This window comes from Janthinobacterium sp. GMG1, assembly GCF_034427795.1.
GTDB lineage: Bacteria > Pseudomonadota > Gammaproteobacteria > Burkholderiales > Burkholderiaceae_D > Janthinobacterium.
On record NZ_JAXQNT010000008.1, the window covers coordinates 56,017 to 113,687 of the forward strand.

47 protein-coding genes (2 of these 47 only partly in view) are annotated in these 57,671 nt (G+C 62.0%); 24 read left to right on the forward strand and 23 right to left on the reverse strand.

Going from position 1 to position 57,671, the window contains the following annotated elements:
* On the forward strand, nt 1-1,329 hold the 3' portion of the coding sequence (locus SJI03_RS20535; RefSeq protein ID WP_099379071.1) for an ATP-binding protein. Its footprint begins 6 nt before the window's first position; only the last 1,329 of its 1,335 coding nucleotides appear in the window; its start codon lies beyond the left edge, outside the window; it ends in the stop codon at nt 1,327-1,329.
* Nucleotides 1,330-1,423: 94 nt separating this feature from the next.
* A complete protein-coding gene (coaD, locus tag SJI03_RS20540; RefSeq protein ID WP_322428382.1) occupies nt 1,424-2,572 on the forward strand; it encodes a pantetheine-phosphate adenylyltransferase in 1,149 nt (382 codons plus the stop codon).
* Between the two features lie 32 nt (nt 2,573-2,604).
* Here coaD and SJI03_RS20545 read toward each other — a convergent pair whose 3' ends face one another.
* From SJI03_RS20545 to SJI03_RS20555, 3 genes are all read right to left on the reverse strand, one after another.
* Nucleotides 2,605-3,855, reverse strand: a complete 1,251-nt coding sequence (locus tag SJI03_RS20545; protein WP_322428383.1) for a hypothetical protein — start codon at nt 3,853-3,855, stop codon at nt 2,605-2,607.
* A 69-nt stretch (nt 3,856-3,924) separates the two neighbouring features.
* Nucleotides 3,925-4,833 (reverse strand): hypothetical protein, encoded by a 909-nt coding sequence (locus SJI03_RS20550; protein WP_322428384.1) that lies wholly within the window; start codon nt 4,831-4,833, stop codon nt 3,925-3,927.
* Between the two features lie 321 nt (nt 4,834-5,154).
* Entirely contained in the window at nt 5,155-7,359 is a 2,205-nt protein-coding gene (locus SJI03_RS20555; RefSeq protein ID WP_322428385.1) for an OsmC domain/YcaO domain-containing protein, read from the reverse strand.
* 123 nt (nt 7,360-7,482) lie between these two features.
* On the opposite strand from SJI03_RS20555, the gene SJI03_RS20560 reads away from it, so the two are divergent.
* On the forward strand, nt 7,483-8,055 hold the full coding sequence (locus SJI03_RS20560) for a hypothetical protein (protein ID WP_322428386.1): 573 nt from the start codon (nt 7,483-7,485) through the stop codon (nt 8,053-8,055).
* Nucleotides 8,056-8,169: 114 nt separating this feature from the next.
* Nucleotides 8,170-8,559 carry a GNAT family N-acetyltransferase gene (locus tag SJI03_RS20565; protein WP_199534441.1) on the forward strand — a complete coding sequence of 130 codons (390 nt, stop codon included), beginning with the start codon at nt 8,170-8,172 and terminating at the stop codon, nt 8,557-8,559.
* A 74-nt stretch (nt 8,560-8,633) separates the two neighbouring features.
* On the opposite strand, the gene SJI03_RS20570 is transcribed toward SJI03_RS20565, so the two are convergent.
* Nucleotides 8,634-11,036 carry a TonB-dependent receptor plug domain-containing protein gene (locus tag SJI03_RS20570; protein WP_099379077.1) on the reverse strand — a complete coding sequence of 801 codons (2,403 nt, stop codon included), beginning with the start codon at nt 11,034-11,036 and terminating at the stop codon, nt 8,634-8,636.
* 177 nt (nt 11,037-11,213) lie between these two features.
* On the reverse strand, nt 11,214-11,999 hold the full coding sequence (locus SJI03_RS20575) for a PhzF family phenazine biosynthesis protein (RefSeq protein ID WP_099379078.1): 786 nt from the start codon (nt 11,997-11,999) through the stop codon (nt 11,214-11,216).
* A gap of 97 nt (nt 12,000-12,096) precedes the next feature.
* Between SJI03_RS20575 and SJI03_RS20580 the strand changes: the two genes are divergently transcribed.
* Nucleotides 12,097-15,237 (forward strand): error-prone DNA polymerase, encoded by a 3,141-nt coding sequence (locus SJI03_RS20580; RefSeq protein WP_322428387.1) that lies wholly within the window; start codon nt 12,097-12,099, stop codon nt 15,235-15,237.
* A 39-nt stretch (nt 15,238-15,276) separates the two neighbouring features.
* Complete coding sequence (locus tag SJI03_RS20585; protein ID WP_322428388.1) at nt 15,277-15,756, forward strand: GNAT family N-acetyltransferase; 480 nt, start codon at nt 15,277-15,279, stop codon at nt 15,754-15,756.
* On the opposite strand, the gene SJI03_RS20590 is transcribed toward SJI03_RS20585, so the two are convergent.
* Complete coding sequence (locus SJI03_RS20590; RefSeq protein WP_322428389.1) at nt 15,757-17,166, reverse strand: FAD-binding oxidoreductase; 1,410 nt, start codon at nt 17,164-17,166, stop codon at nt 15,757-15,759. It abuts the gene before it with no gap.
* 189 nt (nt 17,167-17,355) lie between these two features.
* Between SJI03_RS20590 and SJI03_RS20595 the strand changes: the two genes are divergently transcribed.
* The 5 genes from SJI03_RS20595 (at nt 17,356) to SJI03_RS20615 (ending at nt 22,669) form a co-directional block, all read left to right on the forward strand.
* Nucleotides 17,356-18,276, forward strand: coding sequence for a ChaN family lipoprotein (locus SJI03_RS20595; protein ID WP_322428390.1), 921 nt, complete (start codon nt 17,356-17,358; stop codon nt 18,274-18,276).
* Nucleotides 18,277-18,417: 141 nt separating this feature from the next.
* Nucleotides 18,418-19,173, forward strand: coding sequence for a tonB-system energizer ExbB (gene exbB / locus SJI03_RS20600; RefSeq protein WP_322428391.1), 756 nt, complete (start codon nt 18,418-18,420; stop codon nt 19,171-19,173).
* Nucleotides 19,174-19,176: 3 nt separating this feature from the next.
* The gene (exbD, locus tag SJI03_RS20605; RefSeq protein ID WP_322428392.1) at nt 19,177-19,602 is read left to right on the forward strand and encodes a TonB system transport protein ExbD; all 426 of its coding nucleotides are present in this window, start codon (nt 19,177-19,179) and stop codon (nt 19,600-19,602) included.
* On the forward strand, nt 19,599-20,372 hold the full coding sequence (locus SJI03_RS20610) for a TonB family protein (protein WP_322428393.1): 774 nt from the start codon (nt 19,599-19,601) through the stop codon (nt 20,370-20,372). Before exbD ends, SJI03_RS20610 begins: the two co-directional genes overlap by 4 nt.
* 38 nt (nt 20,373-20,410) lie before the next feature.
* Nucleotides 20,411-22,669, forward strand: a complete 2,259-nt coding sequence (locus SJI03_RS20615; RefSeq protein ID WP_322428394.1) for a TonB-dependent receptor domain-containing protein — start codon at nt 20,411-20,413, stop codon at nt 22,667-22,669.
* A 30-nt stretch (nt 22,670-22,699) separates the two neighbouring features.
* Here SJI03_RS20615 and SJI03_RS20620 read toward each other — a convergent pair whose 3' ends face one another.
* Nucleotides 22,700-23,107, reverse strand: a complete 408-nt coding sequence (locus tag SJI03_RS20620) for a PRC-barrel domain-containing protein (protein WP_071075939.1) — start codon at nt 23,105-23,107, stop codon at nt 22,700-22,702.
* A 246-nt stretch (nt 23,108-23,353) separates the two neighbouring features.
* Here SJI03_RS20620 and SJI03_RS20625 point away from each other — a divergent pair, with 246 nt between their 5' ends.
* The 3 genes from SJI03_RS20625 to ftsB all read left to right on the forward strand — a co-directional run bounded on the left by SJI03_RS20625 (nt 23,354) and on the right by ftsB (nt 26,817).
* Nucleotides 23,354-25,006, forward strand: a complete 1,653-nt coding sequence (locus SJI03_RS20625) for a CTP synthase (RefSeq protein ID WP_099403607.1) — start codon at nt 23,354-23,356, stop codon at nt 25,004-25,006.
* Nucleotides 25,007-25,147: 141 nt separating this feature from the next.
* Nucleotides 25,148-26,431, forward strand: a complete 1,284-nt coding sequence (gene eno / locus SJI03_RS20630) for a phosphopyruvate hydratase (RefSeq protein WP_034750709.1) — start codon at nt 25,148-25,150, stop codon at nt 26,429-26,431.
* A gap of 62 nt (nt 26,432-26,493) precedes the next feature.
* Nucleotides 26,494-26,817, forward strand: coding sequence for a cell division protein FtsB (ftsB, locus tag SJI03_RS20635; RefSeq protein ID WP_099379085.1), 324 nt, complete (start codon nt 26,494-26,496; stop codon nt 26,815-26,817).
* A gap of 348 nt (nt 26,818-27,165) precedes the next feature.
* Here the strand turns inward: ftsB and SJI03_RS20640 are convergent, their stop codons facing one another.
* From SJI03_RS20640 to SJI03_RS20660, 5 genes are all read right to left on the reverse strand, one after another.
* The gene (locus SJI03_RS20640; protein WP_322428395.1) at nt 27,166-27,453 is read right to left on the reverse strand and encodes a hypothetical protein; all 288 of its coding nucleotides are present in this window, start codon (nt 27,451-27,453) and stop codon (nt 27,166-27,168) included.
* Nucleotides 27,454-27,605: 152 nt separating this feature from the next.
* Nucleotides 27,606-28,748 carry a glycerophosphodiester phosphodiesterase gene (locus SJI03_RS20645; RefSeq protein WP_322428396.1) on the reverse strand — a complete coding sequence of 381 codons (1,143 nt, stop codon included), beginning with the start codon at nt 28,746-28,748 and terminating at the stop codon, nt 27,606-27,608.
* On the reverse strand, nt 28,748-31,162 hold the full coding sequence (locus SJI03_RS20650) for a TonB-dependent receptor (protein ID WP_322428397.1): 2,415 nt from the start codon (nt 31,160-31,162) through the stop codon (nt 28,748-28,750). The genes SJI03_RS20645 and SJI03_RS20650 overlap by 1 nt, the downstream gene beginning before the upstream one ends.
* 153 nt (nt 31,163-31,315) lie before the next feature.
* On the reverse strand, nt 31,316-32,296 hold the full coding sequence (gene hslO / locus SJI03_RS20655) for an Hsp33 family molecular chaperone HslO (RefSeq protein WP_099379089.1): 981 nt from the start codon (nt 32,294-32,296) through the stop codon (nt 31,316-31,318).
* 4 nt (nt 32,297-32,300) lie between these two features.
* On the reverse strand, nt 32,301-32,825 hold the full coding sequence (locus SJI03_RS20660; RefSeq protein WP_099379090.1) for a gamma carbonic anhydrase family protein: 525 nt from the start codon (nt 32,823-32,825) through the stop codon (nt 32,301-32,303).
* A gap of 206 nt (nt 32,826-33,031) precedes the next feature.
* Here SJI03_RS20660 and SJI03_RS20665 point away from each other — a divergent pair, with 206 nt between their 5' ends.
* The 8 genes from SJI03_RS20665 to bamC all read left to right on the forward strand — a co-directional run bounded on the left by SJI03_RS20665 (nt 33,032) and on the right by bamC (nt 40,095).
* Nucleotides 33,032-33,907 carry an alpha/beta fold hydrolase gene (locus SJI03_RS20665; RefSeq protein WP_099379168.1) on the forward strand — a complete coding sequence of 292 codons (876 nt, stop codon included), beginning with the start codon at nt 33,032-33,034 and terminating at the stop codon, nt 33,905-33,907.
* 102 nt (nt 33,908-34,009) lie between these two features.
* On the forward strand, nt 34,010-34,843 hold the full coding sequence (locus SJI03_RS20670; RefSeq protein ID WP_322428398.1) for a 3',5'-nucleoside bisphosphate phosphatase: 834 nt from the start codon (nt 34,010-34,012) through the stop codon (nt 34,841-34,843).
* A 92-nt stretch (nt 34,844-34,935) separates the two neighbouring features.
* A complete protein-coding gene (htpX, locus tag SJI03_RS20675; protein WP_099379092.1) occupies nt 34,936-35,820 on the forward strand; it encodes a protease HtpX in 885 nt (294 codons plus the stop codon).
* A gap of 38 nt (nt 35,821-35,858) precedes the next feature.
* Complete coding sequence (locus SJI03_RS20680; RefSeq protein WP_035821164.1) at nt 35,859-36,482, forward strand: L-threonylcarbamoyladenylate synthase; 624 nt, start codon at nt 35,859-35,861, stop codon at nt 36,480-36,482.
* Nucleotides 36,483-36,565: 83 nt separating this feature from the next.
* Nucleotides 36,566-37,243, forward strand: coding sequence for a site-2 protease family protein (locus SJI03_RS20685; RefSeq protein WP_225242182.1), 678 nt, complete (start codon nt 36,566-36,568; stop codon nt 37,241-37,243).
* Nucleotides 37,244-37,285: 42 nt separating this feature from the next.
* Nucleotides 37,286-37,858 carry a class I SAM-dependent methyltransferase gene (locus SJI03_RS20690; RefSeq protein WP_322428399.1) on the forward strand — a complete coding sequence of 191 codons (573 nt, stop codon included), beginning with the start codon at nt 37,286-37,288 and terminating at the stop codon, nt 37,856-37,858.
* Between the two features lie 84 nt (nt 37,859-37,942).
* Nucleotides 37,943-38,821: a 4-hydroxy-tetrahydrodipicolinate synthase gene (gene dapA, locus SJI03_RS20695; RefSeq protein ID WP_034783351.1), complete on the forward strand. Its 879-nt coding sequence runs from the start codon at nt 37,943-37,945 to the stop codon at nt 38,819-38,821.
* 80 nt (nt 38,822-38,901) lie between these two features.
* Entirely contained in the window at nt 38,902-40,095 is a 1,194-nt protein-coding gene (gene bamC, locus SJI03_RS20700) for an outer membrane protein assembly factor BamC (RefSeq protein ID WP_099379095.1), read from the forward strand.
* Between the two features lie 172 nt (nt 40,096-40,267).
* Here the strand turns inward: bamC and SJI03_RS20705 are convergent, their stop codons facing one another.
* Nucleotides 40,268-40,522, reverse strand: coding sequence for a hypothetical protein (locus SJI03_RS20705; protein WP_034783358.1), 255 nt, complete (start codon nt 40,520-40,522; stop codon nt 40,268-40,270).
* 354 nt (nt 40,523-40,876) lie between these two features.
* Complete coding sequence (locus tag SJI03_RS20710) at nt 40,877-41,998, reverse strand: cupin domain-containing protein (RefSeq protein WP_322428400.1); 1,122 nt, start codon at nt 41,996-41,998, stop codon at nt 40,877-40,879.
* A 93-nt stretch (nt 41,999-42,091) separates the two neighbouring features.
* Between SJI03_RS20710 and SJI03_RS20715 the strand changes: the two genes are divergently transcribed.
* Entirely contained in the window at nt 42,092-42,643 is a 552-nt protein-coding gene (locus tag SJI03_RS20715; RefSeq protein WP_099666953.1) for an FKBP-type peptidyl-prolyl cis-trans isomerase, read from the forward strand.
* A 53-nt stretch (nt 42,644-42,696) separates the two neighbouring features.
* Here SJI03_RS20715 and SJI03_RS20720 read toward each other — a convergent pair whose 3' ends face one another.
* The 4 genes from SJI03_RS20720 to SJI03_RS20735 all read right to left on the reverse strand — a co-directional run bounded on the left by SJI03_RS20720 (nt 42,697) and on the right by SJI03_RS20735 (nt 49,462).
* A complete protein-coding gene (locus tag SJI03_RS20720; protein WP_322428401.1) occupies nt 42,697-43,734 on the reverse strand; it encodes a hypothetical protein in 1,038 nt (345 codons plus the stop codon).
* Nucleotides 43,731-46,421 (reverse strand): DNA mismatch repair protein MutS, encoded by a 2,691-nt coding sequence (gene mutS, locus SJI03_RS20725; protein WP_322428402.1) that lies wholly within the window; start codon nt 46,419-46,421, stop codon nt 43,731-43,733. Before mutS ends, SJI03_RS20720 begins: the two co-directional genes overlap by 4 nt.
* A 246-nt stretch (nt 46,422-46,667) precedes the next feature.
* A complete protein-coding gene (locus tag SJI03_RS20730) occupies nt 46,668-47,225 on the reverse strand; it encodes a hypothetical protein (RefSeq protein WP_322428403.1) in 558 nt (185 codons plus the stop codon).
* Nucleotides 47,222-49,462: a protein kinase domain-containing protein gene (locus tag SJI03_RS20735; protein WP_322428404.1), complete on the reverse strand. Its 2,241-nt coding sequence runs from the start codon at nt 49,460-49,462 to the stop codon at nt 47,222-47,224. The genes SJI03_RS20730 and SJI03_RS20735 overlap by 4 nt, the downstream gene beginning before the upstream one ends.
* A 310-nt stretch (nt 49,463-49,772) precedes the next feature.
* Between SJI03_RS20735 and SJI03_RS20740 the strand changes: the two genes are divergently transcribed.
* The gene (locus tag SJI03_RS20740; RefSeq protein WP_322428405.1) at nt 49,773-50,036 is read left to right on the forward strand and encodes a PAAR domain-containing protein; all 264 of its coding nucleotides are present in this window, start codon (nt 49,773-49,775) and stop codon (nt 50,034-50,036) included.
* Here the strand turns inward: SJI03_RS20740 and SJI03_RS20745 are convergent.
* The 5 genes from SJI03_RS20745 to SJI03_RS20765 all read right to left on the reverse strand — a co-directional run.
* Nucleotides 50,033-51,355, reverse strand: coding sequence for an aspartate aminotransferase family protein (locus SJI03_RS20745; RefSeq protein WP_322428406.1), 1,323 nt, complete (start codon nt 51,353-51,355; stop codon nt 50,033-50,035). The genes SJI03_RS20740 and SJI03_RS20745 overlap by 4 nt on opposite strands.
* 81 nt (nt 51,356-51,436) lie before the next feature.
* Nucleotides 51,437-52,333, reverse strand: a complete 897-nt coding sequence (locus SJI03_RS20750; protein ID WP_322428407.1) for a MurR/RpiR family transcriptional regulator — start codon at nt 52,331-52,333, stop codon at nt 51,437-51,439.
* Between the two features lie 44 nt (nt 52,334-52,377).
* Complete coding sequence (locus SJI03_RS20755) at nt 52,378-52,662, reverse strand: hypothetical protein (RefSeq protein WP_322428408.1); 285 nt, start codon at nt 52,660-52,662, stop codon at nt 52,378-52,380.
* Nucleotides 52,663-52,824: 162 nt separating this feature from the next.
* Nucleotides 52,825-55,497: a TonB-dependent receptor gene (locus SJI03_RS20760; protein ID WP_322428409.1), complete on the reverse strand. Its 2,673-nt coding sequence runs from the start codon at nt 55,495-55,497 to the stop codon at nt 52,825-52,827.
* A gap of 227 nt (nt 55,498-55,724) precedes the next feature.
* Nucleotides 55,725-57,671: the 3' portion of an EAL domain-containing protein gene (locus SJI03_RS20765; protein ID WP_322428410.1), read on the reverse strand. 1,218 nt of this gene lie beyond the right edge of the window; only the last 1,947 of its 3,165 coding nucleotides appear in the window; its start codon lies beyond the right edge, outside the window — the gene reads right to left on this strand; its stop codon occupies nt 55,725-55,727.

A 57,671-nucleotide genomic window follows, 5' to 3' on the forward strand; every position in this document is an offset into this window, starting at 1 on the left:
GTCACGGTGACGCATTCGCTGCGCGGCCGCCTGCTGTGGTTTTTGCTGGCGGCCATCATCATGGCGGCGCTGGCGCAAGCGTCGATCGCCTACCGCAGCGCCCTGTACGACGCCGACCAGATTTTTGATTACCACATGCAGCAGATGGCCCTGTCGCTGCGCTCCGGCGCGCCGCTGGCCAACCATGCGCAAGCCTTGCCGGCCGACCCCGTCAACAACGACATGGTGGTGCAGGTGTGGACGCCGGACGGCGTGCAGGTGTTCCGTTCGATCACGCGCGCGGAACTGCCGCAGCGCGCCGTGCTGGGCTTTTCCAACGTGAAAGCCAACGGCACGACTTACCGCATCTTTTCCGTGCAAACCAGTTCCCAGACCGTGCAGATCGCCCAGGACATGGCCGTGCGCAAGCGCATGGCCGGCAGCCTGGCGCTGCGCACGGTCGGTCCCATCGCGCTGATGGCGCCTATCCTGATGCTGGTCGTCTGGTGGGTCGTCAGCGGTTCGCTGGCGCCCGTCTCGCGCGTGCGCAAGCAGGTGGCGGCGCGTCAGGCTGACGACCTGTCGCCCGTCTCGGAAGCGGGTTTGCCTGACGAAGTGCGCCCCCTGGTGCATGAATTGAATTTGCTGTTCGGGCGCGTGAAAACGGCGTTCGACGCGCAGCAGCACTTTGTTGCCGACGCCGCGCATGAATTGCGCACGCCGCTGGCTGCCCTGAAACTGCAGGTATTGAGCCTGGAACGGGCCGAATCGGAAGAAAAACGCAGCCTGGCGATTTCCCGCGTCAGCGCCGGCATCGAGCGGGCCACGCGCCTGGTCGAGCAGCTGCTGGTGCTGGCGCGCCAGGAAGCCAGTGCCGCCAGCGGCGACCAGCTGCAGGCGGTGGACTTGAACGATGTCGTCAAGCGGGCGCTGGGCGACATGGCCGGCATCGCGCAGGCGCGCAAGATCGACCTTGGCCTGCATCACATGGACCCGGCCAAGGTGGCGGGGCAGGCCGATGCGCTCAACATCATGCTGCGCAACCTGGTCGACAACGCCATCAAGTACACGCCGCAGGGCGGCACGGTCGATATCGACCTGCGCGCCAGCCCCGTCGGCGTGACCTTGTCGGTGGAAGACAGCGGCCCTGGCATCCCGCCCGAGGAGCGCGAGCGCGTCTTCAGCCGCTTCTACCGCGTGCCCGGCACGGACGCCAACGGCAGCGGCCTGGGGCTGGCCATCATCAAGGCCATCGCCGAGCGCCATGGCGCGCGCCTGGTGCTGGACAAATCCGAGCGCCTGGGCGGCCTGTGCGTGCGCGTGGAGTTCCCGCAAGCCGTGAAAAAATGACGTTTTGATCATGATCTTTGGCCTGTTGCATTGACGCGCGCGCCGCTGGCATATATTGTCTGCGCAATAAGCAATCAAGCAAACGGAGCGCAGCATGCAGAAGATCGGCTTTTCAGGAACCCTCGATCCCATCACCAACGGCCACATGTGGGTGATCGGCGAGGCGCGTTCGCTCGCCGACGAGGTGATCGTGTTCCTGTCGCAAAATCCCGCCAAGAAGCCGCAATTTCCCGCCGAAGACCGCAAGCGCATCATCGAACAGAGCGCGCGCGAGTGCGGCTGGGACAATGTGCAGGTGGTCATCGTCAAGGGCGACTACACGGCCCGCGCGGCGAAAAAGCATGGCTGCGACTACCTGATCCGCGGCATCCGCACGACGGCCGATTTCGACTATGAAAACCTGATCCAGCAAACGAATGTGGACGTGCTGCAGGGCGCCAAGACGATCTTCGTCATGCCGCCGCGCGACCTCGGTTCCGTCAGCTCCAGCTTCGTCAAGGCGCTGGAAGGGCCCGTGGGCTGGAACTGGACCATGAAGAAATTCGTCCCCGGTCCCGCCTACCAGGCGTGGATACTCGACTGCCTGCGCAAGGAGTGGGAAGCGCTGTGGAACTACGCCACCGCCTCGTCAGACGACATCGCGCTGGCGGATCACTGGTTCGCCCACCTGACGGGGCCGCATGCGTATGGCGGCGCGGACCGCCACTATCACAACCTCGACCACCTGGTGCACGGCTTGTCCGAGATCCGCGTGTGGGCCGACAATACCTTTGCGCCCAAGTGTGACAGCGCGCTGGTCAAGAAGGCGTTCTGGTTCCACGACGCCGTCTACAGCCACGACGACGATGCCCTGTATTCCAGCGAAGAGGCGAGTGCCCAGTTGTGGCTGGCAAGCGGCCTTGATGCGGGCGATAACCTTGATGTGGCGCAATTGATACGCGCCACCGACCATTTCCAGGGGCCGGGCATCAGCCACGCGCTGAAAGACGCCATGCTCAGCGCCGACCTGGCCATCCTGGGGCAGGATGAAGAGGTGTATCTAGCCTACACGCAAGCCATCGTCCGCGAATACGCGCACGTCGACCCCGTGCGCTTCAACGAGCAGCGGGGCCTGGCCCTGCAGCACCTGTGCAGCAAGGCGCAGGCGGGCCAGCTGTTTGGCGATGCGTATTTCGCCGACCAATATAACGAGCGGGCGATCGAGAACATGCAGAAAGAGATCGCGGCGCTGGCCGGCGCCTGAGCCGATGCGCGCGTGGTGGCCGCTGCCCGCCTCTATTGTATGGACTGCTTCACCGCATGCTGTACCTGCAGCAGCATCCAGTCGCACTCGAAGCGCAGTTCCGCCGTCTTGCCGTTGATGGGTCCCCATAAGCTGCGCCTGAGCCGCAGCCCCAGGGCTGCCAGTTCGACGGCGAAGGCGGGGCAGGACTTCGATAGTTGCTGGAATGCCAGGCCATTCTTTTCCGAACCATGATTTTCCAGATCGGCGGGCTTGCAATGCACGCCTTCCTGGAAGACCGATAGCAGTTCCGTGGAACCCGCATACGAGGTGAATATCTGCTGCATCAGGGCAGATTTTCCGATCAGGTTATAGCTGGATTGGAACAGTCCCGCCTCCGCCGTGTTTGCCGCCGTATTGTGGGCATCCTTGTCGCGGCCTTCGCAATAGCGGCCCGAACTTTCGCGCATGCCCAGGCCCGTCAGGAGGACATACAGATGCCGCAGCGTATCGGCGCCATCCTTGTCATTCTGCATGCCCAAGGCCGCGAATTGCCCGCCATACCAGTCCAGCGCATCGTTGTCGTCGTTGCCATGCGCGGCTGCGGCCATTCTCACGGCAGTGGCATCGTTTTCTAGCCAGTTGTGGTACGCCTTGGCAAATGCCAGGGCCATGCCCTTGATGTAGCCTGCCGGCGCGACGCCGCGGCCGGGCCAGTCGTAACGCGCCAGTTCGGAATGGGCGGCAATTTCCAGTATGGTTTCCTGCAGCTGGGCCGGTACTTGGGCGGGCAAATGCGCTGGCAGCGGCAAGGCCGATACCGTCAGCGGGACGGCGGCGATGTCCGGACCGCTGGGCCGCAGGAAATACTCGGTGGGCGTTTTGCCATTGCCTGAGGCATGGCGTATATGGGTCTGCGCCTGCTGGTTGTCGGCGATGCGCATGGCATCGGCGTCGAGGCGTTCCGCCACGAGGTAGATGTGGTCGGCGCCAGGCGGACTCTTGAGGTCATACGTGACACCGACGTCGCCGGCCTGCTGCTCGCCTACGCCGATGCGCTGCCAGCGGCGCGATTTGCCGCCGCTGCCGCCAAGGCGTTGCGCCAGGTGCCCTGCGCCCAAGGTGAGGGGAATATCCACGCCGACGGAGATCAGCAGTGCGCTCAATGTTGCCGCGCAGCCATTGAGCAATGGCGGTTGCGCATCGTCCAGATCAAGCGCCACGGCCGCGCGCTGCTGGGCTGCATGCAGCCGTGCATCGCTATTGGCCGCTGCGATGATCTGGTCGATCAGTTGCTTATCCATGGGTATGCTCCGTTTCTCATCGCAATCTGGGTTGGTCATCGCAATCGGGTGAAAGTTCGCAGCAAGTGATTATTCCGTCTTGGGTTTGCCGATCAGGACGCAGGAGTCGATTTCGTCCAGGGCAAGCTCGCCCAAAGCCGTAATTTGGGCCAATTGAGCGATGCGAACGGCTTCACTCCTCTCGTTCGCCGCAGCCAGCGCGGCAAGCTGGGCTGCCTTGCTCGGCTCTTTGATTTCCCTGGCCTGTATCTGACGCGACTGTTTCTGCAGGAGCTGAAGCGCCTGTTCCTGCTGGAGCAGGGCGGCCGAGAGAGTATTTCCTGTACTGTTGACTAAAATGTTGTTGCTGGCATAGCGGTCGCGCAGGTCGATGACTTGCTTGATGCTTACTTCTTGCGGCTTGAGCACTTGCAGCGATGCACGCAGTTCTGCCAGCACCGAGAGCCAGGCGACATTGAGCGAAGAAGTGGTTTGTTGTTCGATGCTGTCGGGCCAGGCGATCACGCTTGCGACAGGACGCTTGCGCTGCTCATAGTTCGACAGGACGACGCTCAGGCAGGCCACCTTGTCGGCCGCCTTGGCGTAGAGCGTCGATTGCTGGTCCAGTGAGTAGCGCGAAGCGACCAGGCCGGCGCCACCGCCGATGACGGCGCCCAGTGCCGCTGTCGGCAGCGATTTGAGCAGGCCGCCCGCGGTTCCGATGGCGCCGCCCGTCAAAGCCCAGTCGCTCTGGTTGTAGATGGCGCGCTGGCTATCCTCGGCCAGCTTCAAATACCAGAATCTTTGTTTGAGCAATAATATCTTGCTCTCTGCCAGCGTGGCGGGAGCGCCAAACAAGGTATTGCTCTGCACGCTCTCGGTCAGCGCATTGCTTTCCGCGTTGCTGGGCATGCGAAAGATCGGATAGGCATTGGGCGGTGCAAAGCCGCATCCACTCAATAGCAGCGCCAATAATGGCAGCGCAGGAAATGCTTTCATTTCGCTCCTCCTTGCATGGCATACATGCAATTACCGAAGGGAAATGTACGTGCAATCCCAAGCAACTACAAGTTAATTATTTTTTTGTCATGGCGCTATTTTCATGCGGGGAAGGTGTAGAAACGAGTGCGCAGGTGTGTTGCTGAGGCTGCTTCTTGCGCACGTCGTTCCTGAAAACAGCGTCAGGTTTCACATTGACAGTGACCGTGCGACCGCCGCATGCGCCAGCGCATCGTCCAGCCAGTCGTTGCCCTAGAATAATTTCCCATGGCTGATGCAATTGGGGGCGCCGAACAGGTTCAGCGCTTGTGCCTGCTCAGTTTAGCTGCTTGTGGCCGCCGCCTTGGCGCGCGCCGCGTGCAGTTTCTTGAAGCTGTCGATCAGGCGCTGGTGCCTGTCGAGGCCTTCCAGTTGCATGCTGGTCGGGGTCAGGCCGAAGAAGCGCACGCTGCCGTCCACCGAGCCCAGCACCGCGTCCATGCGTTCGTTGCCAAACATGCGGCGGAAATTGACGACGTAATCGTCCAGCTCCAGCTCGTCATCGAGTTCCACTTCCAGCACCACGTTCAAGGCTTGATAGAACAGTTTGCGCTCGAGCGTGTTGTCGTTGTACTGCAGGAAGGTTTCCACCAGCTCTTTCGCTTCCTCGAATTGCTGCAAGGCGAGATGGATCAGCAGCTTCAATTCCAGGGTCGTCAGCTGGCCCCACACGGTATTTTCGTCAAACTCGATACCGATCAGGGTGGCGATGTCGCCGTACTCGTCGAGCTCGCTGTTTTCCAGGCGCTCGAGCAGGTCTTCCAGGCTGGCATCGTCCAGGCCGTGCAAGTTCAGGATGTCGGCGCGGAACAGCAGCGCCTTGTTGGTGTTATCCCAGATCAAATCTTCGACCGGATACACTTCCGAATAGCCGGGCACGAGGATGCGGCAGGCGGTGGCGCCCAGCTGGTCATATTCGGCCGTGTACACTTCCTTGCCCATGTCGGCGAGGATGCCGAACAGGGTGGCCGCTTCCTCGGCATTCGAGTTCTCGCCGTGGCCGGAAAAATCCCACTCGACAAAATCGTAATCGGCCTTGGCGCTGAAGAAGCGCCACGAGACGATGCCGCTCGAATCGATGAAGTGTTCGACAAAGTTATTCGGCTCGGTGACGGCTTCGCTGGCAAACGTCGGCTGCGGCAAGTCGTTCAAGCCTTCAAAACTGCGGCCCTGCAGCAATTCCGTCAGGCTGCGTTCGAGCGCCACTTCCAGGCTCGGGTGCGCGCCGAACGAGGCAAACACGCCGCCCGTGCGCGGGTTCATCAGGGTGACGCACATCACCGGGTACACGCCGCCCAGCGACGCATCTTTCACCAGCACGGGGAAACCCTGTTCTTCCAGGCCGGCGATGCCGGCCACAATGCCCGGATACTTCGCCAGCACGTCCTGCGGCACGTCGGGCAGGGCGATTTCGCCTTCGAGGATTTCGCGCTTGACGGCCCGCTCGAAAATTTCCGACAGGCATTGCACTTGCGCTTCAACCAGGGTATTGCCGGCGCTCATGCCATTGCTGACGTACAGGTTTTCAATCAGGTTCGACGGGAAATACACGACCTCGCCATCGGAGTGGCGCACATACGGCAGCGAGCAGATGCCGCGCTCGGCATTGCCGGAGTTGGTGTCGATCAGGTGCGAGCCACGCAGCTCGCCATCGGGGTTGTAGATGTCGAGGCAGTAGGCGTCGAGAATCTCTTTCGGCAGCGCATCCTTGCGGCCCGGCTTGAACCAGCGCTCGTTCGGGTAATGGACAAATGCCGCGTTGGCGATGTCGTTACCCCAGAAAGATCCGGCGTAGAAATGGTTGTTGCTGAGGCGCTCGATATACTCGCCCAGGGCCGACGCCAGCGCGCTTTCCTTGGTCGCGCCCTTGCCGTTGGTGAAACACATGGGCGAATGCGCGTCGCGGATATGCAGCGACCATACATTCGGAATGATGTTGCGCCACGAGGCGATTTCAATCTTGATGCCGAGGCCCGCCAGCAGGCCAGACATATTGGCGATGGTCTGTTCCAGCGGCAAGTCCTTGCCCACAATATAGGTGCTGGCTTCGCCGGCCGGATTGAGCATCAGCAAGGATTGCGCATCGGCATCCAGATTCGCGACTTCTTCAATGACGAACTCGGGCCCCGCTTGCACCACTTTCTTCACCGTGCAACGGTCGATCGAGCGCAGGATGCCCTGGCGATCCTTGGCCGAGATATCGGCCGGCAACTCGACCTGGATCTTGAAAATCTGCTGATAGCGGTTTTCAGGATCGACAATATTGTTTTGCGATAAACGGATATTTTCCGTGGAAATATTGCGCGTATCGCAATACAACTTCACGAAGTAGGCCGCGCAGAGTGCCGACGATGCCAAAAAGTAATCGAACGGGCCAGGGGCCGAACCATCGCCCTTGTAGCGGATGGGCTGGTCGGCGATGACCGTAAAATCGTCGAACTTGGCTTCGAGACGCAGCTTGTCGAGAAAGTTGACTTTAATTTCCATGGTAATCCAATATGTGCATAAGTAAGTTAGCCGCTATTATCCGTTCTTTCTGCCGCAGGGCAAAGATTGTTCACGGCGGCCGTGCTGGCTGGGAGCCGCCGGGGCAATGAGGCAGGCCGATAAATGGGCGAGGCGATTCAACTGAACATGCGAATAACACTGATGCGTCACGGCGAGCCCCGACTCGCCAAGGGGCGCTGGATAGCGCCCATGCAAATGGGACAGTGGATTGATCGCTACAATCAATCCGTCATTGAAGACAATGACATCCCTGCGGAATGCCCTGTGGCAGCGCTTTCCGCGTCGACCATCGTGGCAAGCACGGCACCCAGGGCATGCTCCTCGGCGAGGGCATTGGGCGAATTGCCGTTCATGCAAGAGGCGATTTTTATTGAGGCCGGGCTTCCCTTTGCCCTCTGGAAAGCGCCCTGGTTGCCGTCTCAAGTCTGGGCAGTGATTTTTCGCCTGCTCTGGTTGTTCGGTTATGCGCGCGGTGCGGACTCGCTAGCGATAACCCGGCGGCGCGCCAGGGCTGCCGCAGAGCGGCTTGTCGCGCTTGCCGCCAATGGGCCTGTGCTGCTGGTCGGACATGGCATCATGAATCGTTTGATCGGCAAAGAGCTGCAGGCATTGGGGTGGCTTGCCCGCAACAGGCAAGGCAGCCGCTACTGGAGCATGGGAGTGTATGAGTTATGAAACTGGTGGGACGTGGATCGATACAATAGATGTTGATGTTGTCGAAACGCTTGGACCTTCCCATTGCGAAGGTCAGCGCCATCCATAAAGAAGGCCGTGCCGATGCAAATTTCCATGAATGATGTGATTACCGAGCAAGAAGTGATAGCCATCTACAAGGCCAATCACTGGTCATCCGCAGAAAAGCCCAAGGAGCTGATGGCCGCATTGCGCAATTCCCACAGCCTGGTGACGGCCCGCGCAGATGGCAAATTAATTGGCATCGGCAATGCCATTTCCGATGGCTATCTGGTGGTCTACTTCCCGCATATGCTCGTCGATCCCATGGCGCAAGGCCAGGGCGTCGGCAGAAGGATGATGGCGGCAATGCTGGAAAAATATTCGGGGTTTCACCAGCAAATGCTGACAGCGGACGGCAAGGCCATCGCGTTCTATGAATCTGTGGGCTTCGTGCGGGCAGGGAAAACAGAACCGATGTGGATCTATGCGGGCGATGAGCATTGAATTGCGTATGCCGATATAACAACAGCGGCTGCCCATGCTGGCGCAGCCGCTGTTTTCTTATGCGGACACGGTGATCAGAACTTCACCCACAGCCGTCCGAAATACGAGGCGCCGTTCAGGCCGAACTGCACGCTGTCGTATTTGAAGCCGTTATCCGTTTCATCCGCGTTTTGCGTGGTCGGCTTGACGTTGAAGATGTTGTTGCCGCCAAAAGTGAGCTTGGTATTTTTGCTGATGCTGTAGGTGAAGCTCAGGTCGGCCGAGGTCTTGGCCGCATAGCGTGCGTTCGGTACGCCTTCGGCCGTGCCGCTGAAGGTGCCCAGGGTTTGCGGACCAAAATAGATGATGCGCAGGTCGGATTCCAGCTTGCCCGTGATGTAGTCGAAGCCCAGGGTGGCTTTCGCGCGCGGGCCGCCCTGCTCGATGAACAGGCGTTCGCGCTCGGACAGCAGAACATCCTCGAAGCCCGTCAACGAGGCGGGCGTCTTGACTTTCGTCACTTCCGTTTTGCTCAAATTCAAGGCCAGGAAGGTGTTCAGGCGGTTGCCGGCCAATTCTCCCTTGTGCGAGGCCGTCAGGTCCAGCCCGCGCGTGCGCGTGTCGATGGAGTTGACGAAGAATTGCGCCTCGCCCACACCCAGCAGGGCCAGGCGCGCGGCCAGGTCCGGGTAGTTGTCCGCGTTGAAGCGGCCCGACAGCACGATGCGGTCCTTGATCTTGATGTTGTACAGGTCGGCCGTGACGGAAATGGCTTGCGTTGGCGTCCAGGTGGTGCCCAAGGTAAAACTGGTGGATTTTTCCTCTTTCAACTTCGGAATACCGGCCGCGTTGGCGACGGCGCCGCCGTTCGGCGCCAGCACCACGTCGGTGGGTACGCCGCCGATGAAGTCGGTGAAGGTGGACGAGAAATACACTTGTTGCAACGATGGCGCGCGGAAACCCGTGCTGGCCGAGCCGCGCAGCAGCACGTTCGGCGCCACTTTATAGCTGGCGGCCAGCTTGCCCGTCACGGTGGAGCCAAAGTCGCTGAATTTTTCATAGCGCAGGGCGGCCTGGGTCTTCAGGCGCTCCGTCCAGTCCAGTTCCACGTCGCCATACGCGGCGATGCTGTGGCGTTTGGCCTTGGTGGCGTCGCCGGGCTGGAAGCCGGGAAAGCCCTGGCTGCCCGCATTGCCGCCCACGCCCACGCCGTCGGCGTCGCTGTAGGAGCCCGGTTCGCCGGCCATGATCTTGTATTCCTCGCTGCGGTATTCGGCGCCGAAAGCCACGTTCATGCCGCGCATCACTGTGTCGTAGTAACGGCTGAAGTCGGCGTTGCTGGTCAGCTGCTGGAACGAGAAGCCGCCCGCGTCATAGCTGCTGGCGCTGATGCCCTTGCCGCCGTTCATCAGGTCGAGATTGGCGATCGAGGCGTTCAAGGTATGGCTGATGTCATAGCGCATCTTGTTGTAGCCATAGGTTTGCGAAAAGTCCGCATGCCATTCGCCGATCTGGCTGCGGTGGCCGATGGTGGCGTACTGGTCGTCGATCTTGCCGTTAATGAAAGGCACGAAACCGTCCGGATACATGGCGGCCGAATTGCGCGATGGAATGTCGTCGCTGCCGATGCCGCCCCGGCCGAATGCGGCGCTGGACGCGTCGCGCGTCTGCGCGCCGGCCGTGAAGTACAGCTTGCCCGTGCCGCTGGTGGCGTAGTCGCCATTCACGTACAGGGTCTTGTTTTTGGACTTGGTGTCGCCGATGATGCGCATGCTGTCCGCATCGGCCCGGTTCGAGCGGCCCCGGTCCAGGTATTCGCCCGTGATGGCCAGGGTGCCCTTGTCGCCCAGCGCGATGCCGCAATAGGCGGAGGTCATGTAATTCTTGCCGTCGCCTTCGGAATACTGGCTGTAGCCGGCCACCGCTTCGCAGCCCAGGCTTTTCTTCAGTTCGATGTCGATCACGCCGGCAATGGCGTCCGAGCCGTACTGGGCGGCGGCGCCGTCGCGCAGCACTTGCACGTTCTTGATCGCCAACAAGGGAATCGCATTCATGTCCGTGCCCGTGTTGCCGCGGTTGCGCGCGCCGAACAGGTTGACCAGGGCCGTCGTGTGGCGCCGCTTGCCGTTCACCAGCACCAGGGTCTGGTCGGAGCCGAGGCCGCGCAGGGCGGCCGAATCGATCAGGTCGGCCCCGTCGGCGCCCGTCTGGCGCGTGGAGTTGAACGAGGGCGAGATGTATTGCAGCGATTGCGCCAGGTCAAACTGGCCGCCTTGTTCGGCCACCTTGGAAATGGGAATGATATCGACCGGCACCATGGTATCGGTGGCGGAACTGGCAACCCGGCGCGAGCCGACCACGCTGACCGTTTGCACGGGGCCGTCCGTGGCGGCCGCTTCCGTGTTCTGGGCCATGGCGGCGGGACTGAAAACGGCCAGGGCGGCGCTGCCGTACAGGCTGATAAGGACTGCTTTACGCAAGGTGGTGAGGGTCGGCACGCAGTATCTCCAAGTGGCTGATGAGCAAGATTCGTGACTTGATTCTAGTGCCATCATTTCAGCATTCACCAGCGATACTTTGTTTTGTTATTACAAATTTGCTGTAACTGTTGTTTCCTGGTTGATTATCTTTTCGTCGCTGCCTGGCTTGCCTTGCGCTGGTGCGGCATGCCCCATTCAGGTGCTGCGTTGCACCATGCCGCCCACCCGGATGGCCTGCGCGCTGTACTGCACCTGGATCAAACACGGCTGCTGCGTCACGTGGCCCTGATGCAGGCTCAGCGACTGTTGCCAATGCGCTGCCAGCGCGCCCGCCGCCACACCCGTAGCGCTGTCTTCCAGCGCCGGATCGAGGTGGTTGAAGTTGCGCCCTTCGTACTCGTGCTCGCCCGTGCGGCAATACGCATAGCAGCCGTTGACCTTGTGCAAGGCGCTCCAGTCGGCGATCAGTTCCAGGTTCGGCCGCAGCGCGCGCAGGATGGTGCGGTCGGCCACTTCCAGCAGCAGCTTCGGACTGCCGACAGAGGCGATGACGGGCGGCGACAGCAAGTGCATGTGTTGGCCCATGAGTTCGGACGGCACATATTTTTCCAGCATGACGGCAGGCGCCGGCTGCGGCGCCAGGCTGATGAATAGACCGGCGGCGTTGCACTCCAGCTGCAAGGCTTGCCCGCGCATGGCCGTGCTTACCGTCAGGGTTGCCGGGGCGCCAGGCGCCGTCAGCAGCACATGCGCGGCGGCCAGGGTGGCATGCAGGCACAGGGGACTGCGCGTGTGCGGATAAAAATAGTCAAGCACGATGCCGCCGTCCGCTTGCCGGTCGAGGAAGACGCAGGCACTCACATTGCGCTCGCGGGCGAATTGCTGGCGCGCCGTTTCGCTGCTGTCGTCGTTCTCCACGACCAGCGCCGCATTGCCGCCACCGGGTGCGGCGCCGAAACATTTTAATAAGTGGACGATCATGGCGGATGATGTGCAAGGTAAAACATCAGCATAAACGATAAGCCCGATTCCAGATAAGTATAATATACTGTGTTTATATACAGTATTGAGGTAGATCATGTGGGGCGCAGTCTTACCCGAGTATGCTGAGTTGTACTGCCTGAGCAATTTCAGCTTCCTGCATGGGGCCTCGCATGCGGAAGAGCTGGTGGCGCGCGCCGTTCAACTAGGCTACAAGGGGCTGGCCATCACGGACGAGTGCTCGCTGGCGGGCGTCGTGCGCGCCCATGCGACGGCCAAGCGGGCTGGTTTCCCCTTGATTATCGGCGCGCACTTTCACTTGACGCAGGCCGACGGCAGTCCGGCCCTGTCCTTGCTGGCGCTTGTGCAAGACATCGACGGTTACGGCAATTTGTCGGAACTGATCACCATGGCGCGCACGCGGGCGGCCAAGGGTAGCTATTTGCTGACGCCTGATGATTTCGCCGCGCCTTCGGCGGAGTTTGCCCATTTGCAGGGCTTGCCCGGCTGCCTGATGATCTTGCTGCCCAGCTATCCGGCCCAGCCGGAAACCGTGCGCGCGCAGGGGGCGTGGATGGCGGCTACCTTTGGCGGCGAGCGCAGCTGGATTGGCCTGAACCTGCTGCAGCGGGCGCAGGATGACGCGCACCGCAGCGCCGTGCAGGCGGCGGCGCAGGCGCAGGGCTTGTCCGTGGTGGCTGTGGGCCATGTGTGCATGCACGTGCGTTCGCGCAAGCCCCTGCTCGACACCCTGTGTGCGATCCGCGTGGGCAAACCCGTGGGCGAGTGCGGCTACGCGCTGGCGCAAAATGCGGAGCAGCATCTGCGCGCGCGCCTGCGCCTTGCCAATGTGTATCCGCCGCAGGCGCTTGCGGAAACCTTGCGCATCGCCAAGAAGTGTACATTTTCCCTCGACAGCCTGTGCTATGACTATCCAGTCGAGCTGGTACCGCACGGCCACACGCCGGCGACCTATCTGCGCGAAGAGACGTATGCGGGTGCGCGCCTTCGCTTTCCGCTGGGTATTCCGGCCAACGTGCAGGAGCAGATCGAGCAGGAGCTGGAACTGATCGCCGAGCTGTCGTATGAAGCATACTTTTTGACCGTGTACGACATCGTGCGCTTTGCCCGCTCACAAAACATCCTGTGCCAGGGCAGGGGCTCGGCCGCCAATTCGGCCGTCTGTTATTGCCTGCACATCACGGAAGTGGACCCGGCACGGGGCAACTCGCTGGTCGGACGCTTCATGTCGCGCGAACGCAACGAGCCACCCGACATCGACGTCGACTTCGAGCACCAGCGGCGCGAAGAAGTGATTCAATATATCTACGGAAAATATGGCCGCGAACGAGCCGCTCTGGCAGCCGTGGTGATCAGCTACCGGCCGAAAAGCGCCTTGCGCGACAGCGGCCGGGCGCTGGGGATCGACCTGGCCATCGTGGAAAAAGTGGCCAAGGCGCATCGCTGGTTCGATGGCAAGCGCGATCTGCTGGAGCGCCTGGCCGAATGCGGGCTCGACCCGGAGGCGGAATTGTCGCAGCAGTGGGCCGGCCTGGCGCAGCAGTTGCTGGGTTTTCCCCGCCATCTGTCGCAGCATCCGGGCGGCTTTGTGATTGCGCAAGGAAAATTGTCGCGACTGGTGCCGATTGAAAACGCCAGCATGGCCGAGCGCAGCGTCATCGAGTGGGACAAGAATGACCTCGAGGAGCTGGGCTTGATGAAGGTCGACGTGCTGGCGCTGGGCATGCTGTCGGCCCTGCGCCGCGCGCTGGAACTGGTGAGTGCGCGGCGCGGCGAGGAGTTTCGCCTGCAGGATATCCCTGCCGAAGACTCCGCCACCTACGACATGATGTGCGAGGCCGACACCATCGGCGTGTTCCAGATCGAGTCGCGCGCCCAGATGAGCATGCTGCCCCGGCTGCGCCCCCGTGAATTCTACGACCTCGTCATCGAGGTGGCGCTGGTGCGTCCCGGCCCCATCCAGGGCGGCATGGTGCATCCGTATCTGCAGCGGCGCCAGCAGAAAGAACCTGTCGACTATCCGAAGGGCCTGGAAAAGGCGCTGGGACGTACCCTGGGCATTCCGATTTTCCAGGAGCAGGTGATGCAGGTGGCCATCATTGCGGCCGATTTCACGCCCGGCGAGGCAGACCAGTTGCGGCGCGCCATGGCGGCCTGGAAACGCAAGGGCGGCATGAACAATTACCATGACCGCATCGTCGATGCCATGGTGGACAATGGCTATGAGAAAAAGTTTGCCGAGGCCATCTTCAGCCAGATCGAGGGCTTTGGCGAATACGGTTTTCCCGAGTCGCACGCGGCCAGTTTCGCGCTGCTGACGTACGCCAGTTCCTGGCTGAAATGCCACGAGCCGGCCGCCTTTCTGTGCGCCTTGCTCAACAGTCAGCCCATGGGCTTTTACAGCCCCTCGCAACTGGTGCAGGATGCGCGCCGGCATGGCGTACACGTGCTGCCCGTCGACGTGTCCATCAGCGGCTGGGAAGCGGTATTGGAAGAAGGCAAGGGAGCGGCGCCCGCCGTGCGCCTGGGCTTGAACAGTCTGTTCGGCATGCGCGCCGAGGCGGCCCTGCGCATCGAGGATGCGCGCGCCATCACCGCCTTTGTCGACGTGGCCGACCTGGCGCGGCGTGGCGGCCTGGACCGTCATGACTTACAGGTGTTGGCTGCTGGCAACGCCCTGCACGCGCTGGCTGGCCACCGGCGCGAGGCGCTATGGCAGGCGGCCGGCGCCGTGCCTGACAAGGATTTGCTGCGCGTCACCACGCAAGAGGAAGACTTGCCCGTACTGGCCGCACCGACGGAAGGCGAGAGCATCGTCAGCGACTATCGTGCGCAAGGCCTGACCCTGGGCCGCCACCCGCTGGCGCTGCTGCGCAGGCAATTGCTGGAACAGCGTTTCCTGCCCGCGTCCGCGCTGGCCAGCTACACGGATGGCCAACTGGCGCGCGCCTGCGGCATCGTCACCGTGCGCCAGCGTCCGGGCACGGCCAAGGGCGTGATCTTCATGACCCTGGAAGACGAGACGGGCACCGTCAACGTCATCGTCTGGCCCGACCTGGTGGAAAGCCAGCGACGCGAAGTACTGAGCGCGCCGCTGCTGGGCGTGTACGGCGTGTGGCAGCGCGAAGGCATCGTGCGCAATCTGGTGGCCAAGCGCCTGGTCGACATGTCGCATTTGCTGGGGCGCTTGCGCACCAGCAGCCGGGATTTCTGTTGATGCTTGTCAACATTATCCAGCTGATGGCATGATTGTTATATGACTACTTTGCCCGAACCGACATTGCGTCCCGCCCTGGTTGCCGACGCGCCCGCCATCGTCGCCCTGATCGACGACCTGATGCCCTTTCTGACCTTGCACCCTGATGGCGCGGGGGCGGAAAAGTTCATCGAACACTGCCGCCAGCCGGCCATCGAAGGCTATCTGTCGCAGTCGCGCTACGCGTATCAGCTCGCGCATATCGACGGCGCACTGGCCGGCGTGGTGGCCATGCGCGACAACACGCATCTGTTCCACATGTTCGTGCCGCGCGCCCTGCACCGGCGCGGCATGGCGCGCCGGCTGTGGCAGGCTGCCCGCGATGCGTCGCTGGCCAAAGGCGATGTGACGGCCTTTACCGTCAATTCCTCGATGTATGCCTTGCCCCTGTACACCAGCCTGGGCTTTGTCGCCACGGGGCCGAAGGTGGAAATGGATGGCATCGCCTTCGTGCCGATGCGCATGGAATTGACGGCCTGATTACCAGCGCACGATCTTGCCCGGATTCATGATGTTCTTCGGGTCCAGCGCGTGTTTCAGGGCGCGCATGGTGTCGATGGCACCTGCACCATGTTCTTCCACCAGGAAAGCCATCTTGTGCATGCCCACGCCATGTTCTCCCGTGCAGGTGCCATCCATGCCGATGGCGCGCGTGACCATGTCGCTGTTGACCTTTTCCGCGCGCGCGATGTCGGCGGGGTCGTCCGGGTCGACCAGCATCTGCACGTGGAAATTGCCGTCGCCGACGTGGCCGATGATGGCGTAGACGAGCCCCTGCGCTTCGCAATCGGCCTTGGTGGCCAGGATGCATTCGGCCAGGCGCGAAATCGGCACGCAGCAGTCGGTGGAAATGGCGCGGCTGCCGGGACGCATCTGCAACAGGGCGAAATAGGCGTTGTGGCGCGCGGCCCACAGGCGAGAGCGGTCTTCCGGGCGGCTGGCCCACTCGAAATCGCTGGCGCCGTGTTCCGCCGTGATGGCTTGCACCAGCTGCGCTTGCTCGGCCACGCTGGCCGGCGTGCCGTGAAATTCAAACAGCAACAAGGGTTTCTCCGGCAGCGCCATCTTGTCGTAGGCATTGATGGCTTTCACGCCATTTTCATCGAGAAACTCGACCCGCGCCACAGGAATACCCATCTGGATGGTCTGGATCACGGCGCTGACGGCCTCGCCCGTGCCGTGGAACGAGCACACGGCCGCCGAGATCGCTTCCGGCAGCGGATACAGTTTTACCGTCACTTCCGTGATGATGCCCAACGTGCCCTCGCTGCCGACGAACAGTCGCGTCAGGTCGTAGCCGGCCGACGATTTTTTCGCCCTGGTCCCCGTCTTGATGATGCGGCCATCGGCCGTCACCACCGTCAGGGCCAGCACGTTTTCGCGCATGGTGCCGTAGCGCACGGCGTTCGTGCCCGAGGCGCGCGTGGCAGCCATGCCGCCCAGCGACGCATTGGCGCCGGGGTCGATGGGGAAGAACAGGCCCGTGTCGCGGATTTCTTCATTGAGCTGTTTGCGCGTCACACCCGCCTGCACGGTGGCCGTCAAGTCTTCACTATTCACTGCCACCATCTGGTGCATTTGCGACAGATCAATCGTCACGCCGCCATGCAGGGCCAGCACGTGACCTTCAAGCGAAGTGCCGCTGCCGTAGGCGATGACGGGCACGTCGTGCGCGCTGCACAGCTTGACGGCGGCCGCCACTTCCTCGGTGGAATGGGCGAAGATGACGGCGTCCGGTAACATGGGAGGATAGCTCGATTCGTCGCGGCCATGGTGTGCGCGCATGGCTTGTGTCATGGAAAAGCGGTCGGCAAAGATCAGGGAAAGTACGGCAGCAAGGGATTCTGGCAGCGGTTTTTTCAGTACCGCCAACTGGTCAGTTTGATTCACGCGAGTCCTCCGTTTTTTTTATTCTACTCCGCGCCCGGGGATTTCACCGAAGCACCATTTTGATTTTTGCCAGTTGTAAAAAAATCTGTCTGGTTCAGCGTACATTGGTTGTAAATGAGAATCATTTCCATTAAAATGCCCGCCAGTAGTTATTTTGCAATGCGTGCTTCCACCCGAAAGGCCATGCCCATGAAATTCCCCTTGTCCCTCGCTGCCGTCCTGCCCGCCTGCGTACTGGCGTTGGGCGCCTGCAGCAGCGTCGCCCCGGTTGCAGGCACGGCCACCGGCGCCGCCACAGCGTCCGCTACTGTACAAGACGTGCGCCAGCTGGGCGAGATCGTCGACCTGCGCAGCGGCCAGCGCGTGACTGCCGAACAATTGCTGGCCCAGCTGGCCACCGCGCCAAGGATCATTGTCGGCGAACAGCATGACCAGCTCAGCCATCACCAGATCGAGCAATGGCTGCTGCAGCAACTGCAGGGCCAGCGCCCGCAAGGCAGCGTGCTGCTGGAAATGCTGAACCCGGACCAACAAGCCAAGGTGGACAAGGTCAAGCCGTGGCTGCAGACGGATCCCGTGGTGCGCCCCGAACACGTGGCCGAGCTGCTGGCCTGGCAGCCGAGCTGGAAGTGGGAACAATATGGCGACCTGGTCATGACCGTGATGCGCGCGCCGTATCCCGTCTGGTCGGCCAACCTGGACCGCAGCGAGATCAAGCAACTGTTTATCGACAAGCCGGCCGTGCAGGGCAAGCACTCGAACCTGGCCAACGATGGCAAGGTGCATGACAAATTGAAGGACATCATCCGCGTCATGCATGACAACCAGATCGATGAGCCGCGCCTGGCCGCCATGCTGTCGGTGCAGCAGCAGCGCGACCGCCGCATGGCCGAGCGCCTGCTGGCCGCGCCCGCGCCGGCCGTGCTGATCGCCGGCGCCTACCATGCGCACAAGGACCTGGGCGTGCCGCTGCACGTGCAGGACTTGACGGGTGGCCCCGCGCCGCTGGTGCTGGTTCTGGCACAGCAGGGCGCCACGGTGCTGGCGCCGCAGGCGGATTTTGTCTGGTTCACGCCGGTTGTTGCACCTGCCGTCGCCAGCGCCAAATAATTTTTTGTATGTCCGCCGGGCGTTCTGCCCGGCACTCTCCCCCAGCAAGCTCCCCCGCAGCAGCCAGGTAGTCCGTCCGATTTTTTTGCATGCGCGTGCGCGCCGTTGGCGCAGCCATGCCTGTTACCTGTCAAAGTTCTCATGCGTATCCTCCGTATCAAAGCCGCCAGCTGCGGTGCCGTTCTTTCCCTCTGTCACGCCACCGCGCAAGCGTCCGCCTTGCCCCATGACATGTCGCCGCTGGGCATGTTTTTCGCCGCAGACCAGGTCGTCAAAAGCGTGCTCATCGGTTTGCTGATCGCCGCGCTGGCCACCTGGGTGGTCTTGCTGGTGAAGGGCGCCAGTTTGCTGCAAGCCCGGCGCGAGGCGGCGCAAGCCGTCGCCATGCTGAAGTCGGCCACTTCCTTGCCCGATGCGGCCGCCAAAGTGGAGGGGGCGGGCAGCACATCGTTGGCGCGGCAACTACTCGACGATGTGCAGCAGGAGCTGAGCCTGTCGCACGTCAATGCCCCGGCGGTAGCCCTGAAGGAGCGGGCCGGCTTTCGCCAGGAGCAGCTCATTGCGCAGCAGGTGCGCGGCATGACGCACGGCATCGGCCTGCTGGCCAGCATCGGCGCCGTGGCGCCGTTCGTCGGCCTGTTCGGCACCGTGTGGGGCATCATGAACAGTTTTATCGGCATCGCCGTCAGCCAGAGCACGAATCTGGCGACAGTAGCGCCCGGCATCGCGGAAGCCTTGCTGGCGACAGCGCTGGGCCTGGTGGCGGCGATACCCGCCGTCGTCATTTATAACGTGCTCAGCCGCGGCATCAACCAGTACAAGGCGCAGCTGCGCGCCGCTTCCGCGCAAGTGCTGCTGATGCTGAGCAGGGATCTCGACATGCGCAAGCAGGCCTGAGCCATGGCGTCCCTGTTTCCTTCGTCGGACGACGACACGGCCGACATGCCGGAGTTGAGCGAGATCAATGTCACGCCTTTCATTGACGTGATGCTGGTGCTGTTGATCATCTTCATGGTGGTCTCGCCGCTGGCCACCGTCGACCTGAAAATTGACTTGCCGGCCGCCACGGCCAAGCCCGAACCGCGTCCCGAAAAACCGCTGTTCGTTTCCCTGAAAGCGGACCACAGCCTGTACCTGGGGGAGTCGCCCGTGGCGCGCGAGCAGCTGGGCAGCCTGCTCGACGCCCAGACGGGCGGCGACCGCCAGCGCACGCTGTTTTTCCAGGCCGACAAGCAAGCCGTGTATGAAGACGTGCTGGGCGTCATGGACGCCCTGCGCCAGGCCGGCTATCTGAAAGTGGGCCTGGTGGGCCGGGAGGGCGGGTGAATCCGCGCCCTGTATTGAGCTGGGGCATTGCCACGTCGCTGGTGATGGCGGGCGCGCTGACGCTGCTGTTGTGGGCCAGCTGGCAGCCCGTCACCGTCGTGCCCGCCAACCCGGCGGCCAGCGTGATGGTGGTCTTTGCCGTGCAAGCGATGTCGCCGGAAACACAGGTGGCGCATGCCGTGGGCGCGCGCCAGTCGGCGGCGTCCAGCGCCGCCCGGCCGCCCAAGAGTGCAGTCCGGCAGGAAGCCTTGCCGGTGCTGGCGCGTGCCGCCGCGCCGGACATCGTCGCCGCGGAAAAAGACACCAAGGCAGCAGCCAGTCCGTCGCCCGATCCCGGCAAGGATGCCGCGAAGGAAGCGTCCGTGCCTGCGCAGGCCAGCAGCAGCGCCACGCCGGCGCCGGCTGCCGTGCGCGGTCCCCAGGCGGCGCCGTTCAACAGCGACACGCCATCGACCAGCGCGGCGCCCGCCAGCTGGCAAAGCCAGGTGCTTGGCCACCTGGCCCATTTCAAGCGCTATCCGGGCGATGCGCGCCAGCGCAAGCGGGCCGGCGCCGCCTGGGTGCGCTTCCAGGTGGATCGCGACGGAAAATTGCTGGCCAGTGAATTGATCACCTCGTCGGGCACGGTGCTGCTCGACCGCGAAGCATTGCAAGTGCTGCAGCGCGCGCAGCCGCTGCCGGCGCCGCCCGCCACCGTATTGCGACAGGGCACGGTGACGGTCACCTTGCCCGTGTCGTTCCGGCTCGATGCCGACGGCGGCACCAGCTGAATGTCACATTTTTCAATCACATAACAAATCGAGGGTGTATGCATATCAAGACAATGACGCAGGCCGTGGGCATCTGCATGGCCTTGCTCGCGCAGCAGGCATGGGCGCAACAGGCGCAAGACAGTGGCAAGGTAGAATTTTCGCCGTTGAATGTATCGGGTGAAACTGTCCCGGCGGAACAGCAGGCGCTGGAAAAACCGGGCGCCGTCAGCGCGCGCGGGGCCGATACGCGCTTGCAGCCCGTGGACCAGATCGTGCGCAGCATGCCGGGCACGTTTACCCAGATCGACCCGGCGCAGGGCGCCGTCAGCGTCAACATCCGCGGCCTGTCGGGCCTGGGGCGTGTCAACATGATGGTCGATGGCGTGAGCCAGAATTACTATGGCAGCGCGCCGTCGTCCGTGTCCCACGGCGGCGTGCCCAGCAGCCAGTTCGGCGCCCTGATCGACCCGAATTTCATCATAGGCGTGGATGTGTCGCGCGGCAATGTCGTCGGTGGCGACGGCGTCAATGCGCTGGCCGGCAGCGCCAATTTCCGCACCATCGGCGTCGATGACGTCGTCTTCGCCGGTGAAAAAACGGGGGCGCGCACGAAGATGTGGAGCGGGAATAATGGCGTGGGACGCAGCGCCATGCTGGCCATGGCCATGAAAAACCCCGCCTTCGATGGCGGCAGCGTAGGCTTCATGGCTGCCACCAGCGCTAGCGTGATCGGCAACAACTACAAGAATGCCAAGGGCGTCAACAGCGAGGAATTCGGTTTCGGCTACAACCGCTATTACAAACAGAAACCCAAGTCGCAGCTGCTGAAGCTGGACCTCAAGTTGAGCGACTTCCATGCGCTGGAACTGTCGGCGCGCGATTACCGCAGCACGTTTACGCGCCGCGACATCCGCAGCAATGACTACTACGTAAAATATCACTACACGCCGTTTTCGGAATTGATCGACCTCAATGTGGTGGCCAGCAGCAGCCGCGGCAACCAGAAATACATGCCCGAGGCGCTGACCAATTTCATCAACACGAATGCGGCCAACCGCGCCGACGCTGTCGACATCAACAACACCAGCAGCTTCAGGCTGGCGGGCGGCGATGCGCTGGTAACCATAGGCGGCAAGCTGATGCGCAATAAATACAGCAAGCACGTGGAAAGCCTCGTCGACGATCCGGACAATCCGGACGCGAACCAGCAATCGATTGAAAACAATACGTTTGGCCCCGAGGGCGTGCAAAAGATCAACAGCCTGTATGCGGGCCTGCAATACAACCGCGGCATTGTTCAAGTCAATGCGGGCCTCAATTACACGCACTTTGATTTGACCGGCTACAAGCCCGCCTGCGACCCGCGCGTGCAGTGTTTCCCGCAAGGGGCGAGCAATATTGCGCTCAAGGAGCATGGCATCAATCCTTCGCTGCTCGTTTCCGCGCAAGTGACGCCGTGGTTCCAGCCGTTTGCCAGCGCCGAGCGCACGATGCGCGGGCCGAATCCGCAGGAAGTGTTTTTTTCGAATGACGGCGGGGCCTCGATGAACCCCTTCCTTAAGGGCGAGCGGGCCAGCACCTATCAGCTGGGTTTCAATTCCAGCCTGCATGGCTTGCTGAGCAAGAATGATGTGCTGAACTTCAAGGCCCTGTATTTCAAGAGCAAGATCGACGGCTATATCACCAGCCAGTCCTTCCTCGTGTGCGACCGCGGCCGCAAGTGCAATATCGCGGAAGTGCTGGCCAATGACTGGCAGAATGTGGATGACTACATGACCAATATGTATATCTACATCAACTCGGCCACGCCCGTGTACTCGCGCGGATGGGAACTGGAAGCGCAATATCATCTGGGGCCGGCCTATGCGCGCCTGTCGTACACGCGCGAAACGACGCGCCAGCCCACGTCAATCGCCAGCGCCTGGTTTGGCGCGGCCGACATCAGCGAGCTGCCCAGCGTGTATTACAACCTCGACGTGGGCACGCGCCTGCTGGATAACAAGCTGGAAGTGGGTGCCATCCTCAAGCACACGGGCTCGAACCGCCGCCTGTCGCCGGACAATGAAGCCGATGAAGCGACGGGCGAAGTGCTCAAGGCCGAGAATCCGAAGATCCCGGCTGTGATCGACTTGTATGCGAGCTGGCAGGTGACGAAAAATCTGTTCCTGCGCCTGTCCGTGCAAAACGCCATGAACAAGGATTTCTCGGAAGCGCTGAACCGTTTGAACTCGATGCCGTCGCAGTCGCAGGACAACACGCCGCTGAGCACGGCGCGGGGCAGGACGTATGTGGCTGGGCTGGAGTACCGCTTTTAAAGCAGACCCCAGCCCCGCGCTTTGGCTTGATTAATACTCGCGTGGTGTCGTTCCGTAGTAACTATGGATGGACTGGGCCCACGTGGTATCGGCCATGTTCGGCCAGTTATCCGTATCGAAGCCGGGCGCATTTTCGATGCGCTCCTTGTCGACGTTGAGGGTGAAGCGCTTGTTGACGGTGTCGAGCAGCAGCGCTTCCCAGGGCACGGCGAACAGCTTTTCGCCGATGGTGAAGACACCGCCGTGCGACATGACGGCATAGGCGATCTTGCCGCTGCGCATGTCGATCATGATTTCCTTGATTTCGCCCAGATGTTCATCCTTGGCGTTGTGCACATGGTCGCCGATCAGGGTGTCGGCACCCATCAGTTCGGGGCCGGGACCTTTGTGGCCGCGGTTGACATACATGCCGTAGGCGTCGCGTTCTTCGTAGCTCATGATGGACCTCCTGTTGAAAATGCCAGTCTGCCGCCAGGGCGCGGCAGGGTCTGTTCGCTCTCCCACACAATATATGGAATTGGAAATATTTCAATTATTGCCACTACGCAATTTTGTTGTGCGTAGACAGCAGGAGGGGGAGGGATAGTCGGTATTTGCCGCAAATTTCCGCGCGCGGGGAGCGACGCAGGCGGGCTTTAGTGTATAATTTCAATTTCCCGCACGTGCCGTTCGGCACCATCTGCAATGACCAAATTTGTCTTCGTCACTGGTGGCGTTGTGTCTTCCCTTGGAAAAGGGATTGCCGCCGCCTCCCTCGCCGCGATCCTCGAATCGCGCGGCCTTAAAGTCACCATGCTCAAGCTCGACCCGTATATCAACGTCGATCCTGGCACGATGAGCCCTATGCAACACGGTGAAGTATTCGTCACCGATGACGGGGCCGAAACCGACCTCGACCTCGGTCACTACGAGCGCTTCATTTCCACCCGCATGAAAAAGGTGAATAACTTCACCACTGGTCAGATCTATGAATCGGTGATCCGCAAGGAACGCCGGGGCGAATATCTGGGTAAGACCGTGCAGGTGATTCCGCATATCACCAATGAAATCCAGGATTACATCCGCCGAGGCGCCGAAGGTTACGACGTGGCCCTGTGCGAAATCGGCGGCACCGTCGGCGATATCGAATCCTTGCCCTTCCTGGAAGCGGCGCGTCAGCTGAGCCTGCGCGCCGGCCGCAAGAACACGGCTTTCGTCCATCTGACCCTGGTGCCTTACATCGCCTCGGCCGGTGAACTGAAGACCAAGCCGACCCAGCACTCGGTGCAAAAGCTGCGCGAAATCGGCATCTTGCCGAATGCGCTGCTGTGTCGCGCTGACCGCGCCATCCCGGAAGACGAACGCGCGAAAATCTCGCTGTTCTCGAACATCGAGGAAGACGCCGTCATTTCCGTGTGGGACGTCGACACCATCTACAAAGTGCCGCAAATGCTGCACGACCAGGGCCTCGACAAGATCATCTGCGACGCGCTGGACCTCGATCCGGCACCGGCCGACCTGTCGATCTGGAGCAAGCTGATCTACACGATGGAGCACCCGAAGGCGGAAGTGACCGTCGGCATGGTCGGCAAGTATGTCGAGCTGACCGAGTCGTACAAGTCGCTGATCGAAGCGCTGCGCCACGCTGGCATCCACACGGAAAGCCGCGTCAACATCGAGTACATCGATTCGGAAGAAATCGAAACGACCGGTTGCGAGAACCTGGGCAAGTACGATGCCATCCTGGTACCGGGCGGCTTCGGCAAGCGCGGCGTGGAAGGCAAGATCAAGGCGGCCCAGTTCGCCCGTGAAAACAAGATCCCTTACCTGGGCATCTGCCTGGGCATGCAAGTGGCCCTGATCGAATACGCGCGCAACAAGGCAGGCATGCCGAACGCGAATTCGACCGAGTTCGACCTTGATACGGATCAACCTGTCGTTGCACTGATCAATGAGTGGCAAAACCACGATGGTAAAGTCGAGTTGCGCGATGAAAACTCGGACCTGGGCGGTACCATGCGCCTGGGCGCGCAGACCTGCGCCGTCAATCCTGGCACCCTCGCCGCCGAGATCTACGGCAGCGTGGTGACCGAGCGTCACCGTCATCGCTACGAAGCCAATAATCACTACCTGGCCCGTGTCGAAACGGCTGGCCTGATCGTGTCGGCCCGCACGCCGAGCGAAGATTTGTGCGAAATCATGGAATTGCCACGCACGGGTGAAAATTCCCACCCATGGTATATGGGCGTGCAATACCATCCTGAGTTCAAGTCGACGCCACGCACCGGCCATCCGTTGTTTACCTCGTTCATCAAGGCAGCGCTGGCGCACAAAGAAGCCAACGCCGCTGCGCAATAACGCGGTCGATCGGTACAGTATTACCCGTAAGACAGCTCCCGGCCAGATCGTTCCCGCCGGGAGTTTCTTTGCCCCCTTTGTGCAATTGCGCATCAGAACGCAGTGTGCAGCCCCCTGTTAAGCTTAACTTTGGAGAATGACATGAGTGCTATTGTTGATATTATCGGTCGCGAAATCCTGGACTCGCGCGGTAACCCGACCGTCGAATGCGATGTGTTGCTGGAATCGGGCGTGATGGGCCGTGCGGCCGTGCCGTCGGGTGCCTCGACCGGTTCGCGCGAAGCCGTGGAATTGCGCGATGGCGACGCCAAGCGCTACTTCGGCAAGGGCGTGTTGCAAGCATGCGAAAACATTAACACCGAAATCTCCGAAGCCATCATGGGCCTGGACGCCAATGAACAGGCTTTCCTGGACCGTACCCTGATCGACCTGGACGGCACGGAAAACAAATCGCGCCTGGGCGCCAACGCCATCCTGGCCGTCTCAATGGCAGTTGCCAAGGCTGCCGCCGAAGAAGCGGGCTTGCCGCTGTACCGCTATTTCGGCGGTTCGGGCGCCATGCAGATGCCAGTGCCGATGATGAACGTCATCAACGGCGGCGCACACGCCGACAACAACCTGGACATCCAGGAATTCATGATCATTCCCGTGGGCGCCCCGTCGTTCAAGGAAGCTGTCCGCTACGGCGCGGAAGTGTTCCACACGCTGAAAAAGATCCTGCACAAGAAGGGCCTGAACACCAACGTGGGCGACGAAGGCGGTTTCGCGCCATCCTTGGCCAACCATGAAGAAGCCATCAAGCTGATCATCCAGGCTATCGAAGAAGCTGGCTACGAGCCAGGCACGCAGATCGCCATCGGCCTCGATTGCGCCGCGTCCGAGTTCTACAAGAATGGCAAGTACGAAATGGAAGGCGAAGGCCTGAGTCTGACCGCTACCGAGTTCACCAACCTGCTGGCGACCTGGTGCGACAAGTACCCGATCATCTCGATCGAAGACGCGATGCATGAAGGCGACTGGGACGGCTGGGCGATCCTGACGGCGGAACTGGGCAAGAAAGTGCAACTGGTCGGCGACGACCTGTATGTCACCAACACCAAGATCCTGAAAGAAGGCATCTCGAAAGGCATCGCCAACTCGATCCTGATCAAGATCAACCAGATCGGTACCCTGACGGAAACCTTCGCCGCCATCGAAATGGCCAAGCGCGCCGGCTACACGGCCGTCATTTCGCACCGCTCGGGCGAAACGGAAGACTCGACCATCGCCGATATCGCCGTTGCCACGAACGCCCTGCAGATCAAGACCGGCTCGATGTCGCGTTCGGACCGCATGGCCAAGTACAACCAGTTGCTGCGTATCGAGGAAGACCTGGGCGACATCGCCAGCTACCCTGGCCGCGATGCGTTCTATAATCTGAAGTAAGCTGATGTAAAACCCACTGGCCGGCCGGAAATGTTCCGGCCGGTTTTTTAACTGAATGCCCCATGCGCCTGATTACGCTCGCCCTGGCAGCCCTGCTGCTGTTGATTCAATTTCCCCTCTGGCTGGGTAAAGGCGGCTGGCTGCGTGTTGCCGACATGGAATCCCAAGTGGCGGTGGCCAATAAGAAGAATATGGAATTGAAGGCGCGCAACGCCAAGCTCGAATCCGAAGTGCGCGACCTGAAAGATGGGACGGGCGCCGTCGAAGAGCGTGCCCGCTATGAGCTGGGCATGGTCAAACAGAATGAGATTTTCGTGCAGATCGTGCGCAAGGGACAAACCCCGCCACTGCTGGAAACGCCGGTGGACGCCGCTGCGCCACACTAAGATAGTACTACTTCCCGCTTGCCAGCCTGGACCGATTGCCAGGCTGACCTGTCACATGACTACCTTGTTACCTTGTTACCTTGTACTGCTGCACACGACTGGCCGCATGGCGCGGCGTGCTGCTGCCTTGCTGCTTGCCGATCAGAAACGGGCCTTGCCGGTCGTGATCAGGTAAAAATGGATGCTGGTGACCACGATGGCAACAGCGATCAGTGCGGTTTCGAGAAATATCATATAAAAATCCTTGTCAGTATTTAGTTGGCTTAAAAAACGTCCAGGGCCAGGCGCCAAGCCGAAGACAGTACGAACGTACGGCGAGGCGCAGGCAACGCCGGCCTGGGCGTTTTTTTATCCGCGCGACGCCAGGAAGCGCAATTCTGCGGCCAAGTTCGGCATCAGGTTTTCGTAACGGGCCGCTTCCGAGTTCAGCAGGGCGATGTCGCGCTTGCTTGGGCGCACATAGCGCGCGTCATCGGCGCTGGTCGTCGTGCTGGCGATGACTTCCTTCTGTGCCAGTTCGCTGTACGGCTTGGAAGCGAGCAGGGCGCCAAGGAAGGCGCGCGTGGCGCGGCCCAGGTTGCTGAAGTAGTTGTCGTTGTCGTTGTCGTTGCTGTAGGTGTTGGTAAAAGTGGACATATGCCCTCCATGAATGGTCTGTTGTTGCATTGCACAATAATGGAGTTTGCGATATGCGTCCAATTTCAAATTCCAATTTCAGAAATTCAAGAAACGAATAATAAGGGCGTAGCCATCGGCCACGCCCTGAAAATGAATTTGTTACGAAATGTTTATCCTGCGGCGATGCGTCCCAAACCCGGATCGTCGCTGAAAAAACCGTCGAGTCCCGTTTCAATGTAACGCCGCATTTCCGCCACGGAACCGGCCTCGTTGCGCGCATTTTCTCCATTGCCATCGCGGAAGTCGGCCGCCAGGAAACGGTTTTCCGGGCGGAAGGTCCACGTGTGCAGCAGCAAGCCTGCCTGGTGCGCATCGTCGACGATGGACGAGGGCTTGGTCAGGCGCTGATCGGCGCCCAGCGCGATGACGCCCCGCGTGGGCGGCGCCACCACGTCCGCGTAGGCGGCGATGTCGCGCAGGCCGGCTGGCGTCGTCATCTGCCCGAACGTCAGCTTGCCGCCTGCCTTGGCCACGTCCATCGGGCGCACATCGCCACCCACCACCAGCTGCATCAGGCGCACGTTGGCGCGCCGTCCCAGTTTCTCGCGCAGGTATTTCAAATTTGCCACTTCGAAGGATTGGATTTCGATCGGCGCGCGGCGCGTGTACTCGTGCGCGAGCAGGGTCGACAGGAAACGGTCTTCCAGCGCCAGGCCCGCATCGCGGAAGTAGGTCGAGCTTTTCAGCTCGGGCACGAGGCCGATGATGCGTCCGCTGGCGGCAGATTGCGCTGCAACAAAATCGATGATTTCTTCCCAGGTCGGGATCTGGAATTGTCCATCGTACAAGGTGTTGCCGGTGCGTACTTTCGGCAGCCGTTCGATGGCGCGCAGGGTTTTCAGTTCGGCCAGGGTGAAGTCGTCGACGAACCAGCCTTCGTGCCATTCGCCGTCGACCAGCTTCTTGCCGCGCCGGCTGGCGAACTCGGGCCGGCACGCCACGTCGGTGGTATCGATCAGATTGCTTTCGTGGCGCGCCACGAGGATGCCGTCGCGCGTGGCGACCAGATCCGGCTCGACGTAGTCGGCGCCGTCGAGGATGGCCTTGGCATAGGACGCCAGGGTATGCTCGGGACGCAGGGCGCTGGCGCCGCGGTGGGCGAATACGAGCGGACGGGCAGGTTTTTTCTCCAGCAGGCCGGCCGCAAAGCCGGGCGCGGCGGCCAGTGCCAGGCCGCCCACGGCCGCCTGGACGAAGCTGCGGCGCGAAAAGTGACGCTGGGGCAGCACAGGGGCGATATGCGGCGTGCGCATCAGAAATCCGCCGTCAAGGTGAGGAAGCCCTGGCGCGGGGCGATCGGGAAGGTGTTGTATGTCTTGTCGGCCGCGCCGACCACCACGTTCAGCGAGCCTTCGCGGTTGGCCAGGTTGCTGACGTTCACTCTCCAGCGCGGGTTTTTCAACCAGCTGGCCATGGCCGGCAGCTTGCCTGACACGCCCAGGCCCATCAGGAAATAGCTGGGGACGGACAGATCGTTGGTGTACGTCGCGTAGCGCTTGCCCACATAGTCTCCCGTCAGTTGCACTTCGATATCGCCAAAGGTAGCCGAAGCAACAAACTTGTTCAGCCACTCCGGCGAGCCGGGCACGTTCTTGCCCGCTGTCAGCACCAGCGCGGCGCCATTGTTGTAATTGTCCGCGTACTGCGAGCGGTTGTACGACAGGGCATTGTAGAACGAGAAATTGTTGCCGAAGTGCACGGTACCCGCGATATCGATGCCGTCCGTGCGCACGCTGCCCACGTTGGCCAGCACGGGGTTGCCGCCAATGATGGAGGAAATCACGGGGGTTGGGCTGATCTGCAGCAAACGGTTGCTGAAATCGACGTGATACACATTGACCTGGCCATCGATGGCCGTGATGGCGCCCAGGTTCAAGGCGTGGCTGCCGCGCACGCCCACTTCATAGGTGAGGGCCGTTTCCGGCTTGGCGTCGCGCTTGAACAGGTCGAACGCGGCCTGGCTCGACAAGCTCCATGGCGAGGCGCCGCCACCGCCATAGGTGACGAACTGGCGCATGTTTTTCTGGATATTGAAGTACAGCTGGTCTTGCGGCGTGAAATCCCAGCGCGCGCCCACTTGCGGCAAGAACCATTTTTTCGTGTTGATGGTGCCGACCGGCAAGGCCGTCGAACCGCCGGAAATGGCGCCCTTGGCCGGCTGCACGGGGAACTGGCCATCGGCGAATTGCAGGCTGGACTTGAAGCCCGCTTGCAGGGCGATATCGGGGCGGATGCGCCATTCATCCTGCAAGTGCAGCTGCACCACCTTGTTGTCGATCTCGCTGCCGTACTGCGTGATCAAAGGATTGCTGGGGCGGTCGTACGGCGAGGTCGGGTTGTTGACGTCCAGCGCATACCAGCGGCGGTAGGCGGACGAGCGGTTCTGTTCCAGCCACAGGCCCGCTTCCAGCTGGTGGTTGCCGATTTCCTTGCGCAGGGTGGAAATGAAGCCGCCGCGCTTGATGTCGTATTCCGTCGTGCGCACGGCGTAGCCGGAGTTGCCGAACACTTCCTTCAAATTCTGTTTCGGGTAGTACACGCTGAACAGGCCCGGCAAGCCGGCCACGCCGATGGGACCGGCCACCACGCCCGCGCCGTCATCCTTGTGGTAATACACCTGGTTCGACCAGGTCATGCCTTCGGACAGGTTGGCGTCGAACTTGGCATATGCCAGGTAATCGGTGCGCTGCGCATCGCTGTAGTAATTGCGGTAATTGTTGCCGTCCGCGGCAGGCGTGGCGCCCGTTGGCGACAGGTAATTCAGGGCCGCCTTGAAGTCCGGGTACAGGAAGGGGCGCGTGTATGGCGCGCTCGTTTCGCCGGCCACGTGCACGGTGCTGTCTTCGTTCGGCTCGATCTTGTCCGAGTAATTGAAGAACAGGGTCAGCTTGCCCGCTTCGCTGCGGTTGACATATTTGGCGTTGAACTGGTCGCCGCCCTGGCGCGCATCGAAATCCCAGGCCCGCGCTTCATGGTGCAGGATGGAAAAATAGGCGCTGCTGCCATCGCCGAAGGCGCCCGTGTCGTAGCGGGCAAACGTGCGCGAAGTGCGGTGGCTGCCCACGGTTTGCTGCACGCTGGCGCCCTGCGTGGACAGCGGGTCGCTGGAATAGGTTTCGATGGTGCCGCCCAGGTTGCTGGTCGAGGCCGTGGCCAGGTCGCCCGCACCCGACGACAGCACGACGCTGCGCACGTTTTCGCTGATGACGGCGCGCTGCGGCGACAGGCCGTTGTAGTTGCCGTATTGCTGGTCGCCCAGCGGCACGCCATCCATGGTGTAACCGAGTTGCTGGCCGGAAAAACCATGCACGAACAGCGACAGGTTTTGCTCGTTGTTGCCCCATGGATCGGCCGTCTGGAAGCTGACGCCTGGCAGGGTTTGCAGGGCTTTCAGGGGATTCGTGCCGGGCAGGATTTTCTGGATTTCATTCTTGCTCAGGGCGACGGAAGAGCGCGTCTTGCGCGAGGAAATCTCCACGGTGGCCATCGGAGCATTGTCGTCGGCAGCCGGGGCGGCCGCTGCGGCCATGTCGGTAGTGGCCGAGGCCACGGCGGCGGCGACGGCCGTTTGCGCCAGGGTTGGCAAGCTCAAGCCCGCGGCGCAAGCGCCCAGCAAAACGTGGAAGGAATGGCGGCGCAGGGCCAGCGTCAAGTGGGAGTTCATCATCAGCCTGTGGAAAGTATTGGAAGGAATACAAGCTGCGCAGCGTAACGGCGGCGCGTGACGGGCTGATGACGAACTGATGACGGAACGATGACAGTGGAAACAATTGCGCCGCCTCAAGGGCGGCGCGGCAGATTCATTACGAAACTGTAATGCTTAGTTGATGCTGGCTGCGGGTGGAATCAAAACTTCCGCCGGCGCATCCGTGATGAACAGCTGCGCGCAATCGACCTTGTCGAATTCATAGTGCTGGCCGCAGAAATCGCAATTGACACCCACTTGTCCCACTTCGTCCAGGGTGCTGTTGACTTCTTCCTCGCCCAGCATCTTGAGCATATTGCCCACTTTTTCACGCGTGCAACTGCAATGGAAGCTCGGGTGCAGCGGGTCGAAGACGCGGATCGTTTCTTCCCAGAACAAACGCTGCATCAGGGTCTCGATGTCCGTCGACAGGATTTCCGCCTCTTTCAGGGTCGACGCCAGCATCACGGCGCGGTTCCACGTGTCCAGTGCCGCTTCTTCCGACACGGGCGTCGCTTCGGCCTTGCCGCCATGGTGGGGCAGCTTTTGCAGCAGCAGGCCGCGCGATACGGTGTCGTCCGTGGCCAGCCACAGACGCGTATCGAGCTGTTCCGAGCGCAACATGTAGTTTTCGATCACGGTCGCCATGTCATCGCCGTCCAGCGGCACGATGCCCTGATACGGTTGCTGGCCCGGCACCTTGTCGGCCGGGTCCAGGGTGATGATGAAGCGGCCCTTGCCGGTGGCATTGAGCAATTGCGGCACGGTGGCCACGTCGGGGATGGTGGCGTCCGGGTCCAGCTTGGCCGTGGCGCGCAGGCGCAGGTCGGAGTCGCACTCGACCACCATCAGGCGCACGGGACCGTCACCATGGATTTGCATGATGATGGAGCCGTTGAATTTCAGGTTGGCCGACAGCAGGGCGGCGGCAGCCACCATTTCGCCCAGTACTTTTTTCACGGCTGTCGGGTAGGCGTGGCGCGACACCACTTCCTGCCAGGTGCCGGAGACGTCGATGAACTGGCCGCGCACGGCGGCGTTGTCGAAAATAAATTTTTGCAGGGTATCCTGGCCGCTAACGGCTGCGCTGACCGCGCCCGTGGTTTCAGTCGTCATTCTCTTATCCAATCTTCTTGAGTTGCGTATTAAATAGCTGGCCGCGTTGCACATAGTTCACGGCGTTGCCTTGTAGTCTGGTGATATCGTCTGCCGTCAGGACCCGCACAGCTTTCGCCGGTGAGCCGATGATCAGCATATTATCGGGAAATTCCTTGCCTTCCGTGACCAGCGCGCCCGCGCCGACCAGGCAGTTTTTGCCGATCTTCGCGCCATTCAGGATCACGGCCTGGATGCCGATCAGGGCGCCATCGTCGATGGTGCAGCCATGCAACATTGCCTGGTGACCAATGGTGACGTTCTGGCCGATGTCCAGCGGATAGCCCGGATCCGTATGCAGCACGGCGCCTTCCTGCACATTGCTGTTGGCGCCCACGGTGATGCGTTCATTGTCGCCGCGAATCGTGGCGCCGAACCATACGGACGTATTCGCTTCCAAGGTCACCTTGCCGATCACATTGGCCGTGTCGGCAACAAAAGCGGAAGCATCAATCTGTGGCGCATCGGCGCCCAATTGGTAGAGTGTCATCGTTAGCCTGTGGCGGTCGTGGAAGCGCCGGGCACGGCCGGACGCGGAAGTTTTGCGCTATTTTACGCTGTTGCAGGGCAAGTCCGAACGCCGGGCGTTAATCCGGTATAATTATCGAACGGTCGTTCTTTTATGCGCACCCTATCTACAGACACAGCATGTGGCGCCATCTGCGCCACTTTCAAGGCAGGCATCCGATGAAACCCATGAAACTTTCCCGTTCCGAATGCATCAACATCCGCGGTGCCCGCACGCATGTGCGCCACTGGGGCCGCGACGGCGCGCCCATCCTGTTCATGGTGCATGGCTGGATGGACGTGGCCGCCTCATTCCAGTTCGTCGTCGACGAACTTGCCGGCGACTGGCATGTGATCGCCCCCGACTGGCGCGGCTTCGGCCTCAGCGACTATACGCAATCGGACACTTACTGGTTTCCCGACTACCTGGCGGACCTGGACGCCATGCTGCTGCATTACTCGCCGGACGCACCTGTCAACCTGCTGGGCCACAGCATGGGCGCCAACGTGGCCGGCCTGTACGCGGGCGTGCGGCCCGAGCGCATCAGCCGCTTCATCAACCTGGAAGGCTTCGGCATGATGGCAACAAAACCGGAGCAGGCGCCGGGCCGTTACGCCAAGTGGCTAGCCGAATTGCGCGAGCCGCCCGCGATGCGCAGCTATCCCACGCAAAAGGCCGTGGCCGAGCGCCTGCAAAAGACCAATCCGCGTCTGCCGGACGAGCGCGCGGCTTTCCTGGCCGAGCACTGGTCGGCGCAGAACGAGGCGGGCGAGTGGGACATCATGGGCGACCCGCAGCACAAGCGCGTCAATCCCATCCTGTACCAGGTGGAAGAAGTGATGGCGTGCTGGCGCCGCATCACGGCGCCCGTGCTGTGGGTCGAGGCGGATGACACGAATATGTGGCAATGGATGGGACCAAAGGAAGAGGCGCGCATTGAAATCGACCGGCGTTTGGCCTGCATCAAGGATGTGCGCTGCGAGATGATGCGCGATGCGGGCCACATGCTGCATCATGATCAACCGGCGGCACTGGCGCGCCTGGTGGAAGCCTTTTTGGCCTGATTTTTGGCCCGATATGTGACGGGAACGCCGCAGCGCTATTTGACAAGCAGCGTACAATGAAAACTTCTTCCATGCTGAGCCCGTGCAGGGTATTGTTTTCACATGCTTAAAGTCGACCTGCATTGTCATTCGAATATCTCCGACGGCGTGCTGTCTCCCGCCGCCGTGGCCGCGCATGCTTGCCGCGCCGGCGTCGATGTATGGGCGCTGACGGACCACGATGAAGTGTCCGGCGTCGCCGCTGCGCGCACGGCCGCGCTGGATATGGGCATGCGCTTCGTGGCCGGTGTGGAAATTTCCATTACCTGGGCCGGCGAAACCGTGCACATCGTGGGCTTGCAAGTCGATGAAAACAATCCCGGTCTGGTACAGGGCTTGCACCAGACGCGCTCGGGGCGCGACGCGCGCGGCCGGGAAATTGCCCGCCAGCTGGATCTGGCCGGCATCCCCGACGCCTATGAAGGGGCACTGAAATTTGTCGGCAACCCGGACCTGATGTCGCGCACGCACTTTGCCCGCTACATCGTGGAAATGGGCAAATGCACGAACATTCCCGACGTATTCAAGAAATACCTGTCGGAAGGCAAGCCCGGCTACGTCGAACACCGCTGGGCCACCCTGACCGAAGCGGTGGGCTGGATACGCGGCGCGGGCGGCGTGGCCGTCATCGCCCATCCGGGCCGCTACCGCTTCAGCGACATGGCGCAAGGCGTGCTGTTCGATGAGTTCAAGCAGCTCGGCGGCGTGGCCATTGAAGTCGTCACGGGCAGCCACAGTCCGGACCAGTATCCGGAATACGCGCAACTGGCCAACGCCTACGGCTTCCTCGCTTCGCGCGGCACGGATTTCCATGCGCCAGGCGAGTCGCGCGTGGATTTTGCCATGCTGCCTCCGCTGCCTGCCAACGTGACCCCGATCTGGCACGACTGGTTCTAGGGCGCGGCTGGCCTGCGCCTGCCGCGCGGGCTTGAAAAGTCGCGGCCGCATACTTATCTTTTAGTTATTCTTGTTTTCCGGAGCCATCGCCCATGAAACGTATCGTCCTGTTTATTGCAACCAATCTGGCCGTGATGCTGGTGCTGTCGCTCGTGCTCAGTTTGCTGGGCGTGGGCAATCCGGCGCGCGGCAGCACCCTGAACCTGGGCAGCCTGCTGGTGTTTTCGCTGGTGGTCGGTTTCACGGGGTCGATCTTTTCCCTGTTGATCAGCAAACCGATGGCCAAGTGGAGCACGGGCGCGCGCGTCATCGAGAACCCGACCTCGTCGACGGAATTGTGGCTGGTCAATACCGTGCGTGCGCTGTCCGAGCGGGCCGGCATCGGCATGCCGGAAGTGGCCGTCTATGAGGGCGACGCGAATGCGTTCGCCACGGGCGCCTTCAAGAATTCGGCGCTGGTGGCCGTCTCCACGGGCTTGCTGCAAAGCATGAACCGCGATGAAGTCGAAGCCGTGCTGGGCCACGAGATCGCTCACGTCGCGAATGGCGACATGGTGACCTTGACCCTGATCCAGGGCGTGGTGAATACCTTTGTCGTCTTCATGGCGCGTGTGGTGGGTTTCTTTGTCGACAATGTGCTGCTGAAAAATAACAACCGCGAAGGTGGCGGACGGGGCATTGGCTACTTTGTGACCGTCATGGTGTGCGAAGTGATCTTTGGCTTGCTCGCTTCCATCATCGTGGCCTGGTTCTCGCGCCAGCGCGAATTCCGTGCCGACGCCGGTTCCGCCAAGCTGCTGGGCAGCCCCACGCCGATGATGCATGCGCTGGCCCGCCTCGGCGGCGTGCCGCCGGGCGAACTGCCGCAATCGATGCAGGCGCTGGGCATCAGCGGTGGCAATGGCGGCTGGGGCGCCCTGTTCGCCACCCATCCGCCACTCGAACAACGCATCGCCGCGCTGCGCGGCGTACAATAATGCTAACTTAACAAGCTGGTTCGCCAGAACGCTTAAACATGAGTCAATTTTTTCATATTCACCCTGACAATCCGCAATTGCGCCTGATCAAGCAGGCGGCGCAGATCATCCAGTCCGGCGGCGTCGTGGCCTTGCCGACCGATTCCTGCTACGCGCTGGTGTGCCAGCTCGACGACAAGGGCGCCGTCGAGCGCCTGCGCCGCATTCGTGGCGTGGATGAAAAGCACCATCTGACCTTGCTGTGCCGCGACTTGAGCGAGTTGGGCGTGTACGCCCGCGTGGACAATCGCCAGTTCCGCCTGCTCAAGGCGGCCACGCCGGGCGCCTATACCTTCATCCTGGAAGCGACGAAGGAAGTGCCGCGCCGCCTCAGCCATCCTTCGCGCAAGACCATCGGCCTGCGCGTGCCGCAACACCGTATCGTGCAATGCCTGCTGGAAGAGCTGGGCCAACCCTTGCTGGGCGCCACCCTGACCCTGCCCGGCGACGAAGACAGCCTGACGGATGCCGACACCATCCGCGAGCGGCTGGAAAAGCTGGTCGACCTGATCATCGATGGCGGTGTCTGCGCGCATGGCCCCAGTACCGTGATCGACCTGACGGGGCCGGAGCCGGAGGTGGTGCGCGTGGGACGCGGCGACCCGGCCGTGCTGGGTTTGTAGTGGCTGGCGCAGGGGGCCGAATTTACCTATCTTTAATGGCAACATAAGAAAGTGCCTGGGACGCCTCTGGTAGAATCGCGGTCATGAGCGATTTCAATACGATAGTCCAGACCATTGCGGTGTACCTGGTGCCGGTGCTGTTTGCCATTTCCCTGCATGAGGCGGCGCACGGCTACGCGGCCCGCTATTTCGGCGACCCCACGGCCTCGAACGAGGGCAGGCTGAGCCTCAATCCCATCCGGCATATCGATCCTTTCGGCACGATCCTGCTGCCCTTGATGCTGTATTTCACGATCCAGGTGCCGTTCGGCTATGCCAAGCCGGTGCCCGTCGATTTCAGCCGCCTGCGCAATCCGAAGAAGCAGATGGCGTGGGTGGCGTTTGCCGGGCCTGGCGCCAATTTCGTCATGGGCTTCGGCTGGATGATCGCCTTTGTCGTGCTCAGCGTTATGCCGCCGACGGAAATGGGCATGTTTTTCCGCAAGATGGCGGGCGCCGGCGTCAGCGTGAATGCGGCCATGTTCGTCTTTAACCTGATACCCGTGCCACCCCTCGATGGCGGACGCATCATGACGGGCTTGCTGCCGATGCAGTTGGCGCGTCCTTACGCCAGCATCGAGCGCTACAGCCTGTATGTGTTTGGCGCCCTGGTGCTGCTGATGTACACGGGCGTATTGAACCGCGCCTTGCTGGCGGCGATCGAATTTGTCATCGGCATTTTTGTCACCCTGGTCACGCCCCTGACGGCGCTATTGACTTGATGCCCTCAACTGGAAGTACGCAAATAATTGATGGAAGTACCGATGCAAGTAATTGAACCAACAATAGAAACCGAAGCGATTTCCGGTTGGGTACGCCGCTGGGCGCCCCTGGTCCCGGGCGGCGAAGTGCTGGACCTGGCCTGCGGCGCCGGCCGCCATGCGCGCCACCTGGTGAGCCTGGGCCACCCCGTGATCGCGCTCGACCATGATCCGGAAATGCTGGAAAAGGCGGCCGGCACGGGCATCACCACCTCGCTGGTGGACCTGGAAACGCCGGGCGCCGTGTGGCCGTTCGCCCCCGGCCGTTTTGCCGGCATCGTCGTCACCAATTATCTGCACCGGCCGCTGCTGGACGCCATGATTGCCAGCCTGGCGCCCGATGGCGTGCTCCTGTATGAAACGTTTGCCGAGGGTAATGAGCAGTTCGGCAAGCCGTCGAATCCGAAATTCCTGCTGAAGGAAGGCGAAATGCTGACCTGGGCGGTGCAGCAGGGCTTGCGTGTGGTAGCGTATGAGGATGGGCGCGTGGAACAGCCAAAAGCTGCTCTGGTGCAACGAATTTGCGCCGTCCGGCCGGATTTTCCACGGTTGGCAGCCCTGCTGCCGACGTTTTGAGCGGCCATACTATGTCAGAATGCACCACAGGCGCGGGCTATCCGCTACAATCGTTGTTTTATTTATCGGCGCTATAAACTTACTATGATCAAGGGCAGCATTGTAGCAATCGTCACCCCGATGCACGCAGACGGCAGTCTGGACTTTCCAGGTCTGCGCAAGCTGATCGACTGGCATATCGCCGAGGGTACGGACGGCATCGTCATCGTTGGCACGACGGGCGAATCGGCAACAGTCAGCGTGGAAGAACACTGCGAACTGATCCAGTTGACCGTCGAACATGCCAAGGGACGCATTCCTATCATCGCCGGCGCCGGAGGCAACTCCACGGCCGAGGCGATCAAACTGACGCGCTATGCGAAAGAAGCGGGCGCCGATGCTGTCTTGCAAGTGGTGCCGTACTACAACCGTCCTACCCAGGAAGGCATGTACCAGCACTTCAAGGCCATCGCCGAAGCCGTCGACATCCCCGTCATCCTGTACAACGTGCCGGGCCGCACGGTTGCCGACATGAGCAACGAAACCATCGTACGCCTGTCCGCCATCCCGAATATCGTTGGCGTGAAAGATGCGACCGGCAATATCGGCCGCGGCATCGACCTGCTGCGCCTGGTTCCAGCGGACTTCGCTGTGTACTCGGGCGACGATCCGACGGCCATGGCGCTGATGTTCTGCGGCGGCCACGGCAACATCTCCGTGACGGCCAACGTCGCGCCGCGCGCCATGCATGACATGTGCGTGGCAGCCATGGCGGGCGAGCGCGCCACGGCGATTGCCATCAATAACAAGGTTTTTCCTTTGCACCAGAAATTGTTTGTCGAGCCCAACCCGGTGCCCGTCAAATGGGCGCTGGCCGAAATGGGCCTGATGCCAGCTGGCATACGCTTGCCACTGGTGCCACTGGCTGAAAATTGCCATGCCACCGTGCGCGATGCCTTGCGCGACGCGGGCATCCTGTCTTAAGCCGAACTTCAAGCCCGGACTTGACCAGTCCGGACCTTCCCTGATTCCAGCTGCTACTTAGCTTCTTATCCAGTTACGACATGACTAATTGCAAGAAAACCCAATCGGCGCCTGCCACCATCGCCGTCCGCGGCATCGTCATCGGCGCCGTCGCAGCCAGCCTCGCGGGCTGCGGCATGATCAGTTCGGTAGTCGGCGGCGACAAGGTCGACTACAAGTCGGTCAAGAAAGCCAGCACCCTGGACGTGCCGCCTGACCTGACGCAATTGCAGCAGGACAACCGTTACTCCTTGCCGGATTCGAAAAACGGCGTGGCCACGGCTTCCGGCTATAACGCGCAGCGCAACGCCACGGCCGGCGCGCCCGTCATCGTGGGCGCCGACGGCGTGGTCGGTGTCGTGCCCGTCACGGCGGGTGGCGTGAAGGTCGAGCGCGCGGGCAACCAGCGCTGGCTGGTCGTCAAGCAATCGCCTGAAGTGCTGTGGCCGCAACTCAAGCAATTCTGGGAAGATTCGGGCTTTACCGTCGCCATCGACCAGCCAACGGCTGGCATCATGGAAACCGAGTGGAACGAGAACCGCGCCAAGCTGCCGCAAGACTTTATCCGCAATACCATCGGCAAGGCTTTCGATTCGATGTACTCGACCGGTGAAAAAGACAAGTTCCGCACCCGTGTGGAGCGTCTGGCCGATGGCTCGACCGAGATCTACATCAGCCACCGTGGCGTGGAAGAGGTCGTCACGGGCCGCGACAAGGAAACTACCACCTGGACCGCGCGTCCCAACGATCCTGGCCTGGAAGCGCAATTCCTGGCCAAGCTGATGACGCGCCTGGGCGCAGCCAGCGACGAAGCGCAAGCGAAGACGGCTGTCGACGGCGCCATCGTGCAGCCGCTGCACGCCAAGCTGGTGGGCGACGCCGCCACGCCGGCGCGCGCCATCGAAGTCGATGAAGGTTTCGACCGCGCCTGGCGCCGTGTCGGCCTGGCGCTGGACCGCGTGGGCTTCACCGTGGAAGACCGCGACCGCACGCAAGGCACGTATTTCGTGCGTTACGTCGATCCGGACGCGGTCAAGAAAGATGGTTTCTTCTCGAAACTGTTCAGCTGGGGTTCGTCCTCGGACAAGGACAAGGAAGCGCAGCGCTACCGCGTCCTCGTCAAGGCCGGCAATGGCTCGACCAGCCTGGTCAGCATCCTCAGCAACGAAGGCCAGCCGGATGTCTCGCCAGTGGCCGAGAAGATCCTGGGCCTGCTGAACGAGCAGTTGAAATAAGTGCTGTGACAGCAGCAGGTTTGAAAACCTGCCGCGCATTAAAAAGGCTGGCCCGGTGCAAACCGGGTCAGCCTTTTTTATTGCCTGCGTCCGGCGTCATATCTTGCGGACAAAACGCCGGACGCAAAAAAGCCGACCCGAGGGTCGGCTTTTCCTAGTGCAGGGTGCTAAATTACTTAGCAGCCGATGCAGCAGCCGAAGCAGCCGAAGCAGCGTCGGTAGCGGCCGAAGCGGCAGCCGAAGCAGCAGCAGCAGCGTCGGTAGCGGCCGAAGCAGCAGCGTCAGCAGCAGCAGCTGGAGCAGCTTCAACTGCTGGTGCTGGTGCTGGGGTTTCAACTACTGGTGCTGGTGCAGGAGCTTCTTCTTTTTTGCTGCAAGCAGCCAGAGCAACAACCATCAGGGAGGCGATCAGCAGGGATTTTTTCATTTGTTTTCCTTAATTATTTCAAAAAATAAATCAATATTGTTGCGATGAATAATTACCGGTAATTATCGCTCGTTAGGTCGTCTTCGAAGGCTTTTCGTACCAGGTGGTGCCTGCCAGACAACGGAAACTTCCTAACCGAATATTATAGCGATTTTTGGTGCGTCGCAATAGGAGCAAGAGGCAAATTCGCAACTATTTTGTGATATCGCAATATTTGCCGAAGCAAATTGCAAGCAAGTGTAAGCGATTTGCGAAAGCGCGACAAAACGATATAAAAATAATATGTTTTTATTGCGCTAACGCAGATGCTGTTATTTTACCTACTGTAATACCACTTTGCTACGCCGCACCCATTCAAGCCAGTTCGATCCAGCCATCCTGATACCACGTATATAAGGCATCCATCACGTCATCGGAAGCCTGGGCCACGGCGGCGCCATCGAGCGCGCGTTCGTTGGCCAGGGTTTCCAGGGCCGTTTTATCGGCCTTGCCAATGGCAAACGATTCGCCATTGATGAAGACATTCTTGCCACGATACAGCATCAGCGTCTTGCGCGACAACACTACCCCCTTTTTCTGTGCGGCGTCCGCGAAGCGGCCCACCGTCAGCGGCTTGGACAGCGGCGTGAAAAATACATTGTGTTTCGGTTCCGACAGGTGTTCACCGAGGAAAATGGTCACGTCCTCTTCCGTGAAGCGCACCTTGTTCATTTCTTCCGCGATGGTGCTGAGCATTTCACGGGGGATTTCCGCCGGTTTGCCCGACGCTTTCAGGTCCGGATCGCTATAGATGCCCGGCAAGTCGATCGAGTCGGCCATGAATTGCAGGAAAGCTTCGCCCAGTTCCTGAAACGTCGGCGAGCGGAAGCCGATCGAATACGTCTGGCAATCGCCAATGGCCACGCCGTCGTGCGCGTAGTGGGGCGGCAAATACAGCATGTCGCCCGGTTCCAGCGTGAATTCTTCGTCGGGCGTGAAGTTGCTGAGGATTTTCAGCGGCAAGCCGTCGATCAGGCTCAAGTCTTTCTGCGCGCCGATGCGCCAGTGGCGCTTGCCCTGGCCTTGCAGCAGGAACACGTCATAGGAATCGAAATGCGGGCCCACGCCGCCGCCATCGGTGGCAAAGCTGACCATCAGGTCGTCCAGGCGCGCGTCCGGCAGGAAACGGAACTGGCGCAGCAGGGCGTCGGCCTTGGCGCTGTGCAGGTTGGCGCCCTGCACCAGCAGGGTCCATTCCTTCTGTTTCAGCGAAGGCACGCTGGTCAGCGGGCCTTGCTGCATGTTCCAGTGGCCATCCGCATGGCTGACCAGGCGCGATTCGACGTGATCGAGGGTAGCCAGCTCGGCCAGGGCCTTGAAATCGAACAGCGCCTTGAAGCCAGGCACGGCTTGACGGATCAACAAGGGTTTTTTATGCCAGTAGTCGCGCAGGAATTGCGCCGGCGTGATATCGCCGAGGAGAGTTAATGTTTTCATGCGCCCATTATAACAACCGGAAATGCAGGAATGCGCCTGCCGTTGGCGGCGTGAAGGTATAATTTGCCAGCTTATACAATGAAAGGAAGCATAATGAAGATTGCCAAAAATACGGTCGTGACTGTCAACTACAAACTGTCAGACGCGCAAGACAATCTGATCGAAGACGGCCGCCAGCCGATGGTCTACCTGCACGGTGATTATGAAAACACCCTGCCAAAGATCGAAGAAGAGCTCGACGGCAAGGAAGTTGGCTATTCCAACACGATCCAGATCGAACCGGATGATGCTTTCGGTGAATACGATCCAGCCCTGGTGAAGGTCGAGCCGCGCAATCGCCTGCCTGAGCCGCTGGAAGTGGGCATGCAGTTCGAAGGCATGCCGGAAAGCGACTCGCCGGACGAAGAAGCGATGATCTTCACGGTCACCGACATCGCCGACGACAAGGTCGTGCTGGATGGTAACCATCCTCTGGCCGGCATCGCGCTGCGCTTCTCGCTGACCGTCGCTGACGTGCGCGAAGCCACCGAAGAAGAAATCGCCCATGGCCACGTGCATGGCGCACACGGCCATGACCATGGCGATGAAGATGATGAAGGCGAAGGCGAAGAGGGCGACCACTTCCGTACGCATCCGATTCATTAATACTGCTTGTTCCAGGCCGGCTCTATGCCGGCCTGTTCGTTTGTGCGCTGTTACTAACGGCGCACAGTCGACGCCTTGGCGCGCGCCTGCGCCGATGGGCGGGTAGCGCGTTGACGCACCTCAAAGAATGGCGTCTTGCCGGGCCGCACGGCGATGGCGGACCAGTCGTTGTCGATGCTGACGTGGCCCAGGTTGCCTTTCCAGCTGATCTTCGGCCCGCCTGCCCTGGCTGCGGCCTTTTTACTCTTGCCTTCCTTGCCGTCCGCGTCGCCATCGCGCTGCGTATCGACCAATAAGACCTTGCCACTGAATTTCTTCGCCAGGGTGCGGATCTGTTTGCGCGGTCCGGCAAAGCCGTCCTGTTTCGAGCTGAAGCTGGGCAGCAGCGAATTGTCGTCTTCATCGAGCGCGCCCACGTCGCCATCGGAAAACAGCACGATGCCGTCGAGCTGCTTGCGCTGCGCCATGGCGAACAGGCGCTGCAGCCAGGAACGGTTGGCGACCAGGCGGTCTTCGAATTCGCTGTTGCGTCCCGCTTCCGGTAGGAAATGGTTGTTATTCGCGGGCAGGTTGACGGTGGCAAACAGCACGCCGCCGTATTCCCAGTGGGCATTTTCCGCATAGCTGCGGAACTTCGCCGTCGATGATAATCGCGACAGGGTCAGCTTGCGCTGGCCCAGGCTCTGGTCGTCGGCAAAATACACGTCGCGCAGTCGGTTCAGGCGCTCGATGGCGTTGACCCTGCCGCGCGAATTGCGGCAGTTGGCCCAGTCGCTGGCCGACAGCGAGACGATCAGCGGCGGGCCGCTGGCGTCCAGCAAATCCTTGCGCTGGCCATACAGCTTGTCGCTGCACGACTCACTGGCGGCCTTGATGCCGGTGGCCACGACGAACGACGCATTGAAGGCGCTGGTGTCGGCGATGGCTTTTTTCAGGGGACCATCGTCCGGCCCCGCGTTGAAGGAATGGCCCAGCACGGCAAACTCGAAGCCGGCCTGATCGCTTTGGGCGGCCAGCGCCGCTTGCCATGGCAGGCTGGCAGCCAGCAAGCCGGCAGCCAGCAGGCGTATCGTGCCGCGCCGGCAGGTCATGCGGCGGCCAGCCGTTTCAACTGGTACAACTGCTCCAGCGCATCGCGCGGCGTGAGCGCATCGGGATCGAGGTCGGCGATGGCGTCGAGCAAGGCTTGCTGCGCCGCATTCAGCGCGGCCAGCGGCGCCGCTTCCTCTTCTTCCTCTTGCGCATATGGATCGGTTGCCGGCGCGGCGAACAGGTCGCGTTGCGGCGTGGCGTCGAGCGCCTGCGCTTCCAGGCGCGCCAGATGCTTGCGCGCAGCCTTGATCACGGGCTGCGGCACGCCAGCCAGCTGCGCCACCTGCAAGCCATAGCTTTGCGAAGCGGGACCGGCTTGCACGGCGTGCAGGAAGACGATGCTGTCCTTGTGTTCGACGGCGGACAAATGCACGTTGGCGGCGCTCGGGTGGCTGTCCGGCAATTGCGTCAGCTCAAAGTAATGCGTGGCAAACAGGGTGAAACTGCGGCTGGTATCGATCAGATGGCGGGCGATGGCCCACGCCAGGGCCAGGCCGTCGAAGGTCGAGGTGCCTCGGCCCACTTCATCCATCAGCACCAGCGAGTGCTCGGTGGCGCCGTTGAGGATCGCTGCCGATTCCGTCATTTCCACCATGAAGGTCGAGCGTCCGCCCGCCAGGTCGTCGGTGGCGCCGATGCGCGTGAAGATGCGGTCGATGGGGCCGATGGTGGCGGACGCGGCCGGCACGTAGCTGCCCACGTAGGCCAGCAAGGTGATCAGGGCCACCTGGCGCATGAAGGTCGATTTACCGCCCATGTTCGGACCGGTAATCAACAGCAAACGGCGTTCGTTGACGAAGCGGCAGTCGTTGGCGATGAAGCGTTCGATCTGCTTTTCCACCACGGGGTGGCGGCCTTCGACGATGTTGATACACGGCTCGTCGACCAGTTGCGGCGCGGCCCAGTTGTGCTGCTGCGCATGTTCCGTCAGCGCGTTCAGGGTGTCGAGCTGGGCCAGGCCCTGCGAAATGGTCTGCAGGGTGCCGATGTGCGGCGCCAGGTCGGCCAGCAGCAGGTCGTACAGCATCTTTTCGCGCACCAGCGCCTTGTCTTGCGCCGACAGGGCCTTGTCTTCGAACACCTTCAATTCCGGCGTGATGTAGCGTTCGGCGTTCTTCAGGGTCTGGCGGCGGCGGTAGTCGTCCGGCACCTTGTCCGTCTGGCCGTGCGTGACTTCAATATAGAAGCCGTGCACCTTGTTGTATTCCACGCGCAAATTGGCGATGCCCGTGCGCGCCCGTTCGCGCGTTTCCAGGTCGAGCAGGAACTGGCCCGCGTTTTCCGACAGGGCGCGCAATTCGTCCAGTTCGGCGTCGAAGCCGGTGGCAAACACGCCGCCGTCGCGCACCATAGCGGCCGGTTCCTGCGCCACGGCGCGCACCAGCAAGTCCAGGCAGGCCGTTGGTGTGGCCAGCGCCGCGTGGATGGCGGCCAGCAAGCCGGTTTCGCCGCCCTGGCCAGGACCATAACAACGGACGACGTCGCCGCGCAGGGCCGGCAGTTGCAGCAGGCCGTCGCGCAGGGCTGCCAGATCGCGCGGACGCGCCGACAGCAGCGCGATGCGCGTGGTGATGCGTTCGATATCGGGTACTTGCGCCAGGGTGGCGGCGAGCGGTCCCGCCGCTTCGCTTTGCGCCAGCGCGGCGATGGCTTCATGGCGCGCGCGCGCCACGTTCTGGTCGCGCCGCGCATGGTGCAGCCAATGGCGTAGCATGCGCGAACCCATGGCCGTGCGGCAATGGTCGAGCAGAGAGAACAGCGTAGGCGATTCCTGGCCGCGGATGGTTTCCGTCAACTCCAGGTTGCGCCGCGTGGCCGCGTCCAGTCCGATGAATTCGCTTTCCGTTTCCGTCGTCAATGAGCGCACGTGCTGCAAGCCGCGTCCCTGCGTCGATTGCGCATAGCGCAGCAGGGCGCCGGCCGCGCCGAACGCGGCGCCGAGGCCATCGGCGCCAAAACCCGTCAAGGTCGCCACGCCCAATTGATCCAGCAGGGCCTTGTGGCCGCCGACCACGTCGAAATGCCAGTCCGGCACGCGGTTGATGTGCGTGCCCGCGTAGTCATCGAACAGGTTGCCATTGTCGCCGCTGAGAATTTCAGCCGGCACGATGCGCTCGAGCTCCTGCTGCAAGCGTACGGCCACGGTGCTGCTGTCGCCGGAAAACTCCATCAGCTTCAAGGCGCCGCTGGCCAGCGACAGCCAGGCCAGACCCGTCGTCACCGTCTTGCGCTGCGTGATGCTGCACATGGCCAGCAGCGGGCGCTCGGCTTTCTCTGGCAGCAAGTCCGCATCCGTCAAGGTGCCGGGCGTGACCACGCGCATGACCTTGCGCTCGACGGGACCCTTGCTGGTGGCCGGGTCGCCGATCTGTTCGCAAATGGCCACCGACTCGCCCAGCTTGACCAGCTTGGCCAGGTAGCCATCGAGCGAATGAAACGGCACGCCGCACATCTTGATCGGGTTGCCACTGGCCACGCCGCGCGCCGTCAAGGTAATGCCCAGCAGGCGCGAGGCTTTTTCCGCATCCTCGAAAAACAGCTCGTAGAAATCACCCATGCGGTAGAAGACCAGCATCGTCGGGTGGTTTTCCTTGATGCCTAAATATTGCTGCATCATCGGAGTAAGCTTTTCAGCCGAATTTTTCTTTGCCGCGGCGGCGTTGATTTCTTTTGGGACGGTGGTCATGTGTTCTTTGTCGTTGGTCCGGCGGCAGGAAAAGGCGTGCCTGCCGGGCTGTGTGTGGTGCTGTGTGCAGTCAAGGCCGCGCCAGGGGGCGGAGCTTGGGTTCAAGGCCGTCATTTTACCGCTTTCGGCGGGCGGGGCGGCGTATTGCGTGTGGGTGTGAAAAAGCCGCGCCGGTGGAGGTGGCGCGGCTTGGAGTGTGGAGTGGGTCGGCGCTGTCCGCGCGGCGCTTGCGCCACGCGTCAGCTGTTACATGTCGATCGAGCCGCCGACTGAGCTTTCCGGATCGAAGGCCAAGACGCGCAGTTCCGGTTGCACGCCTTCACCGCGCAAGATGCGCACGGTAATGACAAAGGATAATTCCCAGCGGCCTTTTGTATGACCTACGTCCAGCGTATGCTTCCATTCCTGGCGAATGCGGCGCAGGTCCGGCAGTTCAGGGTCTGGCGGCAGCAGGTGCGACTCGAAATCCAGTTGCAGTGGATAGGCGGCGCCTATGGCTTGCAGGAATGGCGAGGGGGGCGAGTAAACGGTCGGCACATTTGGGCCAATCTGCGTCAGTTGCGGAATGGTGACGATGCAGCAATCAACGATCTGGAATGAGGTGAAGCCGCTTTTCTTGGAGCCGCAGCAATTGACATCCAGGTAGACATGCTGTCCTGGCTGAAAGTGCACACCGCCCATATATTCGCCGTGGCGTGGGTCCGCGGTACCATCGCAAGAGATAAATTTGTAGTCCAACTCGCTGCTGGTCTGGTCTGCATCAAAATGTACGGATAGTTTCATCCAAGGGCTTACAGGCGTCATGTTTTACGATCTCTTTTGAGGTTAATAATAAACTGCTGGTAGCGAGCATCTCGCCTGAGGTTCAACAGATCGGGTGCAGTCTCGATCAGATTGACGGGGTAGCCGAGTTTGGCCGCTTGTTGTAGCGCCGCCAGCGCCTCGTCGTGATTGCCGATCAGCTCATGAGTCAGGGCGGCACGGAACTGTACGTCTGCCACTTCGCCGGACAATTCCAGCGCCTGTTTGAGCCGTGCCTGCGCTTCCTTTGCCTCTCCTACGTAGGCACGGTACAGCGCCATGCGCGAATGGATGATCGCGTTATCCTTCCGGCGCTGCAAAATGGGTGTCAACAGTGCTATGGCGCGGCGGTAGGAATCCGTCGATGCAGCGGCCTGGGCTGGAATCCAGCGTTGCGCGTCGGCCAGGTTAGCCCACAGTAAATAGGTGTTCGGGCTGCCCTTGCTGGAGGACACGGCATTCTTGAACGCTTCCACCGCACCCAGGTAGTCGGCCTTGGCGAACAGCGAGGCGCCCAGATTGTTGTACAGCTCCCAGTGTGGCTGGATTTGCAAGCCCTGCTGCAGAACGCGCAAGGCTTCATCGTTGCGGTCCAGCCGCAGGAGGGTGGCATTCAGGTAGGCATAGGCGTTCGATGATTGCGGATCAAGCTCGATAGCCCTGCGGAACGACTTTTCCGCATGGGTGTAGGCGGACTGGCGAAAGTGCAGCATACCCTGCATGATGTGAAACAGACGTTCGTGCGGGTAGATAAGTTGTGCCTTGTCGATGACGGATTGTGCCAGATCAAATTTTTGCACATTCATCAGCACGCGTATCTTGCCCATGTGCGCCAGCAGATTTTGTGGATCCAGGTTCAATGCTGCAGCGGTACTTTTCAGGGATGCCTCGGACTGTCCCTTCAGTTCCTGCACCCAAGCTTGCGCGACATGAGCCAGCGCAAGTTGGTTATCCTCCACCAATGCCTGCTGGGCACTGGCATCGGCACGCTGCAGCCAGGTTTCGTCTCGGCCATTGCCCACGTAGCGCTGGCTATATGCCAGGGATAGGCCTGCCGCCGCTGCCGCACTCTTCGGATTGTGCGTCAGCACAGTGGTGAATTGCTCGATGGCTTTCGCCTGGCTCGTATCGCGATCAAACACCCGCAACGCCTCCATCCCCGCCGCCATGCTGGCCATTTCCGAATATGGCGCGGGCGCCTTTTCGCCTGTGACGAACGATTTGACGGTAGGAACGATATTGGGCAGCTGCCATCCCGCCAGTACCGCCAGCAGCGCCACGCCCGCGCCCCATTTCAGGGTGCGCTTGCGTGGCAGGGGCAGGCGGATGGAGACGCTGGCGGGCGGTTCTTCTTTTGCAGGCGTCTCGTCGGCAAGGGGCGTGGCCATGGTGAGCGGTTCCCCGCGCTGCGCGCCAATCGCTTCGCGCACATCGCGCATGGTGCGTGGCCGTTCCGCCGGGTCGTGCGCCGTCATCGCGCGCACGAGGGCGTTGATGGTGGGCGGGACGGAGTCGGGCAGGTCGGGCCAGGCTTCCGTCGCCTGCATGTGGGCGGCGGCCAGGGCCAGGCCGTTCAGGTGGGCGAAGTGGCGCTGGCCGGCCAGCAGTTCGTACAGCATGGCGCCCAGCGCATAGACGTCGCCGCGCGTGTCGGGCAGGCGGCCCATCAGGCGCTCGGGCGCCATGTAGGCGATCGTGCCCTGCAAGTCGCACAGGGTGGTCGTTTGCGTTGCTTGCGGGTCGATGTGGCGGGCCAGGCCGAAGTCGAGGATGCGCACCTTGCCATCCGCTTCCAGCATCAGGTTCGATGGTTTCAGGTCGCCGTGCACGAGATCCATGGCGTGCGCCTCGTCCATGGCGTCGGCGATCTGGTAGGCGATGTCGAGCGCCGCTTGCAGGTCAGCCTTGCCGCTGTGCATGAACTGGCCCAGGGTCTGGCCTTCGACCAGTTCCATGACGATGGACTGGCTCGTGCCCTGGCCCTCGATGGCAAAGATGCGCACGAAGGCCGCATGCTTGAGCGAGGCGGCCAGGCGCGCTTCATTGATGAGTTTTTCCGGATGCAGCACGTCGGCTTGCGGTTTCAGGCGCTTGAGCGCCACGCTGCGGCACAGCTTGGCATCCCAGGCTTCGAATACATGGCCGAAACCGCCTTCGCCCAGCAAGCGGCGCACTTCATAGTGCCCGCTGATCGTGTCGTCTTGCGGTGGGGTCTGACGCAGGGAGTCGAGCAGTTCCATATACCTTGGCTTCAGAGTGCATCAACGTGGGCGTCAAGCATCGAAAAGGGGTAATGCGATGTTTGAATCCTCAAGATGATTGATTTTGAGTAACTTCCTGATTTAAAACGATTGTTTCGAATAAGTCAATTAATATTGACAAGGAGTGAACAAAAGCTGCCATTGACGGCGATTGTCATGTCGGCGGCGGGCAAGCCGTCAATGTGCTCGAACGCAATGACGACTGTTGCGTAGCGCCCGATAATGCAAACGGGAGCGGCACCGTATGGACCGGTGCCGCGGTATGCGCTGGACAGGAACAGGAGGCAGTATGCGTGGCGTGATCCGCTTGAACGACCCCACCAGCCATGGCGGCAAGGTGGTGGGCGCGGCGCCGAACAGTACGGTACTGGGCGTGGCCGTGGCGCGCAAGGGCGACCCTTGCGTGTGCCCGATCAAGGGCCATGTGCGCTGCGTGATCGCCGAGGGCGATCCGCAGGTGCTGATCGATGGCGTGCCCGTGGCCTTCGAGGGTCACAAGACCAGCTGCGGTGCCAGCCTGATGTCCACCGTGGGCAACAGCGGGCGGGGTTAGACGACGCAGGCGTCGATGGCCGCGCCCAGCTTGTCGACAATTTCATCGACGTGGCTGGTGTCGATGATGTAGGGGGGCGCCAGCAGGATGTGGTCGCCATGCAGGCCATCGATGGTGCCGCCCATGGGGTAGCACATCAGTCCGTTTTGCATGGCGTGCGCCTTGATGCGCGCGTGCAGGCGGCTGGCCGGGTCGAACGGCTGCTTGCTGGCGCGGTCCTGCACCAGTTCCAGGCCCAGGAACAGGCCGCGGCCGCGGATGTCGCCCACGTGCGCATGGCCGTCGAAACGCGCCTGCAGCCGCTCCTGCAGCAAGTCGCCCATGGCGCGCACGTTGGCCAGCAAATCGCGTTCCTCGATCTGCCGCTGCACGGCCAGGGCGGCGGCGCAGGCCGTGGCGTGGCCGATATACGTGTGGCCGTGCTGAAAAAAGCCCGTGCCGGCGCGGATCGTGTTGCGGATATCCTTCGATACCATCACGGCGCCGATGGGCTGGTAGCCGGCACCGAGGCCCTTGGCGATGCAGATCAGGTCAGCCGTGATGCCTTCCTGCTCGCAGGCGAACAGGCTGCCCGTGCGCCCCATGCCGCACATGACTTCGTCGAGGATCAACAGGATGCCGTGGCGCTGGCAGATGGCGCGCATGCGCGCAAAATAGCCGGCGACGGCGGGCAGGGCGCCGGCCGTGGCGCCGACGACGGGTTCGGCGATGAAGGCCATGACGTTGTCCGCGCCCAGTGCGGCGATATGGTCTTCCAGCTCCTGGCCCAGGCGCGCCACGTAGTCGCCGTCCGTTTCATGCGCTTGCTGGTCGCGCCAGGCGTAGCAGGGCGACACGTGGGTGACGCCTATCAGCAACGGCTCGAACTGCTGGCGGCGCCAGGCATTGCCACCCGTGGCCAGCGCACCCAGGGTGTTGCCATGGTAGCTCTGGCGGCGCGCGATGACGTGGCGGCGCTGCGGCTGGTCCCGCTCGACAAAATACTGGCGCGCCATCTTGAGCGCGCTTTCCACCGCTTCCGAACCGCCAGAGACGAAATATACGCTGTCGATACCGGCAGGCGCGCGGGCGACGAGGAAATCGGCCAGCTGCTCCATCGGCTCGCTGGTGAAAAACGAGCTGTGCGCGTACGCCATCTTGGCAACCTGCTGCTGCACGGCGGCGATGACGGCCGCATCGGAATGGCCGAGGCAAGAGACGGCCGCGCCACCGCAGGCGTCCAGGTAGCGCTTGCCATCCGCATCGATCAGGTAAGGGCCATCGCCGCCCGTGGCGACAGGATAGCTGGCGGTCAAGCTGCGGTGGAAGACGTGGCTCATGGCATCGCTTTCTTATCGGCAAGGGAGATGGCCGATTATAGGCTGCGTTGCACCGTATTGCAACGTTCGATGTATTTTTTTCTAATTTACATCATTTGATGTTTTTGCGTAGGCGCCCAGCGCCCGCAACTGGCTTTCCGCCGCGCCGATGGCCGTAACGGCATCGGGCCCCGCGCGCGCCACCAGCAATTCCACCAGGCTTTCCACGGCCGCGACGCCGGCCACGATGGAGGGAAAGAACGACGGGCTGTCGACGGCGATGACGATGCTGGCGTCGGCCTGCAGGGCCAGCGGCGACATGGCGCTGTCGCTGATGGCGACCACCTGGCAGCCGGCCTGGCGCGCCGCCTGCGCTACCAGCAGCGCTTCGCTCGAATACGGCGCGAAGCTGATGACGACGACGGCTTCGTTCGCCTGCAGGGCGCGCAAGTCCATCTCCAGCGTGCCGCCCTGGCCGCTCAGCAGCTGCACGCTGGGGCGCAGCAAGCGGTACAGATAGTGCAGGGTGTAGGCGATCGGGTGGGCGGCGCGAAAGCCGGCCACGTGCACGCGGGGCGCCGCCTGCAGCAGGCCGGCGGCCGCATCCAGGGCGGCGTGGTTGGCGCTTTCCGTGGCGGCCAGATTGCGCTGCTGCGCCGTGAACACTTCGGTGACCAGGTCGCGCTCTTTTCCCTCTTTGCCAGCCAGCGCGCCGGCCTTTGCCGCATAGCCGCTTGGCCCCGCGCGCAGGCGTTCGACGAAGATGGCTTTCAGTTCCGGCCAGCCGGCAAAGCCCAGCTGTTGCGCCAGGCGCACGAGGGCGGCCGATTGCACTTGCGCGCGCGCGGCGATGCTGCGCATCGACGACACGGCCACTTCGTCAGGATGGTCGGCCAGGTAGCGCGCGCCAGCCTGGAATTGCGGGCTCAGTGCCGCATGGCGCGCCTTGATCAGGTCCATCAGTGCCGCATAGGAATCGTGGGGTGTCGCTGCCTGCATCGCCGTGCCTCATTGGATAGGTTGCGGCGATGGTACAGGATTCGTCAGCGCGCCGGTAGCGGTGCGCCTTGCGCCAGGGCAGCCGTGCGTGGACGCAGGCGGGCAAACAGGTGCGGCCCGGCCGGCTTGCGGCGCGGTCCCGTCGTCAGCACGCGCAAGGCGGTGGGCAGCGGCACGTCGTGGCAGTGCAGGAACAGGGCGGCGGCGCCCGTGCCGGCCATTTCCTGCAAGGCCAGCGCATGTTCGACCAGCGCCGCCGTGCGCATGTCGAGCCGCACCGGGATGTCGGGTTGAAATAGCTGTGTGTCGACGTGCCGTGCATCGCGCATGCTGTCCCCGCCGGGTTCGATGGTCAGACTGCCAGCATAAAAGCGCCCCGGCGGCGCTACTTTGCGCCAGATCACTCCTGTGTCGGATAGATTCCACAAGGCAAAAAAAACGCCAACCGTTGCCGGCTGGCGCTGAAAACCCTCGCAAGGAAGAAAGAGGGGCTAGTAACTCCAGCGGAGGGACAAACCGACAACCTTGTCATAGCGCCGCACGTCGCGCACGTAGTCCGGCGTGTCGTGGTAGTCGCGGTAGGTCGAGTCGAGCAGGTTGTTCGCGTCCAGGGTCACCGTGGTGTTCGGATTGAGCTTGTACGAGACCGACGCGTCCAGGGTCTTGGTGGGCGCCACGGTCAGGTGGATGCCCTTGCCGCGATAGTTGTAGTCGTCGACGTACTTGTCGCGCCAGCTGTAGGCCAGGCGCGCCGACCACGCTCCCTGTTCGTACAGGCCGACGAGATTGGCCGACCACTTTGACATGCCCGTGAACGGATGCGCGCTGCCATTCAATTCCTCCAGCTCGCCCGTCATGTAGGTGGCGTTCGCCTGCAGACCCAGGCCGCTCATCCAGCCCGGCAGCTTGTCGTAGAACTGCTGGTAGGCCATTTCCAGGCCTTGCAGATGGCCCTTCGAGGTGTTGCGCGGACGCGTGATGTCGTATTCGATGCCGCCATATGTTTCCTTGGCGGAACCGGACAGGATGTAATTCTTGAAGTTATGGCGGAACACGGTGGCCGTGACGGAACCCGTCTGCGCGAAATACCATTCCAGCGCCACGTCGAGATTCTTGCCTTCCACGGGTTTGAGGTCGGGGTTGCCGCCGCTGCCCGTCGGGCGCACCATTTCCAGGCTCTGGCCCAGGCTCACGCCGGGGTTGAAATCGGCGAAGTTCGGGCGCTGCACGGCCTTGCCGGCCGTCAGGCGGGCGACCAGGTCCTGGCGCAGCATGGCTTTCAGGGTCATGCTGGGCAGCACGTCCGTATCCGAGGTCTTCACGCGCACGGGCGTGATGATGCCGTTTTGCGCGGAATTGCCTTGCAAGTCCTGCTTGGTCTGCACCACGCGCACGCCCAGGGTGCCATCGACCGGTACCTGTGCCAGGTCAAAGCCGATGCGCGCCTTGCCGTAGACGGCATTGGTTTTTTCCACATCCTTGAAGTGGGTCATCGGATCGTCGGGACTGCGTTCGCTGCTGCCCGTAAACAGCTGGCGCAGCGCGGCCGTGTTGTTGAGCATGAAGTCGCGGCACGGCGTGAGCCAGCTTTGCAGGCCGAAGTTGCCCGTGTTGTCGTGCGAGGTGCATGCCAGGCCGGGAATCGCGTCCGCAGTCATGATCGACGTCAGCCCGCCCTGGCCATTTTTTTCGCGGACCGATTCGGCCTTGCGCTTGGCCAGGCGCACGCCGCCCGAGAATTCGCGGAAGAAGCCCGTGCTGTCCATGTCGTAGGTAACGTCGCCGCGCCAGTCGGTCGAGCTGCCTTCGTCGTGGTTGTGATTGTCGTAGAAACCGAGCAGGGTGTAGTTCTTCGGGTCCGTCATGTTGTAGCCGGGGTAGCTGATCTGCGCGCCGCCGTTCACGTTCGTGCTGCCGATCACGCTGGTCGGATGGGCGAGGAAGTCGAGGATGGGAAATTCGCGCTCGAAGTTGCTGACCGTGCGCGCCAGTTCCGTCGTGGCGCGCAGCTGCGGCGTAATGTCCCAGCGCGCGCCGATGGCGCCTTGCGAGCCGATCGAGCGGTCGCGCCGCGCCTGGGTCGAGCCCAGCGTGAACGGCGACCAGGGGCCGTCGATCTTGCCCACCGTGGCCGCCTGGCTGGTGCCGGGGATCAGGGTGATGTCCGGGTTCTGGCCCCAGGGCAGCGAACCGACGAAGAACTGGCTGTCGAACGCGTGCTTGATCAGGGTCGACATGCCTTCCGCATACACTTCCACCTGCGAGTTCGGACGCCATTGGAAGGCGGCGTTGGCCGCGTAGCGCTTGCGGTCGCCCACGGTGGGGATCATGCCGACGGAATCGGGGCCCGTGATGTTGCCCGCGTCGGGGCGCTTGACGGGTTCGGCGTTCCAGATCGTCTCGTCATAGTATCTGCCGCGCTGGTAGGACAGGCCGAGCAGGGCGCCGAATTCGCCGTATTGGGTCTTCCAGCGGTTCGAGACCATGCCGCCGACGTTCGGGTCCGTCGAGCCGGACTTGTCGCGGTGCTCGGCGCGCACATTGCCCGATGCCGTGAAGCCCTTGAAGTCGAACGGTCGGTTGGTGCGCACGTCGATCACGCCGGCCGTGCCGCCTTCGACCATGTCGGCGCCCTGCGATTTGTACACGTCCACGCGCTGCAGCATGGCTGTCGGAATGTCGGCCAGATACAGGCTGCGGCCCACGGATGTGAACATTTCCCGGCCGTTGAGCAGGGTCACCACGCCGGGCAAGCCGCGGATGATGACGGTGCCAGCCTCGCCGCCCTCGCGGCGGATCTGCACGCCCGTCACGCGGCCGAGGATTTCGGCCACGTTCTTGTCGGGGAATTTGCCGATCTCATCGGCGACGATGGAGTCGACCACCTGGTCGTTGTTTTTCTTGATCGTCTGCGCGCTCTGTGCCGCCCTGCGCACGCCCGTGACGGCGACGACGGCGATGCCGGCATTGTCGGCCCCCGCCGGTGCCGCTACTGCAGCCTGTGCCGTTTCTTCCGCTGGCGTGTTCACGGCGGGCGCCTGTTGCGCCCAGACGGAAGCGCTGCTCAGCAAGCCGGCGCTGGCCAGCGCGGCCACCGTTGCCTTCAAGGCCAAGCGCGTGTTTTGTGCGGACGTGCGGGTGCCCGTTGCCATCAATTGCTTCATCTTGTCTCCACCTGTATTTTAGTTATGTTGAGAACGCTGCGGCAGTCGCCGCCAGAGCTGGAACCTGCTCAGAAACATGGTAGGTGGGAATGACTTTGCCCCACAAATGACTTCTTTTGCGATGTCAATACCGATTCCGGTATCCCTGCTGCATTCATGCGCCCTGGCGGCGCGGCGCGCATTGCCGAACTTGGCGCGTGCGCGTTGCGGGCGCTCCACAGAAAGTGTCAGGCGACGCAGGGCGCGGCGCTGTGCGCCAGCCAGTCCATGAAGTGCGCCTGCGGCATGGGGCGGGCAAAGTAAAAGCCCTGCAATTCATCGCAGCCGGCGTGGCGCAGCACGTCGGCATCGGCCGCGCTTTCCACGCCTTCGGCGGTGACCGTCAAGCCCAGCGTATGGCCAAGGCCGATGATGGTTTTCGTCACCGCCAGATTCTGCGGCGAACCGTGGATGTCCTGCACGAAGCTCATGTCGATTTTCAGCTTGTCGAGCGGGAAGCGGCACAGGTAGTTCAGGCTCGAATAGCCGGTGCCGAAATCGTCGATCGACAGCGCAAAACCCAGCGCCTTGATGGCGTGCAGGGTGGCGATGGTGTCGTCCACGTTGTCCATCAGGATCGATTCGGTCAGTTCGAATTCGATCTGTCCCGGCGTGACGGGAAATTCGCGCAGCACTTCGCGCAAGGTCGCCACCAGGCCGCCGTTTTTCAGCTGGATGGCCGACAGGTTGATCGACACGGCGATGTCGCCCGCGCCCGCCTCGCGCCAGGCCAGCTGCTGGCGGCACGCCTCGCGGATGACCCACGCACCGATGGAGACGATCAGGCCCGATTCCTCGGCGGCGGGAATGAAGCTGTCGGGCGCGATCAGGCCGTGCTGCGGATGCTGCCAGCGGATCAGGCTTTCCACGCCATTCAGGCGGCTGCTTTTCGCATCGATGCGCGGCTGGTAGTACAGCACCAGTTCGTGCCGCTCGATGGCGTGGCGCAGATCGCTTTCCAGGTGCAGCTGCTGCAACTGCTGTTCCTGCATCTGCGGCGTGAACATGCGCGCGTGATCGCGTCCGCCGCTCTTGGCCTGGTACATGGCCGCATCGGCGTGGCGCATCAGGGTATCCATGTCGTCGCCGTGGTCCGGGTAGACGGCCACGCCCACGCTGCACGAGACATACAGCGCGTTGCCTTCCACCTGGTGCGGCTCGCGCATGGCCGGTATCAGCCGCGTGTCGAGCAGGGCGGCGATGGCTGCGGCGTCGCCGACGCCGTTGAGGATGACGACGAATTCATCGCCGCCCAGGCGGCTGACGGTGTCGCCTTCGCGCACCAGCTGCAACAGGCGCTTTGAGACCGATTGCAGCAGCGCGTCGCCCACATGGTGGCCCAGCGCGTCGTTGACGTGCTTGAAGCGGTCCAGGTCGACGAACAGCACGCCCACCTTTTCACCGCTGCGGCGCGCCTGCGCGATGGCGGCCGCCAGGCGCAGTTTCGAGACGTGGCGGTTCGCCAGTCCCGTCAGCGCGTCGTGGTGGGCCATGTGCTCGATCTGCCGCTCGCTGGCCTTGCGTTCGCTGATGTCGAGCGAGCTGGCGATGAAATGCGTGGTGACGCCATCGAGGCCGCGCACGGCGTTCATCACCAGCCAGGCGGGATAGCTTTCCAGCGACTTGCGCTGCACCCGGATCTCGCCCTGCCAGTAGCCGCGCCGCGCCAGGGTCCGGCGCAGGCTGTCGAGCTGCTCGGGACTGTTGTCTGGCGCGAGCAAAAAGGCCGGGCGCTTGCCGATCAGCTCCACCATGTCGTACAGCGAATGGCGGCGGAAGGCCTGGTTGACGGTGATGATGCGCATGCCGGCGTCCATCACGATCAGGCTTTCGGCCGAGGCCTCGAAGACCTTGGCCCACAGTTCCAGGCGCGACTCCATCAGCTTCATCTTGTTGATCGGCGTGAAGGTCGACAGCACGGCGCGCTGGCCCTGGTAGTCGATCAGGCGCGCGGAAATCAGGGCCCAGGTGGGCGTGCCGCCGCTCCAGCACACTTCGAATTCATCGACGGCGCCCAGGTCGCTCAAGCGCTGGAAGAAGCGTGAACGGGCTTGCGGACTCATGCCGCCCACCCACGGGTCCAGTTCCAGGCCGCCCTGCCACGCGTGCGCAGCCTGGTTCGCGTGCAGCACCTC

Bases quoted from the DNA above. Each gene is read 5' to 3' on its own strand.
- coaD (WP_322428382.1), top strand. From the start codon at position 1,424: ATGCAGAAGATCGGCTTTTCAGGAACCCTCGATCCCATCACCAACGGC.
- SJI03_RS20545 (WP_322428383.1), bottom strand. From the start codon at position 3,855: ATGGATAAGCAACTGATCGACCAGATCATCGCAGCGGCCAATAGCGAT.
- SJI03_RS20550 (WP_322428384.1), bottom strand. From the start codon at position 4,833: ATGAAAGCATTTCCTGCGCTGCCATTATTGGCGCTGCTATTGAGTGGA.
- SJI03_RS20555 (WP_322428385.1), bottom strand. From the start codon at position 7,359: ATGGAAATTAAAGTCAACTTTCTCGACAAGCTGCGTCTCGAAGCCAAG.
- SJI03_RS20560 (WP_322428386.1), top strand. From the start codon at position 7,483: ATGGGCGAGGCGATTCAACTGAACATGCGAATAACACTGATGCGTCAC.
- SJI03_RS20565 (WP_199534441.1), top strand. From the start codon at position 8,170: ATGAATGATGTGATTACCGAGCAAGAAGTGATAGCCATCTACAAGGCC.
- SJI03_RS20575 (WP_099379078.1), bottom strand. From the start codon at position 11,999: ATGATCGTCCACTTATTAAAATGTTTCGGCGCCGCACCCGGTGGCGGC.
- SJI03_RS20580 (WP_322428387.1), top strand. From the start codon at position 12,097: ATGTGGGGCGCAGTCTTACCCGAGTATGCTGAGTTGTACTGCCTGAGC.
- SJI03_RS20585 (WP_322428388.1), top strand. From the start codon at position 15,277: ATGACTACTTTGCCCGAACCGACATTGCGTCCCGCCCTGGTTGCCGAC.
- SJI03_RS20595 (WP_322428390.1), top strand. From the start codon at position 17,356: ATGAAATTCCCCTTGTCCCTCGCTGCCGTCCTGCCCGCCTGCGTACTG.
- exbB (WP_322428391.1), top strand. From the start codon at position 18,418: ATGCGTATCCTCCGTATCAAAGCCGCCAGCTGCGGTGCCGTTCTTTCC.
- exbD (WP_322428392.1), top strand. From the start codon at position 19,177: ATGGCGTCCCTGTTTCCTTCGTCGGACGACGACACGGCCGACATGCCG.
- SJI03_RS20615 (WP_322428394.1), top strand. From the start codon at position 20,411: ATGCATATCAAGACAATGACGCAGGCCGTGGGCATCTGCATGGCCTTG.
- SJI03_RS20620 (WP_071075939.1), bottom strand. From the start codon at position 23,107: ATGAGCTACGAAGAACGCGACGCCTACGGCATGTATGTCAACCGCGGC.
- SJI03_RS20625 (WP_099403607.1), top strand. From the start codon at position 23,354: ATGACCAAATTTGTCTTCGTCACTGGTGGCGTTGTGTCTTCCCTTGGA.
- eno (WP_034750709.1), top strand. From the start codon at position 25,148: ATGAGTGCTATTGTTGATATTATCGGTCGCGAAATCCTGGACTCGCGC.
- ftsB (WP_099379085.1), top strand. From the start codon at position 26,494: ATGCGCCTGATTACGCTCGCCCTGGCAGCCCTGCTGCTGTTGATTCAA.
- SJI03_RS20640 (WP_322428395.1), bottom strand. From the start codon at position 27,453: ATGTCCACTTTTACCAACACCTACAGCAACGACAACGACAACGACAAC.
- SJI03_RS20645 (WP_322428396.1), bottom strand. From the start codon at position 28,748: ATGCGCACGCCGCATATCGCCCCTGTGCTGCCCCAGCGTCACTTTTCG.
- SJI03_RS20650 (WP_322428397.1), bottom strand. From the start codon at position 31,162: ATGATGAACTCCCACTTGACGCTGGCCCTGCGCCGCCATTCCTTCCAC.
- hslO (WP_099379089.1), bottom strand. From the start codon at position 32,296: ATGACGACTGAAACCACGGGCGCGGTCAGCGCAGCCGTTAGCGGCCAG.
- SJI03_RS20660 (WP_099379090.1), bottom strand. From the start codon at position 32,825: ATGACACTCTACCAATTGGGCGCCGATGCGCCACAGATTGATGCTTCC.
- SJI03_RS20665 (WP_099379168.1), top strand. From the start codon at position 33,032: ATGAAACTTTCCCGTTCCGAATGCATCAACATCCGCGGTGCCCGCACG.
- SJI03_RS20670 (WP_322428398.1), top strand. From the start codon at position 34,010: ATGCTTAAAGTCGACCTGCATTGTCATTCGAATATCTCCGACGGCGTG.
- htpX (WP_099379092.1), top strand. From the start codon at position 34,936: ATGAAACGTATCGTCCTGTTTATTGCAACCAATCTGGCCGTGATGCTG.
- SJI03_RS20680 (WP_035821164.1), top strand. From the start codon at position 35,859: ATGAGTCAATTTTTTCATATTCACCCTGACAATCCGCAATTGCGCCTG.
- SJI03_RS20685 (WP_225242182.1), top strand. From the start codon at position 36,566: ATGAGCGATTTCAATACGATAGTCCAGACCATTGCGGTGTACCTGGTG.
- SJI03_RS20690 (WP_322428399.1), top strand. From the start codon at position 37,286: ATGCAAGTAATTGAACCAACAATAGAAACCGAAGCGATTTCCGGTTGG.
- dapA (WP_034783351.1), top strand. From the start codon at position 37,943: ATGATCAAGGGCAGCATTGTAGCAATCGTCACCCCGATGCACGCAGAC.
- bamC (WP_099379095.1), top strand. From the start codon at position 38,902: ATGACTAATTGCAAGAAAACCCAATCGGCGCCTGCCACCATCGCCGTC.
- SJI03_RS20705 (WP_034783358.1), bottom strand. From the start codon at position 40,522: ATGAAAAAATCCCTGCTGATCGCCTCCCTGATGGTTGTTGCTCTGGCT.
- SJI03_RS20710 (WP_322428400.1), bottom strand. From the start codon at position 41,998: ATGAAAACATTAACTCTCCTCGGCGATATCACGCCGGCGCAATTCCTG.
- SJI03_RS20715 (WP_099666953.1), top strand. From the start codon at position 42,092: ATGAAGATTGCCAAAAATACGGTCGTGACTGTCAACTACAAACTGTCA.
- SJI03_RS20720 (WP_322428401.1), bottom strand. From the start codon at position 43,734: ATGACCTGCCGGCGCGGCACGATACGCCTGCTGGCTGCCGGCTTGCTG.
- mutS (WP_322428402.1), bottom strand. From the start codon at position 46,421: ATGACCACCGTCCCAAAAGAAATCAACGCCGCCGCGGCAAAGAAAAAT.
- SJI03_RS20730 (WP_322428403.1), bottom strand. From the start codon at position 47,225: ATGACGCCTGTAAGCCCTTGGATGAAACTATCCGTACATTTTGATGCA.
- SJI03_RS20735 (WP_322428404.1), bottom strand. From the start codon at position 49,462: ATGGAACTGCTCGACTCCCTGCGTCAGACCCCACCGCAAGACGACACG.
- SJI03_RS20740 (WP_322428405.1), top strand. From the start codon at position 49,773: ATGCGTGGCGTGATCCGCTTGAACGACCCCACCAGCCATGGCGGCAAG.
- SJI03_RS20745 (WP_322428406.1), bottom strand. From the start codon at position 51,355: ATGAGCCACGTCTTCCACCGCAGCTTGACCGCCAGCTATCCTGTCGCC.
- SJI03_RS20750 (WP_322428407.1), bottom strand. From the start codon at position 52,333: ATGCAGGCAGCGACACCCCACGATTCCTATGCGGCACTGATGGACCTG.
- SJI03_RS20755 (WP_322428408.1), bottom strand. From the start codon at position 52,662: ATGCGCGATGCACGGCACGTCGACACACAGCTATTTCAACCCGACATC.
- SJI03_RS20760 (WP_322428409.1), bottom strand. From the start codon at position 55,497: ATGAAGCAATTGATGGCAACGGGCACCCGCACGTCCGCACAAAACACG.